Below are 55,501 nucleotides of genomic sequence, written 5' to 3'. Positions count from 1 at the left end.
TGGACATCTCGCCGGCGGGCCCCACCTTCCAATGGTCAGACGGAATGTACCGGCTGCACGGTTACCACCGCGGCGAAGTTGTCCCCACCATGGAACTTGTCTTCGCTCACAAACACCCCGATGACCGGGAGCGGTGCAGGGAAATCGTGGCGCAGGTATCCGCCACCGGCGGGTTCTTCTGCCTCTACCACCGGCTGGTGGACGCCCATGGCAGGACCCGGCGCGTGCTGACCTCGGGTGAGGCGATCCTCGGAGCGGACGGGGCGGTGACTGCGCTCGAAGGCGTGATGGTGGACCTCAGCCGGACACTGCAGCGCGAAACTGAAGAAAGCGCGCGGGAAGCGGTGGCCGGCGCCACGGCAACCCGGACGGTAATTGACCAGGCGCGGGGCATCCTCATGGGACAGCTGAAACTTGGTTCCGATGACGCGTTCCAGATGCTGGTGAGCACCAGCAGCCACCGGAACGTCAAACTCGTGGCGGTGGCGGCTGAGCTGGTGCAGCTTGCCAATTCCCCCGAAGCGCGAAACTACCTTGACCGCGCTGTGCGGGCCATCCAGGTGCACGGGCGGCCGAACCACGCCGGAGGCCGCCGCGCAGGCTAGTGGTGCTCCACCCAACACGCCAGGATGGTGGTGGACAACTGGTAGGCCAGTTCGTTGTGACTGATCGCATTGGGCCCCATGGTGGGCGGAAGCGCGGACGCGTCCACCTGCAGCACAAAGTTGTCTTTTTGGAAGACGGCTGACCCCGCGGTTTCGTAGGCGGGGAAACCCAGGTTGGCCAGACCCTCAATAGGGGTGGCATCGGTGGCGAGTGCCTGCATCGCATCAAAGTATGTCCGCGCCTTCGCCTGGTCAGGAGCTTCCTGCACTGAAATTGTCAGCGCGCCCTCAGCCAGGTGGTAGGTGCAGGTGAAGGTGCTGTTGGCCCAGTTGCTGACCGTATGCGGCTTCTGGCTCAGCGACAGGATGGTGGTCAGCCTGTCCATCGGCTGGTCTCCACACACCATCTTGGCGGCTTCGCTGGGACCTGCGGTGCTTGCTGGCGGGGAGGCAGTGGCGCTGCCGTGGTGGCTGGCATGTGCGCCCGCAGCCGGTCCCGTGGAGGCAGGAGGCCCAGCCGGAGCGGAGGGCCCCGTTGATCCCGCCGCTGCGGCACAACCGGAGAGGAGCAGGGACAGTGCCAGTGGCACCAGCAGGGGAATGCGGTTCTTCATGGCTTATCCATCCTTGCCGTCCTGGTGTGGCGGCCGGTTGTGAGTTGTCAGTTCAGGCTTTGAGCTTGGCGTAAATAACGTAGTTGTCATCGAAGAGGCCTGTGGCGGGGTCATAGCCATCGCAGGTGATGAGCCTCAGTTCAGGGCCTGCCGTATTTCCGTAGACCTCTACCGTGGGGAAACTGTCCTTGCTGTAGAGGGCGCCGCGTTCCACTGTGAAGGTTGCCGTGCTGCCGTCGGCCCGCGTGACACTGACGTCGGATCCCGGCGCGAGTTTGCGGAGGTCGGCGAAGACACCCTTGTGGCCGCCGAGGGCATTGACGTGACCCAGGATGACCGACGGGCCGGGCTGGCCCGGAGTCGGCGAGCCGTTGTACCAGCCGGCGGGGGCCCCACTGCCGGTGTCCTCCGGTACCTCCAGGGACCCGTTTGTGCGCAAGCCCAGGCTGAGTAAATCGGTGCGGAGCCCAATCGACGGAATGTCCAGGACCACCGGTTCGGACCGGGGCATGGAAGGTACGACGACGGCGGGAGCCGCGTCCGCCGACGGGCCGCCGGGTGCAGGTGACGGCGACGGAACGCCCGGCGTGGGTGCCGCCGCGACGCTCGATGGCGGGGTGGAAGCTGAAGGTGCAGGGCCGGCGTCGGACGTTCCGGAAGGGGTGCCGCAGCCTGCCAGGGTAAGCAGGAGGAAAAGCCCGGCGGCCGCGGGAGCCCGAAGGCTCCCGCGGCTGCCGGAATTCAGGAAGAACACAACCTGGTCCAGCCAGCCGGACTTAGGCGGCCGAGCCGGAACCGCGGCGGCGGACCACGTAGGCCCCACCGGCAGCTGCTGCCAGGACCAGGCCTCCGCCCAGGGCGAGGGCGCCGGCATCAACGCCGCCGGCCTGCTGGGCTACACCCGTGTCCGCGCCACCTGCCGGCATCTTCATCTGGCCGGCCGTCAAGGTGCCGCACAGGGCGGGGGAAGTGGCGGCGAGCGGGAGGCTCGGAACAAGGTCGGACTTGGCGGCCTGCCCGGCGGGGCTGAGGGTGGCGGGATCCAGCCCGTGGACAACCACCACGGCGGTGCCGGCTTCCAGCGCAGCCTTGGTCTCGGCGTTGAGGTCAAACGTGCGGTCGACTGTGTAGCTGGCTCCCTGGCCGGCGACCTTAAGGTCCAGGCCCGCAGCGGGGCTGGTGTCACCGCTGGTGGACAGGGTGGTCACGATCCCGCCGTAGCTTGGCGCGCCCTCGGTGGTGGAGACGACGCCGTCGCCGTCCTTGTCGGCCGACGGTGCGGGGCAGGCACCCTGGGCGCCACCGTGGATGTGCTGCACGTGCGGGTACGGGGCATTGTTGAAGGTCGGGGCCAAGCCGGAAACCTTCAGGACGGCGTGGGCCTGGTTGCCGGTGACGTCCACGGTGACGGTGCCCGAGGCCGAGCTGCCGTTGACCTGGGACAACGTGGACTGGTAGGTGTGGTCGGCAGCGGAGGCGGGGCCGCCGGAGAGGGCAAGGGCGCCCAAGGCCAGGGTGGGAACTGCGAGGAATCGAAGTGTCTTGTTCATCGGAAAGCATTCTCCTCATGCGTGTGACGGTTTGCCCCGGATGAGGGACATTAATGGTTCGGTGCCACGGGTGGCCGCGGATGGGTATTCCTGTGAACTGCCCCACAAAAACCTGATATTTCCCCTGGCCGCCGTTTAGCGGTCAGCTGCCACGCCCCGTAGAATGGACCAAAGGTGCGCCGGGAAGTCTGGTCGGCATGGTTTTGTCGAACCCGGATTTAAGGACGCCGAATGAACTCTTCGCCCACGCCCAGCCGGAACAGGTTTTTCGGTTCCACTGTCTTTTCGAGGGGCAGCTACGCGGAAGCGCTCCGCATTGGCGAGATTCTCCGCAAGGAAACGGTAGGCGGCGCCCTCCTGGTCGCAGCCGCAGTTATCGCACTCATCTGGGCCAACTCGCCGGCGTCGGACAGCTACTTCGCCCTCCGCGACTTCAAGGTCGGCTACGAACCCTGGCACCTGGAACTCAGCCTGGGCGCATGGGCGGCAGACGGGCTGCTGGCCATCTTCTTCTTCCTGGTGGGCCTGGAGCTCAAGCGTGAATTCGTGGCCGGCGACCTCCGCCAGATCAGCAAGTCGATCGTTCCGGTGGCCGCTGCCGTGGGCGGCGTGGCCGTTCCGGCGGTGATCTACGCCGTCGTCAACCTCTCCAGCCCCGAGACGCTGCGGGGCTGGGCCATTCCCACGGCAACGGACATTGCCTTCGCTGTCGCAGTCCTGGCCATCATCGGCTCGCACCTCCCCAGCGCCTTGCGCATCTTCCTGCTGACGCTTGCCGTGGTGGATGACCTGATCGCCATCACCATCATCGCGTTCTTCTACTCCAGCGACCTCCAGGTGACGCCGCTGCTCCTGGCCCTGATCCCGCTGGCCATCTACGCCTTCCTGGCACAGAAGTACCGCCGGTTCTTCGGCCGCCACGCAGCCGCCGCCTGGCTGATCCTGCTGCCCCTGGGGGCAGTGACCTGGGCCCTGGTGCATGCGTCGGGCATCCACGCCACCGTGGCCGGTGTGCTCCTGGGCTTCGCCGTTCCCGTGATCCGGTCGCAGGCCTCCGGCGGGCCCGAAGCCGGGCCGGGGCTCGCCGAAATCTTCGAGCACCGGTTCCGGCCCATTTCCGCCGGTGTGGCCGTCCCCATCTTCGCGTTCTTCTCCGCCGGTGTGGCCGTTGGCGGATGGGAGGGGCTGGGCTCAGCCCTGGCCGATCCGGTGGCCCTGGGCATCATCCTGGGCCTGGTACTGGGTAAGCCGATCGGCATCCTCACCACCACCTGGATCCTGACCAAAGCCACCAGGGCTACCCTGGACAGCTCCTTCAAGTGGATCGACGTGTTCGGTGTGGCGCTGCTGGCGGGAATCGGATTCACGGTGTCCCTGCTGGTCGCAGAGCTCAGCTTCGGCAACGGCAGCCTCCACGATGACCATGCCAAGGTGGGAATCCTTGCCGCATCACTGATTGCCGCCCTGCTGGCCACGGCCGTCTTGCGCACCCGCAACCGCCAGTACCGGATCGCCGAGGAACTGGAACAGGTGGACTCGGACCAGGACGGTGTTCCGGACGTGTACCAGCAGCGTTCCTGATACTCCCGTGCCGGGGCTCAGGCGCTGGCGAGGGGCTTGGCCCCGGCTTTCAGCGTGGCCACGGCCGGAGACCCTGCCGGCACGTCCACGGTGACCGGAACCGGGTCCACGTAGCGGATTTCCAGGGCTTCCGGGTCCAGCAGCTTGCGTGCGCCGGTCCGTGCGTCCAGGATCCAGAAAAGTTCCAGGGCCGGGACGACGTCGGTCACCCGGCCTTTGTGGAAGAGCCTGCCCCGGTGCCACGCTTCGATCTGGTCGCCGATGCGGAGCTGGGCGGTGCGTATGCCTTGTGCTTCCATGGTGGGCTGCCTCCTGCTGTTGGATCCCCGTACCCCCAGCATGCCGTTAGCAGGTTGCCGCAGTGTTTCCGCCCGGTGTTTTTCCTGTGACGCCTGTGGCCGGAGGGCTTCAGTCGTCCATGGGGAATGCGACGGCTTCGCCGACAACCCGCAGGCACAGCTCCATGCCGGGCCGGGCGATCGAGGCGTTCCAGTGGCGGATGGTGATCACTTCGCCGCCACCGGGGTAGCGGTGATCGGCATGTTCGGCCACTTCCTTGGGCACGTTCAGCTTCAGCCGGACAGTGGTTTCGGGGCCGAAGTAGTCGGTGTCCACCACCACGCCGCGGATGGGACCGTCCTCGGCGATGCGGATCTGTTCCGGCCGCAGCATCAGCTGCACGCGCCCCTGCGCCGGCGGCCTGCGCACGGGAATCGCGCCCAGCGAGCAGGTGGCCAACGTGCCTTCCAGCCAGGCGTCCAGGATGACGGCGTCGCCCAGGAACTCGGCGGTGGCCCGGTCCGCGGGGCGGGTGTAGACCACGAAGGGGTTCCCGATCTGGGCCAGCTTGCCGCCCCGCATCACCGCCACCTGGTCCGCGAAGGACAGTGCCTCGGCCTGGTCGTGGGTCACCAGGATGGTGGTCACGCCGGTTTCGGCGAGGACCTTGGCCACGGCGCGGCGGGTGGCCACGCGCAGGCCTGCATCCAGGGCGGAGAAGGGCTCGTCCAGGAGCATCAGCTCCGGTTCGCGGGCCAGTGCCCGAGCCAAGGCAACCCGCTGCTGTTGGCCGCCGGAGAGCTGGTGGGGACGGCGCTTGGCCATGGAGGCGTCCAGCGACACCATTTCCAGCAGCTCCGCCACGCGGGCGTTGACGGCTCGGCGGCCGCCCTCGAGCCTGGCCGCGTTCAGGCCGAAGGCGACGTTCTGGCCCACGGTAAGGTGCGGGAACAGGGCGCCGTCCTGGGCCACATAGCCGATCTGCCGCTTGTGCGCCGGGAGCCACGCGCCGTCACCGGCCACGGTGGTTCCGTTGAGCGAGATGGTCCCGGTGTCCGGGTGCTCGAATCCGGCGATCAGGCGCAGGAGCGTGGTCTTGCCGGAACCGGACGGGCCCACGATGGCGGTGGTTCCGCCCTTTGCCACGGACAGGTTGACGCCCCTCAGGACGGCCTGGGGCCCGAAGTTCTTGGTGACGTCAGTGATCTGCAGGTGGCTGTTGGTGGTTGCTGCTACGGAGGGCGCCACCCGTGGCTCGGGCAGCCTGCGGGTTGATGGTGCTGTCACTGTCCGGCTACTTTCTTGGACTGTTGGAAGAGGAGGTAGGTCATGGGGGCGGAGAGCAGGATCATCAGCAGGGCATAGGGCGCGGCGCCGGCGTAATCGATCTCACTGCTCTTGCTCCAGAATTCGGTGGCCAGGGTCCTGGTGCCGTTGGGGGACAGCAGCAACGTGGCGGTGAGCTCGTTGGCGATGGCCAGGAATACCAGCGCTGCCCCGCCGGCTGCGGCCGGGGCGGTGAGCCGCAGGGTGACGCGGATGAAAGCCAGCAGCGGCGGCTTGCCCAGCGCCTGGGCAGCCTCATCCAGTTCCTTGGGGGCCTGGGCCAGCCCGGCCCGCAGGTTCACCAGTGCACGGGGCAGGAACAGGAGCACGTAGGCCGCCACCAGCAGCCCGGCGGTCTGGTACATGCCGGGGACCATGCGGATGCTGACGGTCACGAACGCCAGCGCCACCACGATGCCGGGCATGGAGCTGGTGACGTAGTTGGACAGTTCCAGGGACTTGCTGAACCATCCCGGGTGCCGCACGGCCAGGTATGCCATGGGGAAGGCCACCACGGTGGTGGCTGCGGCGCCTGCCAGGCCATAGGTGAAGGTGGTGAGCAGCGCCGGCAGGAACTCGGACGCGGTCCAGATGTCAGCTCCGCCGGCGAGGATCCAGCGTATGACGTAGTACAGCGGCAGGCCGAACGCCAGCGCGGTCAGGGCCAGCAGGAACACCTGTGCCGGCAGCTGGTAGGCGTGCAGTGGCAGCCGGAGCGCCCTCGCCTGCACGCCGGAACCGATCCGGGCGTAGCGTGCCGTGCCCCGGCTGCGGACCTCGGCCACCAGCAGGAGCAGGCAGAAAAAGACCAGGACGCTGGCCAGCATGTTCCCGGCCGCACCGTTGAAGGTGGACTGGTACTGGGTCATGATCGCCGTGGTGAAGGTATCGAACCGGATCATGGCAAACGCCCCGTATTCGGCCAGCAGGTGCAGCCCCACCAGCAGCGCCCCGCCGGTCAGCGCAATCCGAAGCTGGGGGAGGACCACCCGGAAGAAGGTCCGCCACGCCCCGAGCCCCAGCGCGGCGGCGGACTGCTCGATGGCAGGGTCCAGCCGGCTCAGGGTGGCTGCCGCCGGGATGTATACCAGCGGGAAATAGGAGAGCGTGGAGATCAGGATTCCGGACCACAGACCACCCAGGGACGGGATGGCCGAGACCCAGGCGTAGCTGTTCACGAACGCCGGGACGGCCAGCGGGGCGGCCAGCAGCACGGCCCAGATCCGGTGGCCGCGCAGGCTGGTGCGTTCCACCAGCCAGGCTCCCGCCACGCCAAGCAGCAGGCACAGCGGGATGGTGGCGGCCATCAGGAGCAGGGTGTTCAGCAGCAGTTCGCCCACGCGGGGCCGCAGGATGAGGCCGACGGCGGTATCCCACCCGGTTGCCACCGTCATGTAGGCCACGTACCCCAGCGGGACGAGGGAAAAGAGGGCGATCAGCACCGCCAGGACGGACACCGCGGAAACGCCGAAAGGCGGGCGGGGGCTGGTGCCCCGGCCCGCCGTCGTCGTGCCCGCCCTTGGGGGAGCCGATAGATCGGAGGTCACCGAATTAGAGTAGTCCGGCCTGGGTCATCAGATCGGTGACCTTTTCGGAGTTGAGTTTGGCGGCGTCCACCTTGGGCGCCTGCAGGTCCTTGATGGGAACCAGCTTGTCATTGGCGGGGACGTCCGAGCCGATGGCGTATTCGAAGGACGTGCCGTTCTTCAGGACTTCCTGGCCCTTCTTGCCGGTGATGAACTTCAGGAACTCCTGCGCAGCGGCAGCGTTCTTGGAGGACTTGAGCACGCCGCCGCCGGAGACGGACAGGAACGCGCCCGGATCCTGGTTCTTGAAGTAGAACGGCGTGACGTTGTTGGAGTTCTCGCCGGTCTTGGCCTGGTCGCCGTAGTAGTAGTAGTGGTAGATCAGGGCGGCGTCCACTTCACCGGCGTTGACGGCCTTCATGGCCGTGCTGTTGCCCTTGTAGGCCTTGGAGTTCTCCTTCATGCCCTTCAGCCACTCTTCCGTGGCGGACTCGCCCTTCAGTTCCAGGAGGGCCGAGACGATGGCCTGGAAGTCGGCGCCGCTGGGGGAAGCGGCCCACCTGCCCTTCCATTCCGGCTTGGCCAGGTCAAGCATGGACTTGGGGAGCTGGTCCTCGGTGAGCTTGGTCTTGTTGTAGACCAGGACGGTGGAGCGGGCGGCGATGCCCGTCCACTTGCCGGTGGAGGGCGCGAATTCGGCCGGAACCTGGGCCAGGGTGTCCTTGTCGACGTCGGCGAAGAGGCCGGCGTTCTCCACCTGCGTCATGGCGGGGGAGTTTTCGGTGAGGAAGACGTCCGCGGGGGAGGCCTGGCCTTCCTGGATGATCTGGTTGGAGAGTTCGGTGTCCGAGCCCTGGCGCATGGTCACCTTGATGCCGGTTTCAGCCGTGAAGGCATCCACCCATTCCTTGGTGAGGCTTTCGTGCTGGGCGTTGTACACGGTGATCTCGCCGGAGGGGGCGCCGTCGGAGGCCGGCGAGGTGCCGCCGGCAGTGGTGCCGCCGGCAGTGGTGCCGCCGCCGCATGCGGTCAGGCCAAGAGCTGCGGTGGCGGCGAGAGCGATGCCGGCCAGCGCGCTGTTGCGGATCTTCATTGAGGCTGCTTTCGGTGGGGAAAAAAGTCTGCTTGAACCAGGTTCCTATTCGGCAACATAAATGTTGCCTATGTCAGGAAACTGTAGGGTAGGCATACCTAAGCTCCAAGCCGGAAAGCGCTTTAAGTGACGAGGTTCACATCAATTACGCAAACATGGCGTGACGTAATTACGAGCCCCGGTGTCCGCTGGTCAGCGGGTGGCACCCCACACGGACACTGCCCCGGAGTGACCGGTGGCGATGCTCTGGTACACCAGGAACAGTCCCGCAACCACGCCCAGCGCCGACGTGGCCGGCAGCAGCCAGCGGGAAGCCAGAAGCCCGCCCAGGCCGCGGAAGGCAGCAAACCGGGTCAGCACTGACGGGAAAGCGGCGGCGATCTGGGCTGCCACCGCGATCAGGAAGAACACCGTCACGAACCGCAGGAAGCTTCCCTGCTCAGCGTGCTCTTCAACCAGTCGGGACACTGGCCTGGCCTTCTCCAGTTGCTCCCCCGCCTCCGCCGTGAGGACGGACAGCGGGACCAGCAGCAGGGCCAGGACCCCCAGGGGCCAGGCCAGGTACCGGCGGCTGGGCCGGACCAGCGCGAAAACCACCGCCGCGGCCCCGGCCAGCGGGGCCAGGACCACCACGCCGTGAATCAAAAGGATGTGGGCGGGCAGGCCGGCGATTTCCAGCACGTAGAGGCTCCTGGGCGGTTGCGGATGGGCGGGTGAGGGGAGTGGCTAGGCGATGCCGGTGGTGCCCAGCAGGCTGCCTACCGCGAAGGTGAAGGCCATGGCCAGGGCGCCGCCCACCACCAGCCTGAGGGTTGCCTTGCGCTTGGAGCTTCCGCCGATTTTGGCGCTGATGGTGCCGGTCAGGGCCAGCGCCAGGATGACGGCGACGAACGTGACCGGAATGCGGGCTTGTTCCGGCGGGAAGATGATGGCCAGCATGGGCAGGATGGCGCCGACGGTGAAGGCGATGGCGGAGGCGAAAGCGGCGTGCCAGGGGCTGACTACTTCCTCTTCGTCGATGTTGAGTTCGGCGGACAGGTGTGCCTTCAGGGCGTCCTTCGCCGTCAACTCCTCGGCCACGGTCCTGGCGGTGGCTTCGCTGAGCCCCTTGGCCTGGTAGAGGCCGGCGAGCTCGTCCAGTTCGCCTTCGGGATCGTCCCTGAGTTCCTGGCGTTCCTTTTCGATCAGCGCGCGCTGGCTGTCACTCTGGCTGCTCACCGAAACGTACTCGCCCAGGGCCATGGACACGGCACCGCCCACCACGGCGGCCGTACCCGCCACCAGGATGGGGGAGAGATCGTTGGTCACGCCCGCGACGCCCACCACGGTTGCCGCCACGGAGACGATGCCATCATTCGCGCCCAGGACGCCGGCGCGGAGCCAGTTCAGGCGTGCCGCCACGCTGCTGTCGTGGGGCTCGTTGCGGTTGAGCTTGAGGGTTTCAGACATGCTGGCAGTAAAGCACTGCTGGACGCTTTGCGCCACGAAGGTTTGCATCCCCTAAGCGGGGTGGCCCGGACCAGGGGCGGCACGGCCCGGAGTGGGTTTTGCGCATCAGGCCACTGCCGGGTAGCTGCTGAGGATATAGTCGGCCGCGGCGGGGCCCGTCATCCTCACCCGGGCGTCGCGGACGTCCACGCCACAGCGCAGCATCCCGGCGCGGAATGCCTGGTCCGGCTTTGGCGTCAGCCCGTGCAGCACCGCCCAGCTGACGTAGAGGCCGTAGAGGCAGTCGGGTCCCAAGCGGGAATCACCGGAGGGGTCGGGCGTGGTTGCCTGGTCAAGAAACTGCTGGAAATGCGAGGCCGACATGCTTGGCTCTTTCGCTATTGCATAAGTGCTGCCGTTTGGCTACAGCAGCTGCTCCCGCGGTGGCCTTTGCAGTAGGGCCCGGGAGGACGGCTATGGCGCCCGTCACAGGTTCAAATTTACCCGCGGGTAGGGCTGAAAGTACAGCATGCCGCCGATCGGACCCGGGCAGGCCCGGGCAGGACATCCGGCGGGACGTCAGTAGGTGGTGGCGTTGGGCAGGATGAGCGGCGGCAGCGGTGCCTGGGTGAAGTCGAAGGACTGTGTTAGGTCACCGAGCTGGGGGTTGTCCTCGCGGACATCGGGGCGGGCGTCCGGCCTGCCGTCGGTGGCGGGGTCGATGCGTTCGCCGCCCAGGAAATCGTCCTCGATGAACTTGAAATAGGCGTCCTGGCTGAGGACCTGGTGGTCAATGAAACCCTTCTTCGCGTAGGGGCTGATCACCAGGCCCGGAACCCGGAGCCCGTAGCCGTTGTTGTCCACCACCGGCGGCGTTTCGTGGTCGTAGAAGCCGCCCCAGTCGTCCCAGTTGAGGAAGATGGCGGTGCTGTCCCAGTCCGGTCCGCTCATCACGGCGTTGATGAGGCCGGCCACATAGGCCTGCCCGGTGCTGATCTTTGCGGGGGCATGTTCGCTGACCTTGTCCGTGGGCGCCACCCAGGTGACCGCCGGCAGCGTGCCCTTCCTGGCGGCGTCGTAAAAACCGCCCAGCGGCTTGATGTTGCCCTGCTCGCCGTCCTCCTTGACAGTGTCGAAGTACAGCAGCGGATTCCACAGGCCCGGGGTCTTGGCGTCCTGCTTCACCGGATCGCACGTGGCGGCGTCATTGCGGCAGTCCGGCTCGGTTCCGTCGAACACGTAGTAGGCCCAGGGGACCTGGTGCTTGTGGAGCAGGAAGGTCAGGTCGGTCCAGGCGTAGTCCGGCAGCTCAAGTTTCCTGGCGGCCTCGGTGAGCTTCTTCTTCAGGCCGTCGGAGACCGGGGCTGCATCCACCGCCGCCTGGCAGATGGCGTACGAGTCGGTGGGCTTGCAGCTGGTGCCGATCAGCTGGTCGATCTGCGCGGCAAGGCCCGGATCGATGCCGGCGGCTTCCAGCGCTTCCCGGCAGGGGTCCAGGTCCATCCCGGCCTGGCACTTGCCGATCAGCGTGTCCTTGATGATTTCCGGCTCCGGTGCAGGGTCCGGGTCCTGCAGGGCGTTCACGCACGACGACGGGTCCCCCGCCTTGGTGCATTTCGCCGACCATTCCGAGACCAGGTACAGGTGCGCCGGCAGGCTCCAGGACGCAGCGGACGCGAAGAGGTGGTCCTGCAGGGCGAAGTTCTGCGCGTAGGCCCAGTAGTTGGGCAGGTCCCGACCGTCGTGGTAGCCCATCACGTCGGTGGGCATGGTGGTGCTGTACCGGCACTTGGTGCTGGTGGCGCCGCAGCCGGACAGGCCCTTCTCCGCCTGGGCCACGAACCCGTCCATGGCCCCGCCGTTGATGTCCGCCGTGGCGTCGGAATGGCTGTGCGGTCCGCCGGCGTTGCTGTCCGCCGAGTTGTAGAAGGGCCGCACGCAGCCGCCCTCGGCAGGGTCAGGGACACACACGGCGGGTTTGCCGTCCTTCATGGGGATCCCGTCGGCTCCGGGGTACGTTCCGAAGTAGCTGTCGAAGGACCGGTTCTCCTGGGTGATGATCACCACGTGCTTGATCTTGGAGATCCCTTCCGCGGCAGGCGCGGTGGCGGCCGCAGAAGGAGCGGCCGCGGACGGTGCGTTTGTGGCGGGCGGTCCGGCGCGCAACGCCCAGGGGAGGACGACGGCGAGGATCACCAAAGCCGCCGCCGCGGCACCTGCCAGCACGGCCCGGCGTCGTCCGCTCCCCAGGATCCCCACCTCAGGACTCGTTCCGGTAGACGTCGTCCCCGAACGTCCTGACGCCGGGGTCACCGGCCAGCCCCAGGCGTGGAAGATGGAAGAAGTCCTCGATGGTGGCCAGCAGGCTGTAGTGGTTGTAAGGCCGGTCTGAGGACGTGCCCGCTGCCGCGAACGGGGAAAGGACCAGGGCGCCCACCCTGCCGCCGGCCGTGCCACCGGCGGGGACGCCCGCGTCGCTCCCGGACGGGCCGGAGGCGTCACCCTCGGCCTCGTCGAAGGTGATCACCAGCATGCCGTCCTGCTTGAAAGCCGGTGCGGACAGGATGGCCGGGACCTGCTCCCTGAGCCAGCTGTCCGCAGTCCCCAGGCCGCCCTCAGAACCATCGGCGCAGGTGCCGTCATGCCCGTCGTGGCACAGGTTGGGCGTGATGTAGGCCAGGTTGGGGGTGGTGTCCACTGACTTCAGGTCGTCCTTGAGCGCGGACAAGTCCACCACGTTCCGGGCACAGTCCGGGGATGACGTGATGGACCGGAAGTAGACAAAGGGATTGTGGTGCGTGGAGTACTGCTCCTCCGGGGTGGCTTTGACGTGGTTGTCGGCCTCGCCCAGCACCGGATGCTCACAGGGCCGGGGCATGTCCTCCATGTAGCCCTTCCACGTCTTTCCCTGGGCTGCCAGCTGCCCGGCCACGGTCTGGGTGTCTTCCGGGTAGACGCAGCCGTCCCCCTGCAGGGTCCCGTCCGCGTCCGTGCCGGTGGCGTTGAACTCGGTGTAGGTGTGGCAGTCCAGCTCCGTGCTGTCGTTGGGCCGCTGGCCGGAGATCTGGGCAAGGTAGTTTGGCAGCGAATTGTGGGCGATGCCGTAGTAGTTCTTCAGCAGCACGCCTTTTTTCCGGAGCGTCCCGGACAGGTACGGCGCCGGGGAATTGTCGCCCCAGGTGTCGCCGTACCCCTTGTTCTCCAGGTTGATCACGAAGATGTGCCGGGGCGTACCGGCAGGCTTGGCGGCGTCGCCCTGCTGGGCTGCACCCTTCGTCTGGGCAGTGGAACCAGCCCCTGCCGTGGACGTTGCACTGGCGCTGGATGACGGGGTGGCACCGCCGGCCGGCGTGGCAGTCTGCGGTGCGGGCGGCGGCGTGGGCCCCTGGCAGGCCACCAGCGAGGCTACCAGCAGCGCCAACACGGCCGGCAGCCCGCGGGCCGGAAGCCGCAGGACACCAGCGGGACGGACTGATCGTCGGTTCATGCGCGGCCTCCGCGGTTGGTCCTTCACCTGCGCCCCAGCGCTGCCGCAACTCTTGCACACCATAGCCGCGATGTGCAGGGGCAATGGCTGTGAGTTGGCCGGGAATCCGGGGCCTCATGCGTCCGGCCCGCCCTAGGTCTTTCTGCCCTAGAAGGGGGTGACCGGCAGGCGTTGACTTAAATCGCGGGAAGCTGGGGACCGCGGGCTGGAAACGCACAACGCGTCCCGCCCACATCAGAAAGGAAAGTTCAGTGAAAAAGTGGTATCGGTGGCAGGACTATGTAGCGGTTGCCGCCGGACTCTTCACCGCGGTGGCGGTCCTGTTCACGCGGCAACTCAACATGTCCACCACCCTGATGCTCGTTTTCGGCGGGCTCCTGGTGGTCAGCGGCATTATCAACCTGGCCATGCCGGGAACTCCGGCCATGGAATACGTGCAGGCCATCCTCGCAGCAGGACTGGTCCTCTCGCCATGGCTCGGAACCTACACGGGCGCAACAGGCGCAGCCTGGACGTCGTGGATCGCGGGGGCGGTGGCGCTGGTGGTAACAGCGGTGGCCATTAAGCCCAGCACCGACCTCCGCCACACCTACCGCGTCTCGCATTAGCAGGAGGAATCCGCCATGACTGAGGTGCTGCGCTACGAAGTGGGGTCCGGAACCGTGCTCGTTGAGGCTGCGGACAACAGCTACGGCGTGGACCATCCCGCGCGCAACGAACAGGGGATCCTGGACACAGGCAGGCGCCTGGAAGATGCACTTGCCAGCGTCCGCCCCGCGGCCCGCGCAGCACTGGAGGCCATGGCGGAACTCACCCCCGAACAGATCCAGATCGAGTTCGGCGTAAAGCTTGCCGGGGACGCGGGAGCCGTGATTGCCAAAAGCAGTTCAGACGCCCACTTCGTGCTCCGGATGACCTGGAACCCCGCGGCGGAGCCGCTGCCCGGGGAAGAAATCACACACAACGGGTGACGGCGATGGCTTCGTTTCATGACAGGTCCGACGCCGGGCGGCGGCTGGGCAAACGGCTCGCCGGCCTGCGCGGCCGGGATGTTGTGGTGCTGGGCCTGCCCCGGGGCGGCGTCCCGGTGGCCTTCGAAGTAGCCAAGGCCCTGGAAGCGCCGCTGGATGTGATCGTGGTGCGGAAACTGGGGGTTCCGTTCCAGCCCGAGGTGGCCATGGGAGCCATCGGGGAGGGCAACGTCCGCGTCCTGGACCCCCGCACCATCTCCATGGCCCGGGTGTCCCAGGAAGACCTGCAACGGGTGGAGCGGCAGGAACGCGCCCTGCTGGAAAGCCGGGTGGCACGGTTCCGCCAGGGCCGCCGGCGGATCGACCTCACCGGCCGCACGGCGGTCATCGTTGACGACGGCATCGCCACCGGCTCCACGGCCCGGGTGGCGTGCCAGGTGGCCCGGCAGCTCGGGGCGGCGAGGGTCATCCTGGCCGTTCCCGTTGCGCCGGCCCGCGCCATTGTGGAGCTCAAGGAACCGGACGACATTGTCTGCCTGATGTCCCCCCAGGACTTCCAGGCCGTGGGCTACTACTACCATGACTTCTCGCCCACCGAAGATGGCGAGGTGGTGCAGCTGCTGGACGCCGCCGCCGGCCCGGCGGACCACCGCGACGGGCACGGGGGAGACGGCAGCCTGGAGGACGACGTCGAAATCCCCGACGGACAGGCGATCCTCCGCGGCAGCCTCTACCTGCCGGCCCGGTGCGACGGTACGGTGCTGTTCGCCCACGGCAGCGGCAGCAGCCGGCACAGCCCCCGCAACCGGTTCGTCGCCTCCGTGCTGCACGGCGCCGGCCTGGGCACCCTGCTCCTGGACCTGCTGACACCCGAAGAGGAGGTCAACCGGGCCAACGTGTTCGACATCGCGCTCCTGGCCCACCGGCTCTCTGCTGCCACCCATTGGCTCGAGGCGCGGCACGACGGCTCCGCCGGCCGGATCGGCTACTTAGGGGCCAGTACCGGCGCTGGCGCCGCCCTGTGGGCCGCGGCCGAACCCGGTGCCCAGGTGGCCGCCGTCGTCTCCCGTGGCGGCCGGCCGGACCTGGCAGGCCCCCGGCTCGCCGCCGTGAAAGCGCCCACTCTCCTGATTGTCGGCGGCGCGGACACCCAGGTGCTGGCGCTCAACCGCCAGGCCATGGCGCGCATGCAGGCGCCCACCCGGCTGGAGGTGGTCCCGGGGGCCACCCACCTTTTCGAGGAACCCGGCACCCTCGCCATGGCGGCCACCCTGGCCGCGGACTGGTTCCGGCACTACCTCCTGCCCTCACCGGTGGGACGGCACGCGCCGGGGGCCAGCGAATGAACACCCCCGCAGGCGGCACCGGCCGGTGGGAGGAGCGGGGGGCTGAGCGTGCGGCGGAAGCGGCGCAGATCCGGAGCCTGGCCCACCCTGTGGCCACGGCAGACGACCTCGAACCATTGGTCCGCGCCGCCGCCCCGGCCCGTTTCGTGTGCCTGGGCGAGGCCTCCCACGGCACCCGCGAGTACTACCACTGGCGGGCCCTGCTCAGCCGCCGGCTGATCGAGGAATACGGCTTCACCTGGATCGGCGTGGAGGGCGACTGGCCGGACTGCTGGCGCATCAACCGGTGGGTCCGGGGCGAGGCCGGGCAGGACCTGGATGCCCCCCGGCTGCTGGCGGGGTTTGAACGGTGGCCCACGTGGATGTGGGCCAACTACGAGGTGGCTGAATTCCTCACCTGGCTGCGCGAATGGAACCTGAACCTCCCGGAACACCAACGGACCGGCTTCTACGGCCTGGACGTCTACTCGCTGTGGGACTCGCTGCGGGAAATCTTCGCGTGGCTGGAAGCCAACGCCACAGAGGCCCTCCCGGCGGCACTGCATGCCTGGCACTGTTTCGTCCCGTTCCGCGAGGACCCGCAGCGGTATGCCATGAGCAACCGCCTGGTCCCGCAGTCCTGCGAAGAAGACGTGGTGGCCCTGCTCGCGGCCGTCCGGCGGCAGGCATTGGGCCGGATGCAGGACGACCCCGCAGCGTTTGATGCCATCCAGAACGCGATTGTGGCCACCAACGCCGAGCGGTACTACCGGACCATGGTCCGCGGCGACCAGCAGTCCTGGAACATCCGGGACCACCACATGAGCGACACGATTGACCGGATCTCCCGCCACCACGGGCCGGGATCCAAGGGGCTGGTGTGGGCGCACAACACGCACGTAGGGGATGCCCGGGCCACGGACATGGCCCACAACGGCATGGTCAACATCGGCCAGCTGGTCCGCCAGCGCCACCCCGGAGAAGCGGTGCTGGCCGGTTTCGCGTCCTTCGCCGGGTCCGTCACCGCCGCCGAATCATGGGGCTCCCCGGAATGGGTCATGGAGGTGCCGGCCGCCATGCACGGCAGCCACGAGGACCTCCTCAACGCGGCGCTGGGCGGCCCCTCGCTGCTGGTCTTCGGGCCGGACCGCACGGGCCCGTGGCTGGAATCCTGGCGCGGACACCGGGCCATCGGGGTGGTGTACAACCCCCACCGCGAGTGGGGCAACTACGTGCCCACCCGGATGGGGGACCGCTACGACGCGCTGTTCTGGCATCCGCGGACCGAGGCGCTGCGGCCGCTGCACCACGAATACCAGCCAGGCGAACCAGAGTTTGAAACCGAGCCCACGGGGTTCTAGCACCCAACCAAAGGAACATGATGGACCAGAGGAGCACCGTGACGGCGGCGGTTGGGGGTCCCACGCGCTGGCCTGCCATCACCAAGGACGTGGCCGCCCTTCCAGTCCGGCCCAATCTGCTGGATTACGACGCCGCCTGCCGCGGCTTCAGCTGGGACCAGGCCCGGCAGGCGCTGGCGGGCTTGCCCGGCGGCAGGGGCCTGAACATCGCGTATGAGGCCGTGGACCGGCACGTGGCGGAAGGGCGCGGCGGCAAGGAAGCCCTGCGTTTCGTGATGGCCGACGGCGGCACCCGGTCCCTGAGCTACGGGGACCTTGCGGACGGGTCCGCCAGGTTCGCCGCAGTCCTCAGGACGCTGGGGGTGGGGCGCGGCGACCGGGTCTTTTCGCTCCTGGGCCGCAGCCCCGAACTGTATGCCGCCGTGCTGGGCACCTTCAAGAACGGCAGCGTCTTCTGCCCGCTGTTCTCCGCCTTCGGCCCCGAACCGGTCCGGCAGCGGCTGCACCTCGGGTCCGGCCGGGTGCTGGTGACCACCAGCGCGCTGTACCGCAGGAAAGTGGCCCCGCTCCGGGATTCCCTGCCTGAGCTCCGCCACGTCCTGCTGGTGGATGCGGACGGCAGTCCCGAACCGGGCACCCTGGACCTTGCCGCCCTCCTGGCCCAGGCTGACCCGGTCGGGGAGGTCGCGGACACCCAGCCCGGGGACATGGCCCTGCTGCATTTCACCAGCGGCACCACCGGAACGCCCAAGGGCGCCGTCCACGTCCACGGCGCCGTCACGGCCCACTACGCCACCGGCCGCTTCGCCCTGGACCTGCACCCGGATGACATCTACTGGTGCACCGCCGATCCGGGCTGGGTGACCGGCATGTCCTACGGCATCATCGCGCCGCTGGTGCACGGGGTCACCGCGGTGGTGGACCAGGAGGAACTGGACGCCGACCGCTGGTACCGGATCCTGGCGGAACAGCGCGTCACGGTCTGGTACACCGCGCCCACGGCGCTGCGGATGCTCATGAAGGCCGGGGCTGACCGCGCCGCCGGCCATGACCTGTCCGCGCTGCGCTTCATTGCCAGCGTGGGGGAGCCGCTGAACCCGGAGGCGGTGGTGTGGGGCCAGGAGGTGCTGGGGCTGCCCGTGCACGACAACTGGTGGCAGACCGAGACCGGCGGGATCATGATCGCCAATTACCCCGCCATGGACATCCGCCCCGGCTCCATGGGCCGTCCGCTGCCCGGCATTGAGGCGGCCCTGGTGGCCCGCGACGCCGATGGCAAACCCATCCTCCACGACGGCCAGCCGGTGCTGGTCACCGAGCCGGACACCATGGGGGAACTGGCCCTGCGGCCGGGCTGGCCGTCCATGTTCCGCGGCTACCTCAACGAGGACGAACGCTACCGCCGCTGCTTCGCCGGCGGCTGGTACCTCACGGGTGACCTGGCAAAACGCGACGGCGACGGCTACTTCTGGTTCGTGGGCCGCGGCGACGACGTGATCAAGTCCTCCGGCCACCTGATCGGCCCCTTCGAAGTGGAAAGCTGCCTCATGGAACACCCGGCCGTGGCCGAGGCCGGCGTGATCGGGGTGCCGGACCCGGTAGCCGGCGAGGTGGTCAAGGCCTTCGTTGAGCTCAGGCCCGGGTACCAGCCCACGGAGGAGCTCCAGCTGGAGATCATCGGGTTCGCGCGGAAACGGCTGGGCGCCGCCGTGGCGCCCAGGCTGCTGGACTTCACGGCCACCCTGCCCAAGACCCGCAGCGGCAAGATCCTCCGCCGCCTCCTGAAATCCCGTGAACTCGGCCTGCCGGAAGGCGATACCTCAACGCTGGAGTCCCCGGCGGGGCCCACTGTTGCGCTGAAGGACACCCCATGACCACGCACACGACCCAAGGGATCCCGGACGCGGACCACGCACTGCACCTCCTGCGGCAGATGCTGCGGGTGCGCCGGCTCGAGGAAAAATGCATCGAGCTCTACAGTGCCGCCAAAATCCGCGGCTTCCTGCACGTCTACATCGGCGAGGAAGCAGTGGCGGCCGGGGTGATGGAAGCCCTGGAACGGGAGGACGCCGTGGTGGCCACCTACCGCGAACACGGGCATGCCCTGCTGCGCGGTGTTTCCGCAGGAGCCATCCTCGCCGAAATGTACGGCCACGCCGAGGGCTGCTGCCGGGGACGGGGCGGTTCCATGCACCTCTTCGACGCCGCAACCCGCTTCTACGGCGGAAACGCGATCGTGGCCGGCGGGCTGCCCCTCGCCGTCGGCCTGGCGCTCGCGGACCGGATGGCCGGGCGGCAACGGGTGACCGTGTGCTTCTTCGGCGAAGGCGCCGTGGCCGAAGGCGAGTTCCACGAAAGCATGAACCTGGCCGCGCTGTGGCAGCTGCCCGTGCTGTTCTGCTGCGAAAACAACCTGTACGCCATGGGCACTGCGCTGGGCCGTTCCGAATCCCAGACCGACATCGCGCTCAAGGCTGCCGGCTACGAAATGCCCGCGTGGGCCGTGGACGGCATGGACGTGCTCGCCGCGGAGGAAGCCGCCCGGCGCGCCGTGGACGCGGTGCGGTCCGGCGGCGGCCCGCACTTCCTGGAGCTGCGCACCTACAGGTTCCGGGCCCACTCCATGTTCGATCCCGAGCTGTACCGGGAGAAAGCCGAGGTGGCGCAGTGGATGGAACGTGACCCCATCAGCCTGCTCCGGGGCACCATGCAGGCGGCAGGCCAGCTGGCGGAGAAGGACTGGGCCGCCCTGCAGGAAGACGTGGACGCCGAGATCAGCACCGCCGTCGGATTCGCCGAAAACGGAACACCGGAACCGGTGTCCGAGCTCAGCCGGTTCGTCTACAGCGACCGGCCGGACGACGGCAGCCCCGGCGGCCAGTGGGAGCGGGACAGGAAAGGCGGGGCTGCAGGATGAAAACCACGTACCGGGAAGCCATGCGCGCGGCCCTCCGCGACGCCATGACGCGCGACGAGCGGGTGTTCCTCATGGGCGAGGACGTGGGCCGCTACGGCGGCAGCTTCGCCGTGAGCCTGGGCCTGCTGGAGGAGTTCGGGCCGGACCGGATCCGGGATACGCCGCTCTCCGAGTCCGGGTTCGTGGGCGCAGGGATCGGTGCCGCGCTGGGCGGGATGCGGCCCGTCGTCGAAATCATGACCGTCAACTTCAGCCTGCTGGCGCTGGACCAGATCATCAACAACGCCGCCACCCTGCTGCACATGTCCGGGGGCCAGTTCAACGTGCCCATCGTCATCCGGATGACCACCGGCGCCGGCCGCCAGCTCGGCGCCCAGCACTCGCACAGCCTGGAGGGCTGGTACGCGCACATCCCCGGCCTGCGGATCCTCGCCCCCGCCACCCTGGCGGACGCCCGCGGCATGCTGTGGACCGCGCTGCAGGACCCGGACCCGGTACTGATCTTCGAGCACGGCTCGCTGTACAACGTGGCGGGCGAGCTCGACGACGATGCCGGCGCTGTGGACATCGACAGGGCAACCCTCCTGCGCCACGGGGACGCCATCACGCTCATCACCTACGGCGGCACCCTGCCGCTGGTGCTGGAAGCCGCCGAGCAGCTGGACGGGGAAGGCATCGACGCCGACGTCATCGACCTGCGCACCCTGCGCCCGCTGGATGCCCACACCGTCCTGGACAGCGTGGCCAGGACGCACCGGGCCGTGGTGGTGGACGAAGGCTGGCGCAGCGGCAGCATCTCCGCCGAGATCGCGGCCAGGATCTGCGAACAGGCCTTCTTCGACCTGGACGCACCCGTGGAGCGGGTGTGCAGCCTGGAGGTCCCCGTCCCCTACGCCAAGCACCTGGAGCAGGCGGCGCTGCCGTCGGTGGAGCGGGTCATGGCCGCCGCACGAAGGGCCGTGGGCGCCGGTGGATGAGTTCCGGATGCCGTCCCTGGGCGCGGACATGGAGCACGGCAAGGTGGTGGAGTGGCTGGTCAAACCCGGGGACTACGTCCACAAGGGCGACCTCGTGGCGGCCGTGGACACGGACAAGACCGTCATGGACATCGAGTCGTTCCAGGAAGGCGTGGTGGCCGAGTTCCTGGTGGACATCGGCGACACCGTGGAGGTGGGCACCCCCATCGCCAGGATCACCGCAACCCCGGCAGAGGTCCCGCAACCCCCGCTCACTTCCGGCACTCTTTCCCCCGACGCCCGCTCACCTTTGGCAGCCCAGGAGCCAACGCCCGCTCACCCCGGTGCCGGGGCCGGGCACCCGGAGCTGGGGGCCAAAGCCTCCCCTCCGGTCCGGCACCTGGCGCACACGCTGGGGGTCGACGTCGGACGCATCAGCGGGAGCGGCCCCGGCGGCGGGGTGACCCGGGCCGACGTCGAACACGCCGCGGCCGCCCCCACCGCCCCTGCCGGACGGGCGGGGAGGGACGTGCCGGTGGATCACGCGGCCCACCGGGTGCGGTCATCGCCGCTGGCCCGGCGGCTGGCCGTGGAACTGGGCGTGGACCTGCAGGCCATCGCGGGAACGGGCCCCGGGGGTGCCGTGACGGAGGAGGACGTGCTCGCCGCCGTGCCGCCGCGGGAACGGGCGCCCCGGGACTTACCAGCGGAAATAGCGGCGCAAGCACCGCCGCCGGAAGCTCCGGCAGCGGCACCGCCGCAGGAGGAACCCGTGGAGGCGCCCCTGGAGGCCCCGGGGGAGGCGCCGCAGCGGAAACCCGCGACGGCGGCAGGCGGCAGGGCGGAAAGCCTGCGGCAGGCGGTGGGCGCGCTGATGTCCCGGTCCAAGAAGGAGATCCCGCACTACTACCTCTCCACCACCCTGGACCTGGCCGCGGCGATGGCGTGGATGCTGGCGGCAAACCAGCAGCGGCCGGTCTCGTCCCGGCTGGTCCCGTCCGCCCTGCTGCTGAAGGCCACCGCGCTCGCAGCCAAAGAAGTGCCGGACATGAACGGGTTCTTCACTAGGGGTGCGTTCCAGCCAAGCAGCAGCGTGCACCTGGGCGTGGCGGTGGCGCTGCGGCACGGCGGACTGGTGGCCCCTGCCCTGCACGACGCCGACACCCTGACGCTCGACGAACTCATGGACCAGCTGCGCGACCTGGTGGGCCGGGCCAGGGCCGGCCGGTTGCAGCGCGCGGAGATGGCGGACCCTACCCTCACCGTGACCAACCTGGGTGACCTCGGCGTCGAAAGCGTGTACGGGGTGATCTACCCGCCGCAGGTGGCAATGGTGGGCTTCGGCAAGGTGTTGGAGCAGCCCTGGGCGCACAACGGAATGCTGGGCATCCGGCACGCGGCCATCGCCACGCTGTCCGCGGACCACAGGGTAAGCGACGGGATGCGCGGCGGCCGGTTCCTGGCCCGCATCGACGAACTGCTGCAGAAGCCCGGCGACCTGTGACTGTTGGACCCGTACTCAAGGAGGAGCCGTGAACGAACAGGACGCGCACCAGGCAGTGGCGGCAGCGCTCGGAAAAGTAGCGCCCGACGTCGAGCCTGGCGACCTGGACGGCGGCGCCCGCCTGCGCCAGGACCTGGAGCTCGACTCACTGGATTTCCTCCGCCTGGTGGAGGTCATCGCGGAATCCACGGGGGTGGACATCCCTGAGGCGGACTACCCGGCCGTGGCCACCGTGGACGGACTGATCACCTACGTCGCCGGGCACGGATGACACCGCGGCGGAACCGGCGCTGGCTCCGCCGGCTGGGGATCGCAACGCTGGTTGTCTTGGGGCTGGTCCTGGCCTCGGCGGTGGCCAACGCGGCCCTGGAGGCGCAGGAGAAGGCCACCACCCCCGTCTACGGGGAGCGGATCCCGGTGGCCGGGGGCGTGCTGAACGTGGTCCGCAACGGAAACGCGCAGCAGGGTCCGCCGATCATCCTGCTCAGCGGACTGGGAACCGCCGCACCCGGCCTTGACTTCGCCCCGCTGATCCGCGAACTCAGCGGCTTCGACGTGATGGTGGTGGAAGGGTTCGGCTATGGCTACAGCGACATGGAAGCCAGCACCCGCACCAACGAGCACATCAGCAACGAGCTCCACCAGGTCCTGTCAAAGCTCCAGGTCCGGCAGCCCTACATCCTGGCCGGCCACTCCATCGCCGGGTTCTACCTGCTGGACTACGCCAACCGGTACCTCCCGGAAGTTTCAGCGGTGGTGGGCATCGACGCCACCATTCCCAAGCCGGGCGACCACCCAATGGAGGAGGCGCAGCCCGGCATCAACTGGGTTAAGGTGGTGGCTTCCACCGGGCTGATCCGCGACGTAGCCGCGGTGGCACCGGGTCTGTTCGATCCGGACGGCAACGCCTATTCGGAGGAAGAGCTGAAGCGGATGCGCACCATGATGCTGTGGAACGTGGGCAATGCCGCGGTGGCCGACGAAACAGCCCGCATCGGCAACAACGCGGCAGCCCTCCGAGGAGTCACCTATCCCGCCGACCTGCCCGTCCTGGCGTTCATCGCAGACGAAAAGGACGGCCGGGCAGCCACGAAGGCCGCCGCCGCGGAGGACCTCCTCAAGAACGTCACCCGGCACCGGGTCGTGCCCCTTGAAGGTGGCCACTATCTGCACTGGACGCAGTCCACCCGGATGGCGGCGGAAATCCGGCAGTTCATTGCCCCGGCCGGCTGACGTGCGTTATCCCGCCGTGTGGTCGTTGCCGCGCATCCGGAGGGCCACCACGGCGCCGGAAGCCGCGGTGAGGACCGCGACGGCGGCAATGGCGGCGGGGATGCCGTACAGGTCGGCCAGCACTCCGGAGAGGAGGGCACCCACGGCGAATCCGGCGTCGCGCCATAACCGGTACACGCCCACGGAGCGGGCCCGCCAGGCCGGGTGCGCGACGTCGCCGATGGCCGCCAGCAGGGTGGGGTAGACCAGGGCGGTGCCGATGCCCAGGACGACGGCGGCGGCGAGCCAGGGCCCGAAGCTGTGGGCCGTCGCGGTGATGCCCAGCGCCACGGCCTGGACCAGCATGCCGGCCGTGATCAACCATTTGCGGCCCCACCGGTCGGAGGCCGCGCCGGTCACCAGTTGGGCGGCACCCCAGGCAGCGGGGTAGGCGGCGGCCAGGATGCCGATCTGGCCCAGGCCCAGCCCGGCTCCGGCGAACAGGACGGGAAAGAGGCCCCAGGCAAGGCCGTCGTTGAGGTTGTTGACCAGGCCCGCCTGGCTTGCTGCCGAGAGGGAGCGGTCCTTGAAGCTGGTGAGGGTGAACACCTGGCCGGTGTTAAGGCCGGCGTGGGCGCTGACGGAGGTGCCGGCATGCTGTGTGGCCTCGGCTTTGGCATGGTGGCGGGTTTCCCGGACAGCCAGGACGGTCAGGCCCAGGCCCAGCGCGATGTAGGCGGCGCCAAGCAGGAACGGGGCCGGGCGGAGGCCATAGGCGGTGGCCAGGTGGCCGGTGGCCAGCGCGGTGACCGCCACCCCCAGGTAGCCTGCGGCCTCGTTGAGGCCCATGGCCAGGCCACGCTGCCGGGGACCGGCCAGGTCCATTTTCATGATGACGGCGGTGGACCAGGTCAGTCCTTGGTTGATGCCCAGCAACACATTGGCCGCCACGATCCATGCCCAGGACGGCCCGAAGATGAGCATGAGCGGGACAGGAACCGCGGCCAGCCAGCCGGCGATGAGGACAGGTTTGCGGCCGTACCTGTCCGAAAGCGTGCCGGCGAAGTAGTTCATGGCGGCCTTGGACAGTCCGAACGCCAGGATGTAGGTCAACGCCCCCGTGTACAGGTCCAGGTGGAATTCGCGGGCGGCCAGCAGGGGCAGGACGGTTCGTTCCTGGCCAAGGGTTCCCCCCACCAGGGCGTTGACGGCAACCAGCAGCATGAACTGTGCCAGGTTCTGGCGCAGGCCCAGCGCAGGGCCGGCTGTACCGGTGGCGTGGGGAAGTGTTCCGGCCGGCATTGGCTGCTCCGTTCCTGTCCGGGACGTCGGTGGGGACATTGGTGTGGGCATAAGGGAGGCCCGGGCGTGTGGGGGCACGCCCGGGCCTGGGGCCCGGGCAGGAGGGGGGTCCTGCCCGGGCGGTCTGGGGGAATTGCCTGCTCAGGCTGCGGGGACGCTGTTCCGCCAGGCGTTCCAGGCGGCGTAGCTGCCGTCGAGTTCGACGACGTCGTACCCGGCACGGCGCAGGGCGCTGGCGGCCACGGAGTTGCGCACGCCGGACTGGCAGTAGGACACGATGGTGCCGCCGCCGGGCAGCTCATCCAGGTGCCACATCACGCGGCCGCCGAAGAGCTGGTGGGAGCCGGGGATGTGTCCTGCCTTGTGCTCGGTCTTGTTGCGGACGTCCAGGACCATGGCCGCTTCGAAACCCTCGAGTTCCTCAGGCTGGATCAGGCTCGGCGTGAAGGTGGGCAACCCCTTGATGCCGGTGAGGTAGCCGGCCACGTTGTCGATGCCCACGCGGACCAGATGGTCCCACAGGTCCTGGGCCTGTTCCTGGTCTTTGGCCAGGAGCACCAGCGGGTTCGTGTCCGTTTCCGGGTTGACCACCCAGGCGCCGTAGCTGGCTACGGACTTGCCGGCCGGGACGTTCAGGGAACGGACCACGGTGCCCTGGTGGACCTCGCCGTTGGAGCGGGTGTCGATGAACGTCAGGGTGTCCTCCGCCAGGCCCGCGGCGACGGTTCCGGTGGCGAGCTCGGGCAGGGGAGCGCGCTCACCCATAACGGCCGGGCCTTCACGGTTTTCGCGCTTCATCCGTGCGAAGTAGGCGTGGGCGTCCGGCTGGCCGTCCAGGAGTTCGTTGATGAAACCCTGCTCGTCGTTGGTGGCCAGGTAGGGGCCCCACCAGGCGTAGAGGCGTTCGTAACCCACCGTGGAGGAGGGGATGGCGCCCAGGGCCTTGCCGCAGGCGCTGCCGGCGCCGTGCGCGGGGTGGACCTGGACGTAGTCCGGCAGGGTGAGGAACTTGTCGCGCAGGCTGGCGAAGAGCTGCTTGGCGCCCTCGAAGCGGGTGTCGATGCCGCCGGCGGCTTCGTCCAGCAGGTCCGGGCGGCCCAGATCGCCGGAGAAGACGAAGTCCCCGGAGAGCAGGTAGCCGGGCTTGTCGCTGAACGCGCCGTCGGTCACCAGGAAGGACAGGTGCTCGGGGGTGTGGCCCGGGGTGTGGACTGCCTTGATGCTGATGTTGCCCAGGGTGATGGTGTCGCCGTCGTACAGCCGCTCGCCCTCGAATTCGTACTGCCAGTCCGGTCCGCCTTCGCCGGAGACGTAGATCTTGGCGCCGGTGGCGGCGGCCAGTTCGCGGGTACCGGAGAGGTAGTCGGCGTGGATGTGGGTCTCGGTGACGGCCACGATCTCCATGCCGTTCTTTGCGGCGAGCTCCTGGTACACGGCGATGTCGCGGCGGCCGTCCACCACGATGGCTTCACCCTTGGCCTGGCAGCCGATCAAGTAGCTGGCCTGGGCGAGGTCTTCGTCGTAAATGCGCTCGATAAGCATCTGGTGCTCTCCTTCATTTGAAAGGGGATTGGGAGATTGTTCTGAGATCAGTATAGATACCCCGGGGGGTATCCCGCAAGTGCACTGCGGCCTAGTCGTTTGCCCTGCGGGCAGGCCTTGGCAGCAAGCGCAGGAGGCCTGGTGCGGTGGGGTTTTTGGCTGGTGCGGTATCAGGCGTGCTGGTGGCCGGCCTCGGCACGGAGCTTGTCCATGTCCAGGTTCTTCACGGCCTGGATGACTTCCTCGAGGCCGGTGGCGTTGAGGGCGCCGGGCTGGGAGAAGACCAGGGTCTTGTCCTTGAAGGCCATCAGCGTGGGGATGGAGGTGATGTTCGCGGCGGCCGCGAGGGCCTGTTCGGCCTCGGTGTCCACCTTGGCGAAGGTAATGTCCGGGTGGCGGTCCGCGGCGGCGCCGTAAGTGGGGGCGAACATCCGGCAGGGGCCGCACCAGGCTGCCCAGAAGTCAACGAAGACGATGTCGTTCTCCTCCAGGGTCTGGGCGAAGGATTGCTGGGTGATGTCGATGGTTGCCATGGTCTGTCGTTGTCCTTTCGGGCGGTTGGGGTGGGTGCCCTGCGTTGACGGGGCGGGTGGTGCTAGGTGGTGGGGAGTCCGGCGCGGGTCCAGGCGGTCATGCCGCCGGCCATGGTGTCCGCCTTGTAGCCAACGCCGTTGAGGGCATCGGCCACGGCGGCGCTGCGGTTGCCGCTGCGGCAAACGGCAATCACGGGCACGGCGGGGTCGAGCTCGCCCAGGCGTGCCTGGAGCTGGCCCATGGGAATGTGCAGGGCGCCGGGGATCATGCCTTCGGCGACTTCGAAGTCCTCGCGGACGTCGAGGATGCGGGCGGTGGAGCGGCGCTGTTCGGTTTCGTTGATGGTGATTTCAGCCATGGTGGTTCTCCTTTGAAATGGTGGGTGGCTAAAGCTGGTGTTGCTAGCGGACGGGTTCGCCGGCATGGCGCCAGGCGGCCATGCCGCCGCGCACGGAGTAGGCGTCGTACCCTTTTTCGGCGAGGAGCCGGGCTGCGGAGCCGGAGCGCACGCCGGAGGCGCAGACGGCGATCACCGGCCGGGTCTTCTGGATCCCGGCAGTGCTGGTCTGCAGGCGGTCCAGGGGGACGTGCTTGGCCTGCGGCGCCCGGCCGGTCCGCCATTCCTGGGCGGACCTGACGTCGATGAGCGTGGCCCCGGAACCCAGGAGCTCCTTGGCCTCGGCCACGGAAATGGTTTTATAGGGCTTGCTGAAGGCCTTCTTGAGGAATCGAAAAGTCCCATGGTGTTCTCCTCTGGGGGGTCAGGCGGTGACCGTACCGGCGGTGACCCACGCCGCGACGGCGAAGATGAGTACCGCGAACGAGATGCGGATGTGCTTGTCGTGCAGGTGGCGGGCAAACCGGGCGGCAACGATGGATCCCACGATTGCCGGGACGGCGAACGCCAGGGTGGTGGCCCAGTCGATGGTGAAACCGGCTGCGTGGGCGCTGAACCCGGCCGCCGAGTTGACCACGATGATGGCCAAGGATGTTCCCACTGCCTGCTTCATCCGCAGGCCCAGGAAGATGGTCAGCGCGGGGGTGATGAGGAATCCGCCGCCCACGCCCAGCAGTCCGGTCAGGAACCCGACCAGCAGGCCCACGCCCACGGCCTTCGGGGCGCAGGACCGGAACGCCCGGTGCGGGCCGGTGCTGCAGGATCCTTCGGTTTCGCGGGGCTTGCTGAGCATCCGGATGCCCGCAACCACCATGATCACGGCAAAAGCCAGCATCAGGACGGTGGGGTCCAGCAGCTTGCCCACGGCCGCGCCGGCCCAGGCCGCCGGGATGCCCGCAGCGCCCACCAGGGCGATCACGGGCCAGTTCAGGCCCTCACGGATCCTGGGGAGCAGGGCTGCCAGCGAGGAGATTCCCACCACCAGCAGGGAGGTGGGGATGGCCTGGGCGGGGCTCATGCCCACGCCGTACACCAGGGCCGGAACGGCAATGATGGACCCGCCGCCGCCTACTACGCCCAGTACGACGCCGACGACGAGCCCCAAACCCAGGGCCGGGATCATGCCGCCGCGCCCGCTTCGGCCGTCTGCACGGGAAGCTGCAGGATGGCGCTTTCGCGGGTGGGCTCCTTGGCTGCCTTGTTCCACGGCATCGCGGACAGGGCCTTGCCCATGGCGCAGGTGTTGGTTGCGGCCGAGAACGTCAGCCCGGTGCCGATGGCGCCGGCCAGCATGCGGACCTTGGGCGAGACGAACTTTCCGCCGGCCAGGCCGAGCATTACAAGGGAGCCGGCGGCCAGGCGGACCTGGCGTTCGAGATCCCAGCGGTCCTTGCCCTTGACCACGTCGCCGCCGGCGGAGGCGAAGCCGGGGACGCCGCCGGTCAGGACGTACGCGGTGTCCAGGCCAACCGTGGCCATGCGCTGGCGGGCCTGCTCGGCGCGGACGCCGGACTGGCAGACCAGGACCACCCGCGAACCCAGCCGGGCGGCGAGTTCGTCGGTGTGCTCGGAGAGCAGCGGCAGCGGCACGTTGTAGGAGCCGCGGATGTGCATGGACTCGAACTCAGCGGCAGAGCGGACGTCGATCACTACCAGGTCCTGGTGCTCTTTGATCCAGGACTGCAGGGTCTCGGGAGCGAGTGCGGTAACGGCGGTTGCCTTTGAAGGGGAAGTCATAAGTGGCCTCTCGGAAGGGGTCGGGTGGATACCCCACCGAGTATTGCAGATACCCCCGGGGGTAGTCAAAACACCCATGGGGGTATATAGTTGGGGGCGAGACCCCCACCATTGGAGACCCGTTATGGAACTGAACCCCACCGAACTCACGCCCGTGATCAACCGCCTCAAGCGCGCCCAGGGCCAGCTCGCCGCTGTCACCCGGATGCTTGAAGAGGGGCGCGACTGCAAGGACGTCGTCACCCAGCTTGCCGCCGTGTCCAAGGCCCTTGACCGTGCCGGCTTCGCCATCATCGCCACCGGCCTGGAGCAGTGCATCGTCCAGAAGGACGAGACCATGGACCGGAAGGACCTGGAGAAGCTCTTCCTCTCCCTGGCTTAATTCAACGCCCGCCGGCCCCACCGCAGCGGGGTGGGCGGCAACTTCGAAGGAGCACCATGACGTACACACTGGCCACCACTGTTCCCCTTCCCTGGTCCGAGGCGCTGGAGCGCACCCGCGAAGCCCTTGCCGCGCAGGGGTTCGGGATCCTGACCGAAATCAACATCCGGTCCACCTTCGAAGCCAAGCTCGGCACGGAGGCTGCGGACGCCGTCGGCGATTACGTCATCCTGGGTGCCTGCAACCCGTCCCTCGCCAGCCGCGCCCTGGCGGCCGAGCCGGAGATGGGTGCCCTGCTGCCCTGCAACGTGGTGGTGCGCCGGAACAGCTCAGCGGACTCCACCACGGTCGAAGCGATCGATCCGCAGACCATGGTGCAGCTCAGCAGCGCGCCTTCAGTCAAGGAAGTGGCGGACGACGCCGGCACGCGCCTTCGGAAGGCCCTCGCCAGCCTGGGCGGGGAGAACAGCTAGCGGCATTGGGCGGCGGATGCCGCCACCCGGGGACCGTTCAAATGGACCGTGGGGTGGGTGGCCTGTTCCGGCCCGCCACCCCAACGCTTAGATGCCGAGCAGCAAGTTCTCGGCCGGCGACGCTTCTCCAGCTGCCTGCGCAAACAGCGCGAATCCCAAAGCGATCTTTTCCTGGTCACCGGGGCTGACGCGGCCCAGAATGGCTGCTATTTCCTGCCGCCTTGCCTCCGTGACCTCGTCGACGATCCGAAGGCCTTTCTCTGTTGGCGTGACCAGTACTTCGCGCCTGCTCTCCGGGCTTTGACCGCGAACAATCAAGCCTGCAGCCTCCATGCGGTCAGCGGTCCGGCTGAAGCTTGATTGATGGACGCCCAACAGGTGGGCCAGGTCTCCCATGCGGACCGGCCCCCGGGCGGACAGGATCACCAGCGCCCGGAATTGCGGCAGGGACACAGAATCCAGCGTCCCGGCAAGCGAGCGGGCAACGACGCCCAGCAAGGCACGTGACGCCGTGAGCGTAGGCTCCAGGGCCCGGCCGTCGCCTGGCGTACTTTGCTCGTTCATGGTTCACTCCGGGCTTCAGGTGTCCTAAGGGCCGCCGGGAACACCGTCAACCGCGATTCGTGGCTGTGGTGACGGCATGTTCCCGATTTGTCGGTAACTCAGCCTACCTTCTGTTTCTTCGTTGCCCCGGTGGTCTTTGGCGCATGTGTTGACTGCGGCTTCGGGATTTGCTTCGGTGACGGTTTTGCCGGCGTCCGGAGCATGGCCGGGGGAGGGGCTGGGAAGTCCTTCGCGCTGTACTGCGGGGCTGCCTGGTTCATGAAACGGGCCCATTGGTTGCCGGCCAGGTCCGCTCCGTTGACGACGGGATAATAGCGGCCGTTGATGGTGATGTCCTGGTTTATCCACTCGGGTCCGGTGCCTTTGTAGCTGCCGAACCAGGACGCGGTAGCGACCCCGGAGGTAGCGCCCACGGTCCAGGTATTGATGTTCCCGTCCGTGGTGCCGGTCTTGGCGAAGATGTCGTAGCCGGATTTGTTGACGGGGAGCTTGTAGCCGGACCCCCTGGTCAGGACGTTCTTGAGTGCGTACGTTACGCCTGCTGCCACAGTGGATTTGATGGTTTGGTGGCAGTCCGCCGAAGGGACGGGGAGTTGGTCGCCGCGGTTGTCCGTGATGCCGGTGAGTGCCGTTGGGCTGCAGTAGGTGCCGCCGCTGGCGAAGGTGGCATAGGCGTTGGCCATGGTCAATGGTGCGACGTCAACGGAGCCGATGAGGTTCGAGATCCTGGAGAAATCGTAGGGTTCGTTGGTGTGTCCGTCCTTGATGCCGGCTGCTGTCGTCATTTTCTGGACGTTGCAGAGATCGAGCTGGCTGGCGGACTGGAACGTGATGGTGTTGATGGACTGGTACAGGCCCTGCAGCACGCTCATCTTGTAGTAGTGGTTGGGGTCGTCGTTGGGGAGCAGGTGGGTGCCGGCTGCGGGGTCGTATGCTCCCGACGTCGTGCCGCAGCTGTTCTTCCAGGGGAATGTGGCGGGGTATTTCCGCGCCGCGCCGTTGAGGATGGTGTTCATGGACTTTCCGGCATTGAGCCACTGGGCAAAGATGAAGGGCTTGATGGTGGATCCCACCTGGAAGCCTCCTGCCCCGTCCAGGGGCCTGCCGTTGCTGTCGTTTGCCGGGAGGGCGAAGTTGCCCATGTAATTGCCCGGGGCAGGGGCAGGATCGTAGCGGGTGTTTTGGGCCATGGCCAGGATCTTTCCCGTGCCGGGCTGGACGCTGACCAGTGCAGTGCCCCGCTGCAGGGGATCGTCGCTGGACATCGTGGCCGTGACCAGGTCCTGTGCCTTTTGCTGCAGCGGCAGATCAAGGGTTGTCCGGATGGTGAGTCCGCCGCTGTAAAGGAGGGCGCGGCGGGCCTCCTCATCTGCTCCATACGCAGGGTTGTTGAGGATGAGGCGCTGGACGTAGTCGCAGAAGTAGGGTGCCGTGCGGGCTGCCACGCATCCTTGTCCGGTGGGGTGGAGGTCAAGGCTGACGGGGCTGCCGGCGGCTTTGTCGTGGGCCGCGGCGGTGATTCGTCCCTGCTCGAGCATCTTGTCCAGAACCAGGTTGCGCCGGGAGAGTGCGTGATCGGGCTGGGTGACGGGGTCATAAAACGACGGATTGTTGATGACACCGGCCAGCGTGGCGGCCTGGTCAAGGTTGAGGCTCATGGCGGGAACCCCGAAGTAGTACTGCGAGGCCGCCTCGATCCCGTAAACGTTGTTGCCGAAGTAGATGATGTTCAGGTACCCCTGCAGGATCTGGTCTTTCGTGTGGGTCTTCTCCAGCGAGACGGCCAGCTTCATCTCCCTGAGTTTGTCCCGCAGGGTCTTGTCCTGTCCCAGCTTCACGTCCTCGGGGTGCCCAGCGGCAAGGTGCGACTGGATGGTGACGTTGTTGACGTACTGCTGGGTGATGGTGGAAGCCCCCTGGCGGGTTCCGCCGGCGTTGGCTGCAAGAGCCCGGAGAATTCCCACCGGATCTGTTCCGCCGTGCTCGTAAAAACGGGCATCTTCAATCGCGATGATCGCGTCCTTGATGGACGGTGCCATCTGATCGAGGGGGACGGAATCGCGGTTCTGGCTGAAAAACGTGGCTATCAGGGAGCCGTCGTTGGCCAGGACGGTACTGGCCTGGGCCTGCCTGCTGACCTCGAGTTCGTCCGGGAAGCTCGCCAGCAGCTTGTTGGAGAATCCCGCCGCAGAAGCGCCAACGGCAGCGAACGGCAGTGCCAGTCCTGTCACGAGAAGCCCGGTCAGTGCACTGACCGTGACGAAGAGGAGCAACTTTCCCATGAAGGCCGTGGGCTTCAGCAACAGGGACTACCTTCCTTTCGGTCTGCGCAGACAAGAGGCATGCATGAGGAAATACATAATATGTATTAGTGCATATTTAGACGCTAACAGTGTGTTGCTCCCACGCGGCACCCGATCCAGCCCTCGCCTGGGATTGTTCCTTTACCGTTACTCCGGGACGGCCAGGCGCCGCCGGACCATGAGCCATTGGGCGCCGGTAATCGCTGCCGCAACAATCACAGTGATGAGCACGGTGAGGAGGTCTGTCTGGACCTTGGCCACGATGAATGCCAGCAGGACGGCCAGGTCGAGGATGATCGCCATCCAGGGAATCCAGGTAATGGCCCGGATATCGGACGCCAGGCGGAAAATGACGCCGGCGTGGACGGCGATGTCCATCGCCAGGTAAAGGATTGCCCCGAGTGAGGCGATCCGGGACAAATCAAAGGAACTGGCCAGGACCATGGCCAGGCCGGCCGTGATGTAAAGGGACTGGTGTTTTTGATGTCCCGGAAGGCCCGGCGCCTGGCCCATGTCCCGGAGCATGTCATAGAGCTTCGAGACGGAGAACAGGCTGGCAATCAGGCCCGAAAGCGTGGCCACCACGGCGATCACGACAGTCAGGGTGACGCCCCAGGAACCGAACGCAGGATCGGCGGCCTCTGCCAGCGCGTAGTCCCGCGCCTGCATGATCTTGGGCACCGACAGGCTGCCGGTGACTGCAACGGTGATCAGCAGGTAGAGCACGGTGCACAAGCCGATGGCCAGCATGATGGACCGGCCGATATTTCGTTCCGGGTTCCGCAGGTCTGACCCCTGGTTGGTGATGGTGGTGAAGCCTTTGTACGCCAGGATGCACAAGGTAACTCCTGCCAGGAACCCCACCCACCCCTGCTCGGGAGGGTTCCGTCCCTCCGTCGTAAACAGCCGCCCCAGCGACGGGAGGCCGGCGGCCACGATGCCTGCGACGGCCAGCAGCGCGATGCCTGCGATCTTTATGGCGGCGGTTATTGTCGCGGAGCCTTCAACCCAGCGGTTGCCCACCAGGTTGACCAGTGCCGCGGCTGCAACGGCCGCCACGGCTAGGACCGGGACCCAGAAGGGGGATCCCTGCATCCCGAAAGGGCGCAGCAGGTATGTCGCGAAGGTCCTGCCGAGAAGGGACTCCGCCAGGATCATCGAAACGTACATGAACAGTGAGAAGGAACCTGCCGCGACCCCAGGCCCGTAGGCGGCCTTCAGCAGCATGGCAACCCCGCCGGAAGAAGGGTTTACGGCGGAGTATCGGATGTATGAGTAGGAGCTGAAGGCCACTACGACGGCACCGGCAAAAAAGGCCCAGGGAACCCAGCCGCCCGCCAGTTGCGCCACCTGCCCCACCAGGGCAAAAATGCCCGCCCCGATCATCACGCCCGTTCCCAAGGCAACAGAACCGGTCAGTGACAGTGACTTCTTCGTTGGTTCAGTGGCGGCCATGTCGTGTTGTCCCTCCTCCTGGCTTCATCATCGGTTCGAAAATCACAAAACGCGAATGTTTTCCGCCACGGGTCCGCCGGGGCCGATCGTGACGCTGAACTCAACTTTCAAGTCCTTGACGAGCGCCGGCTGTCCCGTGGCAAGAACGGCCGTGAAATGGGCGAAGACATCCTCTGAACCGTTATCGGGAATGATGAAACCGACGCCCTTTTCCGGACTGAACCACCTGACTATGCCTGTTTCCATGCACCTTCATCCTTGTTTGTCCGTCCCCGTCGGCAGGGGGAGCGGCGAATCGCCGCGGCTGGCGGGCCAGTACCGGTCCTGCCGTCCCGGCGGGCCGAAAGTCGGACGGGACTGTAGTAATAACCGGCGGCATAATATGCCGGATGACATATATGCACGCTAGCAGTGCATCGCGATTGGCCTAAGGGAAAAGCCGCCCAGAGCCCGTTTCGTGCCTCGAACGTTATCGGCCCGCCGGCGACTGCACCCCGGTTTACGGCCCCGCGGCAGTACGGTTACTGTCGAGGGACTGCCAAATCCGGCAGGTGCATGGACGGCGTGCAACAGCGCCCTCTGCGCCTGAAACACCGCTGCAGCAAAGGGGAGAATCCATGGCTGACGTATTCCCGGGGTGGGCGGACCATTGCTGAACGGACGTGTTGCTCTTTGGCTGGATGCGCTGCGGACGCAGCTGTGGCCGCTGCCGGTACTGGCAATTGCAGCTGCCGTGGCACTTGGAGTGGGATTGCCGGCGCTGGATTCCAGTGTGGAGGGACAGCTGCCGGGCAGCGTCAGCGTGTTTTTGTTCAGCGGCGGCCCGGAAGCGGCGAGGGCGGTCCTGCAAGCCATCGCAGGATCCCTTATCACGGTAACCTCCCTGACCTTTTCCCTGACGGTAGTCACCCTGCAGTTGGCCAGCGGCCAGTTTTCGCCCCGGCTCCTGCGGACGTTTACTGCCGACCGCTTTGTCCACGGCACTCTGGCGCTGTTCCTGGCGGCGTTTGCGTTCGCCTTGACAGTGCTCCGCAGCGTCCGCGACCAGACCAGCAGCAACACGGCATTTGTCCCTGAAATATCGGTGACTGTCGCGTTCGTGCTGGCTATTGCCAGTGTGGTGTGCCTGGTGTTGTTCCTCGCGCACCTTGCACGGGAGATCCGGGTGGAAACCATGCTGCGCCGGGTGGGCGGCGAAACGCGGGCCACTATTGACCGGGTGTTTCCCGGTGACCGGCCCACGAACGGCGCCCCGGCCTCCCAACAGCCGGGTGGTTTCCCCATCACGGCAGGGTCCTCGGGGTTCCTCACCTCGCTGGACAAAGATGCCCTTCTGGCGGCGGCGGTCAGCTTCGATGCCGTGGTCAGGATAGACAGGGAGCCGGGCAGCTCCCTGGTAGAAGGGGTTCCGTTTGCCACCGCCTGGCCGCTTGAAGCGGGAGCCCGTCCGGGACCAGAGGCCAGGGAAGATCTGCAGCGGGTGATTAACAGGGCGGTGGGCTCCGGATTTGAACGCACCAGCGTCCAGGACGTTGCGTTCGGGTTCCGGCAGTTGGTGGACGTGGCGGCGAGGGCTTTGTCCCCGGGCATCAATGATCCAACCACGGCAGTGCATGTCCTCGGCCACCTCTCGGCCCTGCTGTGCCGCCTGGTCGACAGGAACCCGGGTCCGGAGCAGATTGTTGACGACGAGGGACGGGTGCGGGTTGTCATGTCGCTTCCGGGGTTGCCCGCGCTGCTGGACCTGTCCGTCGGGCAGATAAGGAACTACGGCGCCGGCGACCCTGACGTGGCCCGGCGTCTGGTGGACCTCCTGTACGAGGTCGGCTGGTGCGACCGGAGGGGCCTGTACCGGGATGCTGTTCTGGACCATCTGGACCGCTTGCGCAGTGCAATAGCCGCCGCTGGGTACGCAGCGGCGGATCGGCGGAGCCTGCTCGACCATGCCGGGTCCTGTGCCGCGCAGGTGCAGGCCGGGCCAGCGGACGTATCGCTGCCGAAATAGGTGCATCCGGCCCTTGACCAGCCCCGTCGCCGGAAACATGCTGACACTGAGCTGAGTGCAGGCAGCAAGCCGGAACGTGCGGATGGAGCCAAGGACGCCGACCTGCTGGGTGTTGGGTCCCGCGGCCACGGGGGCTTTTAGGGGTTTCGGCGGTGCGGGTGACCATCAGGTTAGGGGTTCTGCGGAGCCCCTAATAATTGCGTACGGGGATAGTCTTGCCGCTGGCTGAAGCCCCCTCCTATGGTTGCGCGTAAGGGTGATGGGGCCCGCTGATTCTGGGACTACGGGCCACCGCACCCTCCATTGCCGTCTGGTCCCAGGAGCGTGCCATGAAAGTCCGTCTGCAAAACGTCCGCATCATCCAGGCCGTGGTTTTGTTCCTGGTCCTGGCCGCTGTCAGCCTGGTGGCACCCGGGAAGGCAAATGCAGACCCGGTCTACGGCACGCAGAGCATTTCGTACTCCGGGGTGTCGAATCCACCCACCGCGGACAAGCCGCAGAGCAAGCTGTGGTTCAACGACGGATCCTGGTGGGCGGACATGTGGACCACCGGAGCGGGCTGGAGTATTTACCGGCTGGACCGCCCGTCCAAGACGTGGGTCAACACGGGGATCGTGAACGATACCCGGGCAAGTACGCTCGCGGACGTGCTGTGGGACGGCAGCAAGCTCTACATTGCCTCCCATGTGGTGACGGTGACAGGGGATGGAACCCCGAAGCCCTCGTTGTCCGGTCAGCCCGCGAAGCTGTACCGCTACAGCTACTCGGGCGGCAAGTATGTCCTGGATGCTGGCTTTCCCACCGTCATTTCCAACAACTCCAGCGAGTCCATGACTTTGGACAAGGATTCGCTGGGCGGCGTCTGGGTCACCTGGACGCAGGTGGCCGGCAACTCAACATCCGGGTACACCAATTCGGTCTACGTGAACTATTCCGCCAACGGAGGCGCCAGCTGGCGGTCGCCGTTCGTACTCCCGGTAGCCAGCCCCCACCCAGCGCCGGACGACATTTCTGCGGTGGTGGCGTTTGGCAACAACCAGATCGGCGTGATGTGGAGCGACCACCTTGCCAACACCGTATGGTGGGCCACCCACGCGGACGGGAAAGCTCCGGATTCGAACTGGAAGCTGCAGCCCGCCTTGCGGGGCAAAGGGCAGTCCGATGACCACCTGAACCTGAAGACCCTCCAGACGGACACCTCCGGGCGTGTTTTCGCGGCAGTCAAGACCAGCCTGAACGACTACTCCTCGGACAAGACGCTGCCGCAGCTGGTGCTTCTGGTGTTCAAGCCGGGAACCGGCGCCTTTACCCAGTCCACCATCTCGGTGGCCGGCGACTGCGTCTCCCGTCCACAGATCCTTTTGGACACCCAAAACAACCTGGTCCACGCATTCCAGACCGCGCCGCCAACCTCGGTCAGCGGCTGCCAGTGGTCCGGCATACCGGGCGCCATCTACGAGAAGACGGCGTCCATGGACAACCCGGTCTTCGGCTCTGGCCGGGGAACGCCGGTGATTCAGAGCGCCTCGGCTTCCAAGATGAACGATGTCACCACCACCAAGCAGAGCGTCAACAGCTCCACGGGCATCGTCATCCTGGCCACTGACAATTCGGCCAAGCGTTACTGGTACTCGGACCGGCCCCTGGGATCGGGAACTCCGGCCCCCGCAGCACCCAAGGCATCGTTCACGGCAAACCCCACGTCGGGAACCGCGCCACTGAACGTGGCGTTCACTGACACCTCCACCGGGGCGCCAACGTCCTGGGCCTGGGACTTCGGCGACGGCGGGACGTCCACCGCCCAGAACCCCACCCACAGCTACGCTGCGGCCGGCACCTACACCGCCAAGCTGACCGCCACGAACAGCGGCGGGTCATCCTCCGCCAGCACCGCCATAACGGTTACGAGCGGCACGACCCCACCGCCCGCCGGCGCCGGAATCACCGTAGTGGGTTCCAGCACCACGTACTCGGGCACGGCCGTTGGAAAGGCCGTGCTGACAGTTCCGGCGGGTACGGCGGCCGGGGATGTCCTGGTCGCATCAATTGCCGGTGACCTGAACTCCACGGTGACGCCGCCGGCCGGATGGACACCCATCGTGTCGGGCCTCTCTGTCGGATCCGGGTCACGGCTCTTCAGCTACTACCGGGTGGCAGCGGCAGGAGACCCGGCGAGCCCCTCGTGGACGCTCAATACGGCCGTGAAATGGGGCGGGGGAATGACGGCCTACCGGGGTGTGGACAACGCCAAGCCTCTGGACAGCAGCGTGGTCACGGCGGTGGACACCAGCTGGACCAAGAGCAGCCTCACGGTGGGAAGCGTTACCACCGCCACCAACGGAGCCATGCTGATCGGGGCGATCGCCTGCGACTGTGCCTCGCCCGTCTTCACTGCTCCTGCCGCCTGGACGGAACGCTGGGAAGCGGCCGGCGGGCAGACGGCCGAGCACGCTGACGCGGTGCAGGCGGCGGCGGGGGCGAGCGGGACGGCTACCTGGACCTTCAGCGCCGTCCGCGCCGCTGCCGCCTGGCGTGCCGCGTTGAAGCCGGCCGACTGACGGCGCGCCACCGTCGGCTTCGGCAGCGGTGGCGCACGCCGCAGGAAAAGTTGTAGTCTCTCTTCACGGTGATGGATCCCGCCGGAAGCCCGCGCAGGTGCGCGGTCTTCGAACCGCCGAATGGCTGATGGTTCCTGTCTTTGCTGATACGAAGGCAGGTGAACCGTGCCCGCACCCGGCCCAGTTTTCCTGCCCCACCCCGACAGGAGAGCCTGTGACTGAGCCTGAGAAACCCACCCCCTCCACCGGCCATGCCCCATACATCCCGCAGAAAATCAGCGGCCCGGTGCTCATGGGCGTGGTGCCGGGCCAGCCGCTGGCGGTGGCGCACCGCGCCGCGGACCTGGCCCGCAGCCTGGGCGTGAAGCTGGTCTGCGCCTACGTGGACGTGACCACCTACCTGGTTGAAGAGCCTGGCGGCAGGATGGAAGCCAGCCCCATCGACCCCGACGGGGTTGATGACGACATCGAAGGGATCAGCGCTTCCCTGGCCGGGCACCTCCGCGACGCCCTGGGCGCGGTCGGCGTCGACTGGTCCTTTGTCACCCTCGCCGGCGATCCGGCCCGGGCGCTGGGTCGGTTGGCGGAATCCACCGGCGCGTCCGTCATCGTGGTGGGCACCCGCGAGCGCGGGCTCGGGGCGCGGTTCGAAGAACTCCTGGTGGGATCCGTTGCTGTCCACCTCACCCACCGCCAGCACCGGCCCATCCTGGTTGTCCCGCTGGCCCCGCAGCCCAGGCAGCAACCCAAGGCAGGCCACTGATGGAGCAGCCCGCCCCCCAAACCGAAACAGCCGGCACCACGGACCGGGGGACCCTGGGGGAGGCGCGCGTCCACCGGCCGGTCCACCTGCACCCCGGGTTCGTCCTGGTGGTCATCGCCGGCGGCACCTTCGGCGCCCTGGCCCGCTACGGCCTGGCCGGCGTCCTGCCCGCACCGGGCGGCTGGCCGCTGCCCACGCTCATCATCAACGTGGCTGGGGCGTTCCTCCTTGGTGCCCTGCTCGAAGCACTGGTCCGCCGCGGTCCGGACGCAGGACGGCGGCGGCTGCTCCGGCTGCTGGCCGGCACCGGGTTCCTGGGCGCCTTCACCACCTACAGCACCCTGGCAGTTGAAGCCACCGCCTTGTTCAATGCCGGCCGCAGCGCAGACGCCGTCATGTATGTGGGAGCCTCCGTGCTGGTGGGAGCCGCGGCAACCGTGGCAGGCATCCGGCTGGCAGCTGCCCACCACGCCCGGGCCAGCACCCGGCACGGGGAAACCCCTGGCGCTGCGAAGGAGGAAGACCGGTGAGCGCCCTGGCCATCATCCTGCTGGGGCTCGCCGGCGGCCTCGGCGCTGCTGCCCGGTTCGTCGTCGACGGCCTGGTGCGTGCCAAAATCCGGACCGCCCTTCCGGTGGGCACCATCGCCATCAACGTGACGGGATCGTTCCTGCTGGGCCTGCTGGCCGGTGCCGTGGTCATGCACGCGGCACCACCCGAGCTGCAGGCCATTGCCGGCACCGGGTTCCTGGGCGGCTTCACCACCTTCAGCACCGCGAGCTTCGAAACCGTCCGCCTGGTCCAGTCCCGCCGCACGGGCATGGCACTCCTCAACGCCCTGGGCACCGCGGCCGCCGCGGTGGGTGCCGCCGCCGGCGGCTTCGCCCTCGCCGGGCTGCTGTAGGCCCCCGCCGGCCGGGGCACCAGCCCTACGGCGCCGGCGCGCCCACGTCCCGGAGCCCGGCGCGGTGCAGGCGCTCCAGCTGGAGGACGTCGCGGGCAAAGGACCAGGTCAGCAATGCCAGCGCCAGCTCGGCAACCGATGCAGCGGCCACCGCCGGGACGCCGGGGAGGAGGGCAGCCAGCAGCGCGAACGGCTGGAACGCCCCGATGGCTTTGCGGGAGGCCCTGGGCGGCAGCGCCCTGCGGAGGTGCGGCCGGATCCGGCCCGCGGCCACGAAAGCGTAGTACATGGCGCCGATGCCCAAGGTCCACGGACCGGCCACCGGGACGGCCGCGACGCTGAGCACCAGGACCAGCGCGGCGTCGGTGGCGGCATCGAACCGGGCCCCGGCCGCCGACGAGGTTCCTGTCCGCCTGGCCACCGCGCCGTCCACCCCGTCCAGGAGGAACGCGGCAGCGCCCAGGACCGGGAGGAGGAGGCCGGTGCGTCCGCCCGTGACCAGCTGCGGAACCGCCAGCACCGCGCAGAGCGACACCAGGACAGCGCGCAGCAGGGTGACGCGGTCCGCCGGCGTCGAGAAGCGCGGGATCCGCCGCAGGACGGAGCCGACGGCGGCCACGGTCACCAGTGCTCCTGCCGCCAGTCCCGCCAGTTGGAGGACCGTCCCGGCGGGGGACAGGGATGTCAGCACCAGGGCCGACACCAGGTAGGTGGAGACGGCACCGAACGCGTCCGGCACCGCCCGTTCAGCCCCGCCCATCTGACACCTCTCCCCGCATGCCGGCAACGGCTCCGGTGCTGGTCATCGGCGGCGGCGCCGGGCACCACGCCCGGCCCCGGCGTCGTGCGTCCTCCTGCCGGCACGCACCACCCCGGCGAGCGCCAGCAGCGCCCCTGCTCCCTCGGCCACGGCGCTGAGAATTTTGGAGAAGAACCAGACGGGATCGTACATGGCGGGGATGGGCCCGATGGCGGGGATGTCCACGTACGCGTAAAGCACGACGGCGGCGAACGCGCTGAGGGCAACCACCAGGGCCACGGCATAGGCAGTCCTGCTGCCGCGGACCAGGACGTAGGCGCCGGCCACCAGCGCCACGGTGGCCTCCAGGAGGAAGAGCGTGCCCTGGCTGACGGTGCCGGGCTGCGCATTCTGGTACCCCGGGGCCAGGGAGAGGTGCACGCCGGCATCGATGAACAGCGCCAGGGCGGTCAATAGTCGTAGGGCCACGCTTATGTATACGCCGGAAGTTCCTTTCCGGTTCATTCCGCCCTGTTCTTCCTGTGGCTTCCAGAGGGAATATAGAGGGGTATCCGCAGTCCTGCCCCTGGTGCAGGCGGCTGTGCCTGCGGCCCTACGAGTAAGGAGAATGACCATGACCCTTCCCACGCAACTGACGCCGGGAACATGGACCCTGGACATGTCCCACAGCGAGATCGGCTTCAGTGTCCGCCATGCCGGGATCAGCAAGGTCCGGGGCCGTTTCACCGATGCCCAGGCCGAGGCACGGGTGGGCCAGTCCCTGGCGGACTCCTCGGTGCATGCCACGGTTTCCACCGCCAGCTTCGACTCCGGCGACGCGAACCGTGACGCCCACGTCCGCGGCGAAGACTTCTTCGACGTCGAAAAGTTCCCGCAGATGACCTTCCGCGGCACCGCCATTGAGGGGGACGGCGAGGAATACACCCTGACCGGGGACCTCACCATCAAGGACGTCACCCGCCCCGTAGAGCTGGAAGTCGAGTTCACGGGCGTCGCGGTGGACCCGTTCGGCGCCACCCGGGCCGGGTTCTCCGCAGAGGCCGAGATCAGCCGGAAGGAATTCGGGCTCACCTGGAACGCAGCGCTGGAAGCCGGCGGCCTGCTGGTCAGCGACAAGGTGAAGATCAACCTGGAAGCGGCACTGGTCAAGCAGGGCTGAGCCTGCCGATGACCACGTGGGCGCTTTTGGCCGCACCCGTGGCGCTGCCGCCGTTACTTCGCGATGGTGCGAAGGATTTGCCGCGCTACAAGCCGGTCGATACCGGGCAGCCGGGTGCCGCGGATGATCCACCGGCGCAGCAGCCGCTGCGCCCTGTTCCTGGGAAGGAACGATGCAGCCGCCCGCCGCCCGGATGCCTGCGCCACCTCGACCACGGGCCGCCACTCCTTGTCGAAGCGGGCCAGGGCGCTGTTGATCTGGTCGGAGGCGTTCACTGGCCCCAGGATGTCTCCAAGCAGGGCGGCGCCGGCAATGGCGAGTGAGCCGCCCTGGCCGGCGAGCAGCGAGACGGCGCCCGCGGCATCCCCGACGAGAACCGCACGTTGCTTCTGCCAGCATGGCAGCACCACCTGCGCTACAACGTCGTCGTAGGGATGCTCGGGGCAAAGCTCAAGGAGTCGGTCGACCGCTTCGGTGGCACCGGCGAACTCCGCACGTAAGCGCTCACGCACAGCCTGGAGCTCGGGAACGGACCCGTCCCTGGGCGCCCGGTAGACGAGGAACGCGGCCACCTCGTCATTGCGGAGACTGTAGAGCCCGGCCATCCGGTCGATGGTATCGGTGAGGATGAACCGGTTCCTGAAACGCGCGTTCAATGCGGGATCGGTGACGATGAACGCCGCGGCGCGCATCCCCAGGAGCCTGAGGCAGTCCGTGTCAGGACCGAAGAGGGCGGCCCGCACCACAGAGTGGATGCCATCGGCCCCCACCAGCACATCCGCGGTGAGCACGTCCTCTGGGGCGCCGTCGACGGCGACATGTGCACCGCCGTCGTCCGTCCAGGCGCGCAGGACCCGGGTCCAGTAGCTGAGCCTGACCCGTCCCTCCGGCACGTCGCCAAGTGCGGACAAGGCGGCCCGTTCAATGTCTGGCCGCAGGAGACTCAAAACCTTTCCGCCTGCCAACCGGGAAAACTGGCCGTAGTCGATGCTGCAGGTGCGGCGGCCCGCAGCGTCGACGTAATCAGCAGACTCGATCTGATACGCCGACGCCGCGAGGCGGGGATAGAGGCCGATGCGTTCGGAGGCCTCCACTCCCGGACCGAAGAAGTCCATCATGTAGCCGTCAGACCGGGGGGCCCGGGACTTCTCCAGCAGCTCGACATCCCAGCCGGCCAGGCCGAGCTGACGTGCCGTGACGAGGCCTGCGATTCCTGCACCGGCAACGATGGCTTTCATGCTGCATCCCTACGGCGGCCGCCGCCTGCGGGCGGCACAGGTGCGCGTCGATGGAGCCTGTCAGCCATGACTGGTCTTTTCTTCCGTGCCTGCAGGCTGTCTCCGGGCGAACTGCCGGGCGATGACCACATCCGTGGAGGAATGGGACAGGATGGAGAGCACGATCACCAAGCCCACCAGGTGGTAGACCTCGTCGGCGCGCGCGATGTCCGATTCCAGGATGATCAGGCCGTACACCACCGAGGCGAAGCCTTTCGGCCCGAACCACATGGCTGCCGCCTGTTCGCCCACGGGCAGCCGAGCCCCCAGGAAGGACACCAGGAGGGCCAGCGGCCGTGCCACCACCAGGGCCAGTACGGCGAAGATCCACCCGGCGAGGGGAATCTCCGTGAAAAGGAAGGCCGGCGTAATCAAGGCACCGAAGACCATGATCGCTGCAAGTTTGAGGAGCTCGGTGACCAGCTCTCCGAACTGTTCGAATTCGTGCCGCAGTCCAGGGCTCGTGGTGGCCACCGTGATGCCGGCTGCGAAGGCGCCCAGGAACAGATTGGCGTGGGTCGCCTGGCAGATGGCGAGCACCAGGAGCCCGATGGAAACCGCCAGCAACGGCTGGAGAGACCTGATGGCCTGCAGGAACGGAAGCTTTTCGAGAGAGAGTACGACGACGGGCACCGCCACCCCGACCACGATGCCCAGGATAATTTCGAACAGCAGCTCCTCCCCGCTGGTACTGCTGCCTCCTGCTGCGGCCAGCAGGATCAGCACGATGGGCAGTGCCAGGCCGTCGTTGACTCCGGATTCGACGTTCAGCAGGTGCCGTAGCCGGCCCGGTACCTCTTCCCTGCCCACGATCGCGGCGGCAAACACCGGGTCTGTGGGGGCAAGGATGGCACCGAGGAGGAAGGATTCGAGCCAGGGCAGTCCCGCGATGTAGTGGGCGAACAGCGCCGTGAGAACGAGGGTCAATGGCAGGCCCAGCAGGAGGGCGCGTCCGGGCAGCCGCCATGCGGTGCGCAGGTCCCGGTAGCCGACGTGCATCCCGTCGGTAAAGAGGACCGAGAACAGGGCCAGCTCCGCCAGCCCGCTGACGATTGGATCTCCGGTGGACACGGTGATCAGGCCCATAGCGCCCGGTCCCAGCAGGAATCCGCCCACCAGGAAGAGGACGGCGGTGGACAGCACTGTGCGGTGGGCGCGCTCGGAGATCAGCACCCCGATCAACAGCAGGACGGCGAAGGACAGCAGCAAGGCAGTTTGCATGGCTTCGCTATCGTGGCAAGAGACGGGCTGCAATGCCGGCGCGCGGGATTTCGACGTCGCCGCCGCGCGGACGTCCCAGGCGCGATGGCCCGATCCTGCGGCCGAACGGGATCAGGCCGGACTGCCAGAGGGCGGGCGTTGGTCCGGCGATACCCGCCCCGCAAATAAGCACCTTTGGCTGTCCCACAGGGTCCAGCGTAGTACCAACCAGGTCAAGAAGGACCCACCGCGCCTAGCCGATAACCGGCCGCTCCTCCGGGAGCTGGAAAAGGCGGGGCCGGGAGGAGAGCGCCAAGGCCGAGGCCACAGTGATGGTGCCAATGCGCCCGGTGAACATGAGGATCATCAGCACCCATTGCGCGTCCGGCGGGAGGTGTGGGGTGATGCCTGTGCTGAGGCCGACGGTGGCGAAAGCGGAAACGCATTCGAAGAGCACCCTGTCGAGGGGCTTGTCGGTGAACATGAGCAGGAGCAAGGTGCCGGCCATGACTGCCGCCACCCCCAGCAGCGCCACGGAGAGGGCCTGCCGCTGCGACGATGAACTGATGGAGCGGTGGGCGACAGTCACGTGGTCGCGGCCGCGTATTTCGTTCCAGATGGCGAAGAACAGCACCAGGAAGGTGGTGATCTTGATGCCGCCGGCGGTTCCGGCGCTGCCGCCGCCGATGAACATCAGGATGTTGGTGACCATCAGGGTTTCAGGAGATGCCGCCCCGTAGTCAATGCTGTTGAAACCTGCCGTGCGGGGGAATACGGTGCCCGCCAGGGTGGCGAGGATCTTCCCGCCCACCGGCATGGGGCCCAGGGTCTGCTCCCGGTTCCACTCAAAGGCGGCGAAGAGCGCTGCGCCCGCTGCGAGGAGAATCAGGCTGCCGTAGATGGTCAGGCGCATGTGGACGGTCCAGTCCTTAACCCTGACTCCACCCCGAAGCAGAAAGATGAGCACGGGAAACCCGAGGCCGCCGGCCAGGATGGCAGCGCAAATGGGGACGATGATCCAGGGGTCGCCGGCCACACTGATCAGGCTGTCGCTGTACAGGGCGAAACCAGCGTTGTTGAAAGCGGAGACCGCGTGGAAAACACCGTGCCACAGCGCGGTCAACGGGTTGTGGTCGTAACTGATCCAGAAGCGGACGGTGAGGACCGCGGCGGTGGTGGCCTCGAACAGGACCATGATCCGGGCCACCCCGAAGATCACGGAGCGGACGTCCCCGAAATTCAGGGTGTGGGTCTCGGACTGGGCGATGAGCTGGCCCCGGAGGCCAATGGTCTTGCGGACCAAAAGCGCCAGCAGGGTTGCCAGGGTCATGATGCCGAAGCCGCCCACCTGTATGAGCCCCAGGATCACGCCCTGGCCAAACGGTGTCCAGAAGGTTGCGGTGTCCACGGTGGCCAGGCCGGTGACGCAGACCGCTGAAACCGAGGTGAAGATGGCTGCCAGGAAGGGCTCCGGCTGCAAGGTTCTATGAGCGGCCGGAAGCATCAGCAGCCCGGCGCCCACAGCGATCACCGCCAGGAAGGCCAACGGCACCAGCCGGACGGGATGCAGCAGCACGCGGCCCAGGTTCGTGCCGCCGCCGGGTCTCCCTGGAAGATCGGGGAGTTTGCTGGCACGCGTCGCTCGTCGGGCCATATGCGTCGGGTGCTCCACAGGCCTCAGCGTAGTGCAGCGGCAGGCCGGCTTACAGCAGTTCCAGCGGCCCCCACGCTGCTGCCCGGCGCCGTAAACCACCCACCGCACATCAGGCGTCAAGGAAACATTAAGAAATCCGCTTTTCGCGCTCCCGCCGTTTTGGCCGGTGCTAGCTTCGCAAGGGTCGCGATGCAAAGGGCAGCGCGGAAAGGCAGACATGACCACGTTGAGCAGGCCCCCGGCGGACCCGTCCGCGCCCCACGCCCATGGCAGGAAGGCGCTCCAGGACTGGCTGCTGTTCGGGCTGCAGGACAGCAAGGGAGCCCACCCCGGCCCCGGCGGCGTCCCCACACAGCACGAGAAGAAGCATTCCTGGTGGCAGGTCATGTGCCTGACGGGCGTGGACTACTTCTCCACCCTGGGTTACCAGCCGGCCATCGCCGCGCTCGCCGCAGGGGTCATCTCCCCGCTGGCCACCCTGGTACTGGTGGCCGTGACCCTGCTGGGCGCCCTGCCTGTGTACCGGAGGGTGGCCGGTGAAAGCCCCCGCGGCGAAGGTTCCATTGCCATGCTGGAGCGGCTGCTGCCCCGGTGGGGCGGCAAGCTCTTGGTGCTGGTCCTCCTGGGATTCGCCGCCACTGACTTCATGATCACCATGACCCTCTCGGCAGCGGATGCCTCCGCCCACCTGCTGGGCAACCCCGTCGCCCCGGGCTGGCTGCAGAACCAGAACGTACCCGTCACGCTGTTCCTGCTCGCCCTCCTGGCGGCCGTGTTCCTGCGCGGATTCCGGGAAGCCATTGGCGTCGCCGTCGTCCTGGTGGTCCTCTACCTGGGCCTGAACTCCGTGGTGGTGGTTGCCACCCTGGCGCAGGTGCTCACGCACCCCGCGGCCATGGGGGACTGGTGGACCAACCTGTGGGTGTCGCACGGAAACCCGGTCATGGCCGTGGCCATCGCGCTGCTGGTGTTCCCCAAGCTGGCCCTGGGCTTGTCCGGCTTCGAAACCGGCGTGGCCGTGATGCCGCAGGTCCGCGGCGCCGCGGACGACACCGAGGAGAACCCCGCAGGACGCATCCGCGGTACCCGGCGCATGCTGACCACCGCCGCCGTGATCATGAGCGTGTTCCTGCTGACCACCAGCTTCATCACCGTGGTCCTGATCCCGGAACAGGAGTTCCAGCCCGGCGGGCAGGCCAACGGACGTGCCCTGGCCTTCCTGGCCCACGAGTACCTGGGCGTGGGGTTCGGCAGCGTCTATGACATCAGCACCATCGGCATCCTCTGGTTCGCCGGCGCGTCGGCCATGGCAGGCCTGCTGAACCTGGTGCCGCGCTACCTGCCCCGCTATGGCATGGCGCCGGCGTGGGCCAAGGCAGTGCGTCCGCTGGTACTGGTCTTCACCCTGATCGGCTTCCTGATCACCTTCATCTTCAAGGCCGACGTCGATGCCCAGGGCGGTGCGTACGCCACCGGCGTCCTGGTGCTGATGACCTCCGCCGCCGTGGCGGTCACGTTGTCGGCGCGGCGCCGCAGGCAGCGGAACCTGACCGTGGGCTTCGGCGCCATTGCCGTGGTGTTCGCCTACACCACGGTGGCCAACATCTTTGAGCGGCCCGAGGGCATCCGGATCGCCGCCATCTTCATCCTGGGCATCATCGTCATCTCGCTGCTGTCCCGGGTGCGCCGCTCCTTCGAGCTGCATGCAATCCGGGTGCATCTGGACCAGCAGGCACTGGAGTTTATGTCCAGCGCCCTGGACGGGCCTATCACCATCGTCGCCCACGAGCCGCTGCGGATGACGCCGCAGGCCTACCGGGACAAACTCGAGTCCGCCATCGAGGTCAGCCACCTCCCGCTGGCAGGGGAGGCCCTGTTCCTGGAGGTGGTGGTGGACGATTCCTCGGACTTTGAGACCGAACTGTACGTCCGGGGCATCAACCGCCACGGGTTCCACATCCTGGAAGTCCACGGCCCGGTGGTGCCCAACACCATTGCCTCCGTGCTGCTGCACATCAGGGACGTCACCGGGCTCATGCCGCACATCTATTTCCGCTGGACGGAGGGCAACCCCATCACCAACCTGGTGCGGTTCCTGTTCCTGGGCGAGGGCGAGATCGCGCCGGTGACCCGTGAAGTGCTCCGCGAAGCTGTCCCGGATGTCACCCAGCGGCCGTGGGTCCACGTCGGCTGATGTGCGCCACCGCGGCGGCAACCCGGGCGGCGTCCGCCAGGCTGGAAGGGGCGTTGGCGCTGAAGGCCTCCTCGGCGTCGTCCTCCCAGATGCCCGCGGCGAGCACCACGACGTGGACCATGTCGCCGTAGGAGTCGTTGCAGGCCAGGATGTCGCCGGGAATCCGGTGCGGGTGCGTGCCGGGGGACGGCCAGGGCTGGAAGATCACCCACCACGGGTCGCCGTCCCGGTCCGGGAAGGTGTAGCCCGCCACCGGATGAAGGGCGCGGCCGTTCAGCCCGCGTCCGCCGTAGCCCTCCACGGCGTCGGCGGACGCGGCAAACTTGACCCTGCCGCGGTCCTCCGGCTCCTCATCCCAGCGCATCCGCCCTCCCTGCCATCGCGCCTGCCTATGCCTCCATCAAAGGACCGGAGGGGCGGGATCGGGGCCGGCGGGGTGTTTTATTGACGAATTTTTTACGCCGCCGCCTGCCGCGCTGGCTGATGCCCGACGGCGGTCAGTTCCCGCCGGAGCGGCCGTGCGCCAGGCCGGTGGGGAATCCGACGAGGACGGGTTCGGGCGTGCTGCAGCAGCCGCCGGAGGTTTCGGCCACGAATCCCGCGGTGGCCGGGGCCGGGACGTCGCAGCTGGTGCCGATATCGGAGGAGCAGACGCCGGTTTCGGGGAGGTCGAGCTGGACGGTGTCGGCGGCTTCGCGGTCTCCGGCGAGGGCCGCGGCGACGGAGCGGACCTGCTCGTAGCCGGTGGCCAGCAGGAAGGTGGGAGCCCGGCCGTAGGACTTCATCCCCACGATGTAGAAGTCCTGCTCCGGGTGGGCCAGCATCTTCGCACCGTGCGGTTCGACGGTGCCGCAGGAGTGGAACTCGGGGTCGATCAGCGGGCCGAGCCCGCGGGGTGCTTCCACGCCGGGGTCCAGTTCCAGCCGGAGTTCCCGGAGCATGTCCAGGTTCGGCCGGAACCCGGTTGCCGGGACTACGACGTCGGCACCCAGGGTGCGGCCGTCAGTGGAGGTCAGGGTGACGGCGCCGCCGGCGGTAGCGAGGGCCGCGATCCCGAAGCCCGTGTGCAGTTCCACCGTGCCATCCTCCACGAGGGTGCGGAGCCTGCTGCCGAGCCGGCCGCGGGCGGCGAGACCGTCGGCGTCGCCACCGCCATAGACCTTGGCCGCCGAAGCTCCGCGGATCGCCCAGACGATCTTTGTTCCGGGGGCCTGGGCTGCCAGTTCGGAGAGGTTGATCAGCGTGTTGGCTGCGGAATGGCCCGCGCCGATGACGACGGCGGTGCGGCCGGCGAAGGCTGCCCGGTCCCGTCCCAGGACGTCCGGGAGGGGCGAGGAGATGTGGGCCGCGGCGGCTGCTTCGCCAACGGCGGGCAGGCCGGAGGTACCGAGCGGGTTCCGGGTGGACCAGGTTCCGGAGGCGTCGATGACGGCGGCGGCCTGGTAGTCGCGGACTTCGCCGCCGGCGTGCTCGACCCGGACCACGAACGGGGTGGTGTCGCGGTTCCGGCTGTGGGTCTTGTCCATCCCGAGGCGGGTTACGGCGATGACGCGGGCCCCGGTGTGCAGGCGGGACGCGATCCCGGGCAGCGATGCGAGCGGGGTGAGGTACTGGTCGATCAGTTCGCCCCCGGTGGGCAGCGCGGACGGCTCGGGCGATTCCCAGCCGGCTGCGGCGAGCAGGCGTGCGGCGGCGGCGTCGGTGTTGTACTGCCAGGGGGAAAACAACCGGATGTGGCGCCACTGTTCGATCGCGGCAGCCGCGGCCGGGCCGGCCTCGAGGATCAGCGGCTCCAGGCCGCGTTCCAGCAGGTGTGCCGCCGCGGCGAGGCCGATGGGCCCGGCTCCGATGACAGCTACGCGAAGGGTATGGGGTGCGGCCATGGTGTCCTCTGTTTCATCCGGTGGGGTTGGTTACTTGTTCGCGGGGGCGAGGGAGGCGATGAGGTCCTCGATGCGGGTCTTGATCTCGTCCCGGATCGGGCGGACGGCCTCGACGCCCTGGCCGGCCGGGTCTTCGAGTTCCCAGTCCTCGTAGCGCTTGCCCGGGAAGATGGGGCAGGTATCGCCGCAGCCCATGGTGATGACGACGTCGGATTCCTTGACGGCTTCGGTGGTGAGGACCTTGGGGATCTCGGCGGACATGTCGATGCCGAGTTCGGCCATGGCTTCGACGGCGGCCGGGTTGACCTTGTCGGCGGGGGCGGATCCGGCGGAGCGGACCTCGATGGCGCCGTTGGAGAGGGTGGTGAGGAAGGCGGCGGCCATCTGGGAGCGGCCGGCGTTGTGGACGCAGACGAACAGGACGGAGGGCTTCTTGCCGGTTTCGGTGCTCATGGGTTTCTCCTGAAGGTTTTGGGGTTCAGACGGAAAGCGGGCTCGGGGTGAAGTAGCGCTTGCGGGCCCAGAGGGCGGCGTAAACCAGCGCGACCAGGACGGGAACTTCGATCAGGGGCCCGACGACGCCGGCCAGCGCCTGGCCTGAGGTGACACCGAAGGTGCCGATCGCGACGGCGATGGCGAGTTCGAAGTTGTTGCCTGCCGCGGTGAACGCCAGGGTGGTGGTTTTGGCGTAGCCCAGGCCCAGCCCTTTACCGATGGCCATGCCGGCGCCGAAGACCACCAGGAAGTAGGCCAGCAGCGGCAGGGCGATCCGGACGACGTCGAGCGGGCGGGAGGTGATGGTGCTGCCCTGCAGGGCGAACAGCAGGGTGATGGTGAACAGCAGGCCGTACAGCGCCCACGGGCCCAGTCTGGGCAGGAACGTGCCTTCGTACCAGTCGCGGCCTTTGGCCTTTTCGCCGAGGGTGCGGGTGAGGAAGCCGGCCAGCAGCGGGATCCCGAGGAACACCAGCACGGAGCCGGTGATGGCCCAGAAGGAGAAGTCGGCGCTGGTGGTGGGCAGGCCCAGCCAGGACGGCAGGAGCTGGAGGTAGAACCAGCCCAGGGCGCCGAACGCGATGACCTGGAAGACGGAGTTGATGGCCACCAGCACGGCCGCGGCTTCGCGGTCGCCGCACGCAAGATCGTTCCAGATCATCACCATGGCGATGCAGCGGGCCAGGCCCACAATGATCAGGCCGGTGCGGTATTCGGGCAGGTCCGGGATGAAGATCCACGCCAGGGCGAACATGAATGCCGGCGCCAGTACCCAGTTGAGCACCAGGGAGGTGATCATCAGTTTGCGGTCGCCGATCACGCGGTGCGCCTGGTCGTAGCGGACTTTTGCGAGGACCGGATACATCATCACGAGGAGGCCGACGGCGATCGGCAGGGACACTTCACCGATCTTCACTGCCTCGAGCGCGGTGTTCAGGCCCGGAATGACGCTTCCCAGCAGCAGGCCCAGGGCCATGGCGGCGATGATCCAGACCGGCAGGAAGCGGTCCAGGGTGGAAAGCTTACCGACGACGGCGGCCTCCCCATCACGGGTGGGCGGCGGGTCAGTCTGGGTGCTCACGGAACTCCTGTGCGGCTCTTCGATAAATTGATGGATGTCGATATGAAGTATCCTCAACCATATCGATGAATGTCAATCTATGTGCATAATGGACAGATGAACTCTCTGCAAACCATTGAGCCGGGCCTCGACGAGGCCTGCTGTGCGCCGTCGGACCTGCCTGCTCTGGGTGCAGAGGAGGCCCAGCAGAAGGCTTTGGTCTTCAAAGCCCTGTCAGATCCCAACAGGTTGCGGCTGCTCTCGATCGTCAAGGGTGCCGGCGGCGGTGAAGCCTGTGTTTGCGACCTGACCGAGCCTTTGGACCTGGGCCAGCCCACCGTGTCCCACCACCTGAAGATCCTGGTCGACGCCGGCCTGCTGCACCGCGAAAAGCGCGGCACGTGGGCCTACTACTCCCTGGTCCCCGGCGCGCTGGAGAAGACGGCAGGGATCCTGGCCGCCCTGTAAAGCCGGGTGCACCCGCCGGGCCGCGGCCGCCGTCGGACCTGTTTCACGCTGGTTGGGAGCTGAGCTCGGTCAGTGCGGACAGCTTCGCCTCGCCGACGGGTTCCTCGGCGAGCAGGGGAATCAGGGCCACCCGGTTCGTCAGCGTATGCACCTTCCTGATCTGCCCAATTTCGCCGGCGGCGCGGGCCTGCAGGAACGGCGTCCGCGGGTGGGCGGCGGCGATCGAGTTGTTGACCACCCAGGCCCACGGATGAATGCCGGCCCGTTCCAGGTCGGTCTTCAGCTCTTCGGCTTCCAATACCGGCGTCGTCTCGGCCAGCGTGACCAGCACAACCTTGGTCAATGACGGGTCCTGGAGCCGCATCAGGGGAGTCACGAATCCCATGGTTGCACCCACTTGGCGGACCATTTCGCGGTGGTAGGACCCCGTGGCGTCCAGCAGCAGCAGCGTGTGGCCGGTGGGGGCGGTGTCGATCACCACGAAGTGCCGGCGGGACTCCTGGACTGCCTTGGAGAACTGCCGGAACACCGCCACTTCGTCATTGCACGGGGACATCAGGTCCTCTGCCAGGGCGGCGCGGCCGTCGTCGTCCAGGCTTTTGCCCTTGGTTTGCATCACATGGCTTCGGTACTCCTGGATGGCCGCGTCGGGGTCGATGCGTGACACGGTCAAGCCCGGGATGGAGCCATGAAGGGTTTCCGTGAGATGGGCTGCCGGGTCGGTAGTGGTCAGGTGGACCTCGTGGCCCCGCTTTGCCAGGGCAACTGCGATGGCGGCCGCAACGGTGGTCTTCCCTACACCGCCCTTGCCCATGCACAGGATCAGGCCGTGGTTCTGGAGTGCCAGTTCGTCCACCAGCGCACCCAGCGGGGCGTCCTCAAGCCCGGGCAGCGGCGCTGCGTTTCCGGTGTCGCCGGCGCCGGCGGAGGGGGCGAGCAACGACTCCAGCGCGGGAATGCCCACCATGTTGCCCGGTTTCAGGTCCAGGACATCGCGGGGAAGGCCGGCTATCGCGGCGGGAATGCCGGCTATTGCCGCCGCTTCACGGGCCCGGAGCGCCCGGGCCAGGTCCTCCGTGCCTGCGGCTTCCGGCAGGACGCCGTTTATGATCACGTAGCCGCCGGTGATCCCGATCTGGCTGAGCTCCAGGTAGGTCCGTTCGATCTCCGTCAATGAGGAGGCCTGCGCCCGGCTCACCAGCACCAGCCGGGTGCGGGACGGGTCCGTGAGGACCTGGACTGCCTTGGCGTAGACCTGCTTCTGCTTCTCCAGCCCCGAGAGCGGCCCCAGGCAGGACGGGTCGCCTTTGCCCGCCGCCAGGAAAGCGGTCCAGGATCCGGGGAGTTGCAGCAGCCGGATGGTGTGGCCTGTTGGGGCGGTGTCGAAGATGACGTGCCCGTAGCTGCCGTAGGCCGTTTCGTCGGCCAGCAGGTTGGTGAACTCATCGAAGGACGCGATCTCCGTGGTGCAGGAACCGGCCAGGCCCTCGGCGATGCCGGCCAGTTCTGCCGGGGGAAGCTGTCCACGGACGGGTGCCAGGATTCTCTCGCGGTAGGCCTCGACGGCCTGCTCGGGGTCGATCTCCAGGGCGGAAAGCCCTGGCACCTCCGGGATGGGGGTCACGGTGTTGCCGATGGCCAGGCCAAAGACCTGCCCCACATTTGAGGCAGGATCGGTACTGACCAACAGCACCTTTCTGCCTGCCCTGGCCAGTGCAAGTGCCGTTGCGCAGGCTACCGAGGTTTTGCCCACCCCACCCTTGCCGGTGAAAAACAGGAACCGGGGCGGATCGTCGAGGAACTTCATGGCAACAGCCTGCGGCAGTCCGTTGGGCCGCCGCAGGCAGCACGTTGGCGCGTTCCGATGGCAGGCATACGGTCCTCCGTCGTGGTTCTTCCAGGCCTCGACCAGTCCGGTGTGAGCCGCTCCCAGCGTATCGACCTTCGTCGATGGACAGAAGACCCATAATGGGAACCATGGACCGCCCCGTAACCATCCGCCCCATGTGCCCCACCGACTGGGCCGCCGTCCACACCATTTACGCCGCGGGCATCGCCACGGGGGAGGCAACCTTCGAGAGTGAGCCGCCCACGTGGGAAGCGTTCGACGCCGTGCGGTTGCCCGAGCATCGCATCGTCGCCGAGGATGCGGGGCGGGTCCTGGGCTGGGCTGCCGTGTCCCGGGTTTCCTCGCGTGAGGTGTACCGGGGGTTGGTGGAGCATTCCATCTATGTTGACCCGGCGGCGCAGGGCCGTGGCGTGGGCCGGCTTCTCCTGGCCGCCCTGATCGGATCCACGGAAGCTGCGGGCATCTGGACCATCCAGTCCAGCATCTTCCCGGGGAACACCCCCAGCCTGGTGCTGCACCGGAAGCTGGGTTTCCGGGTGGTGGGCACCCGGGAGCGGATCGCCCGGATCAGCAACGGACCCAAGGCCGGGCACTGGCAGGACACGCTGCTGCTGGAACGCCGCAGCACCGTGGTGGGGACGGAGTAGCGCCTGCCGGGATGGGAGTATGCCGGCCCCGCGGGTATGACGGACCAGACAAAGACGTTGCCACATCGCGCATCTGCCATTTTCCGAACGCGTCTGCACGAAATCCCTTGATATTCCGGGAGATGTGCAGTCGAGTTTGGACGTCTGGTTTCCAAATTCCTCTGCACAAGGCTTCGCTCTGATCGGGAATCGCCTGAACAG

Annotated in this window: 56 protein-coding genes and 1 riboswitch (1 of these 57 cut by a window edge); of the genes, 23 read left to right on the top strand and 33 right to left on the bottom strand. The window is 67.6% G+C overall.

Going from position 1 to position 55,501, the window contains the following annotated elements:
* Positions 1-605: the 3' portion of a PAS and ANTAR domain-containing protein gene (locus HNO81_RS09110; protein WP_371818205.1), read on the top strand. It extends 76 nt beyond the left edge of the window; 605 of the gene's 681 nt are visible here — the last part of the coding sequence; the start codon falls outside the window, past its left edge; the stop codon is at positions 603-605.
* Here the strand turns inward: HNO81_RS09110 and HNO81_RS09105 are convergent.
* The 3 genes from HNO81_RS09105 to HNO81_RS09095 are packed head-to-tail and all read right to left on the bottom strand — an operon-like array spanning position 602 to position 2,769.
* Positions 602-1,219 (bottom strand): hypothetical protein, encoded by a 618-nt coding sequence (locus tag HNO81_RS09105; RefSeq protein ID WP_175317797.1) that lies wholly within the window; start codon positions 1,217-1,219, stop codon positions 602-604. The genes HNO81_RS09110 and HNO81_RS09105 overlap by 4 nt on opposite strands.
* Positions 1,220-1,271: 52 nt before the next feature.
* A complete protein-coding gene (locus tag HNO81_RS09100; protein ID WP_371818204.1) occupies positions 1,272-1,973 on the bottom strand; it encodes a class F sortase in 702 nt (233 codons plus the stop codon).
* Between the two features lie 22 nt (positions 1,974-1,995).
* Positions 1,996-2,769 (bottom strand): CHRD domain-containing protein, encoded by a 774-nt coding sequence (locus HNO81_RS09095; RefSeq protein ID WP_175317795.1) that lies wholly within the window; start codon positions 2,767-2,769, stop codon positions 1,996-1,998.
* A gap of 231 nt (positions 2,770-3,000) precedes the next feature.
* Here HNO81_RS09095 and nhaA point away from each other — a divergent pair, with 231 nt between their 5' ends.
* Positions 3,001-4,350 (top strand): Na+/H+ antiporter NhaA, encoded by a 1,350-nt coding sequence (nhaA, locus tag HNO81_RS09090; RefSeq protein ID WP_175317794.1) that lies wholly within the window; start codon positions 3,001-3,003, stop codon positions 4,348-4,350.
* Positions 4,351-4,367: 17 nt separating this feature from the next.
* On the opposite strand, the gene HNO81_RS09085 is transcribed toward nhaA, so the two are convergent.
* From HNO81_RS09085 to HNO81_RS09045, 9 genes are all read right to left on the bottom strand, one after another.
* Positions 4,368-4,649, bottom strand: a complete 282-nt coding sequence (locus tag HNO81_RS09085; RefSeq protein WP_254703384.1) for a hypothetical protein — start codon at positions 4,647-4,649, stop codon at positions 4,368-4,370.
* A gap of 109 nt (positions 4,650-4,758) precedes the next feature.
* On the bottom strand, positions 4,759-5,916 hold the full coding sequence (locus tag HNO81_RS09080; RefSeq protein WP_175317793.1) for an ABC transporter ATP-binding protein: 1,158 nt from the start codon (positions 5,914-5,916) through the stop codon (positions 4,759-4,761).
* A complete protein-coding gene (locus HNO81_RS09075) occupies positions 5,913-7,502 on the bottom strand; it encodes an iron ABC transporter permease (protein WP_175317792.1) in 1,590 nt (529 codons plus the stop codon). Before HNO81_RS09075 ends, HNO81_RS09080 begins: the two co-directional genes overlap by 4 nt.
* 4 nt (positions 7,503-7,506) lie before the next feature.
* Complete coding sequence (locus tag HNO81_RS09070) at positions 7,507-8,574, bottom strand: iron ABC transporter substrate-binding protein (protein WP_175317791.1); 1,068 nt, start codon at positions 8,572-8,574, stop codon at positions 7,507-7,509.
* Positions 8,575-8,766: 192 nt separating this feature from the next.
* A complete protein-coding gene (locus HNO81_RS09065) occupies positions 8,767-9,255 on the bottom strand; it encodes a hypothetical protein (protein ID WP_175317790.1) in 489 nt (162 codons plus the stop codon).
* A 45-nt stretch (positions 9,256-9,300) separates the two neighbouring features.
* Positions 9,301-10,023, bottom strand: coding sequence for a VIT family protein (locus HNO81_RS09060; protein WP_175317789.1), 723 nt, complete (start codon positions 10,021-10,023; stop codon positions 9,301-9,303).
* 105 nt (positions 10,024-10,128) lie between these two features.
* Positions 10,129-10,386, bottom strand: coding sequence for a hypothetical protein (locus HNO81_RS09055; RefSeq protein ID WP_175317788.1), 258 nt, complete (start codon positions 10,384-10,386; stop codon positions 10,129-10,131).
* Between the two features lie 195 nt (positions 10,387-10,581).
* Complete coding sequence (locus HNO81_RS09050) at positions 10,582-12,261, bottom strand: alkaline phosphatase family protein (RefSeq protein ID WP_175317787.1); 1,680 nt, start codon at positions 12,259-12,261, stop codon at positions 10,582-10,584.
* Between the two features lies 1 nt (position 12,262).
* Positions 12,263-13,489: an alkaline phosphatase family protein gene (locus tag HNO81_RS09045; protein WP_175317786.1), complete on the bottom strand. Its 1,227-nt coding sequence runs from the start codon at positions 13,487-13,489 to the stop codon at positions 12,263-12,265.
* A gap of 251 nt (positions 13,490-13,740) precedes the next feature.
* On the opposite strand from HNO81_RS09045, the gene HNO81_RS09040 reads away from it, so the two are divergent.
* From HNO81_RS09040 to HNO81_RS08995, 10 genes are read left to right on the top strand one after another with little or no spacing between them, the layout of a single operon-like run.
* A complete protein-coding gene (locus HNO81_RS09040; protein WP_175317785.1) occupies positions 13,741-14,097 on the top strand; it encodes an SPW repeat protein in 357 nt (118 codons plus the stop codon).
* A 15-nt stretch (positions 14,098-14,112) separates the two neighbouring features.
* Complete coding sequence (locus HNO81_RS09035) at positions 14,113-14,460, top strand: CU044_2847 family protein (protein WP_175317784.1); 348 nt, start codon at positions 14,113-14,115, stop codon at positions 14,458-14,460.
* Positions 14,461-14,465: 5 nt separating this feature from the next.
* Positions 14,466-15,806 (top strand): phosphoribosyltransferase family protein, encoded by a 1,341-nt coding sequence (locus tag HNO81_RS09030; protein ID WP_175317783.1) that lies wholly within the window; start codon positions 14,466-14,468, stop codon positions 15,804-15,806.
* On the top strand, positions 15,803-17,146 hold the full coding sequence (locus tag HNO81_RS09025) for an erythromycin esterase family protein (RefSeq protein WP_175317782.1): 1,344 nt from the start codon (positions 15,803-15,805) through the stop codon (positions 17,144-17,146). Before HNO81_RS09030 ends, HNO81_RS09025 begins: the two co-directional genes overlap by 4 nt.
* A gap of 20 nt (positions 17,147-17,166) precedes the next feature.
* Entirely contained in the window at positions 17,167-19,020 is a 1,854-nt protein-coding gene (gene acsA, locus HNO81_RS09020; RefSeq protein ID WP_175317781.1) for an acetate--CoA ligase, read from the top strand.
* Positions 19,017-20,063, top strand: a complete 1,047-nt coding sequence (gene pdhA, locus HNO81_RS09015; protein WP_175317780.1) for a pyruvate dehydrogenase (acetyl-transferring) E1 component subunit alpha — start codon at positions 19,017-19,019, stop codon at positions 20,061-20,063. Before acsA ends, pdhA begins: the two co-directional genes overlap by 4 nt.
* Positions 20,060-21,040, top strand: coding sequence for an alpha-ketoacid dehydrogenase subunit beta (locus tag HNO81_RS09010; RefSeq protein ID WP_175317779.1), 981 nt, complete (start codon positions 20,060-20,062; stop codon positions 21,038-21,040). Before pdhA ends, HNO81_RS09010 begins: the two co-directional genes overlap by 4 nt.
* Before the next feature lie 7 nt (positions 21,041-21,047).
* Positions 21,048-22,523, top strand: a complete 1,476-nt coding sequence (locus HNO81_RS09005) for a 2-oxo acid dehydrogenase subunit E2 (protein ID WP_217509256.1) — start codon at positions 21,048-21,050, stop codon at positions 22,521-22,523.
* 28 nt (positions 22,524-22,551) lie between these two features.
* A complete protein-coding gene (locus HNO81_RS09000; protein WP_175317777.1) occupies positions 22,552-22,794 on the top strand; it encodes a phosphopantetheine-binding protein in 243 nt (80 codons plus the stop codon).
* The gene (locus tag HNO81_RS08995) at positions 22,791-23,756 is read left to right on the top strand and encodes an alpha/beta fold hydrolase (protein WP_175317776.1); all 966 of its coding nucleotides are present in this window, start codon (positions 22,791-22,793) and stop codon (positions 23,754-23,756) included. The genes HNO81_RS09000 and HNO81_RS08995 overlap by 4 nt, the downstream gene beginning before the upstream one ends.
* Before the next feature lie 6 nt (positions 23,757-23,762).
* Here HNO81_RS08995 and HNO81_RS08990 read toward each other — a convergent pair whose 3' ends face one another.
* The 7 genes from HNO81_RS08990 to HNO81_RS08960 form a co-directional block, all read right to left on the bottom strand.
* On the bottom strand, positions 23,763-25,037 hold the full coding sequence (locus tag HNO81_RS08990) for an MFS transporter (protein ID WP_175317775.1): 1,275 nt from the start codon (positions 25,035-25,037) through the stop codon (positions 23,763-23,765).
* A 141-nt stretch (positions 25,038-25,178) separates the two neighbouring features.
* The gene (locus HNO81_RS08985; protein ID WP_175317774.1) at positions 25,179-26,579 is read right to left on the bottom strand and encodes a rhodanese-like domain-containing protein; all 1,401 of its coding nucleotides are present in this window, start codon (positions 26,577-26,579) and stop codon (positions 25,179-25,181) included.
* A 170-nt stretch (positions 26,580-26,749) separates the two neighbouring features.
* On the bottom strand, positions 26,750-27,112 hold the full coding sequence (gene trxA, locus HNO81_RS08980) for a thioredoxin (RefSeq protein ID WP_175317773.1): 363 nt from the start codon (positions 27,110-27,112) through the stop codon (positions 26,750-26,752).
* 62 nt (positions 27,113-27,174) lie between these two features.
* Complete coding sequence (locus HNO81_RS08975) at positions 27,175-27,471, bottom strand: rhodanese-like domain-containing protein (protein WP_175317772.1); 297 nt, start codon at positions 27,469-27,471, stop codon at positions 27,175-27,177.
* A gap of 43 nt (positions 27,472-27,514) precedes the next feature.
* A complete protein-coding gene (locus HNO81_RS08970) occupies positions 27,515-27,799 on the bottom strand; it encodes a rhodanese-like domain-containing protein (RefSeq protein WP_371818203.1) in 285 nt (94 codons plus the stop codon).
* Positions 27,800-27,874: 75 nt separating this feature from the next.
* Positions 27,875-28,633: a sulfite exporter TauE/SafE family protein gene (locus HNO81_RS08965; RefSeq protein WP_175317771.1), complete on the bottom strand. Its 759-nt coding sequence runs from the start codon at positions 28,631-28,633 to the stop codon at positions 27,875-27,877.
* Positions 28,630-29,247, bottom strand: coding sequence for a rhodanese-like domain-containing protein (locus tag HNO81_RS08960; RefSeq protein WP_175317770.1), 618 nt, complete (start codon positions 29,245-29,247; stop codon positions 28,630-28,632). The genes HNO81_RS08965 and HNO81_RS08960 overlap by 4 nt, the downstream gene beginning before the upstream one ends.
* A gap of 124 nt (positions 29,248-29,371) precedes the next feature.
* Between HNO81_RS08960 and HNO81_RS08955 the strand changes: the two genes are divergently transcribed.
* Together HNO81_RS08955 and HNO81_RS08950 are read left to right on the top strand one after the other, a co-directional pair.
* Positions 29,372-29,629, top strand: coding sequence for a metal-sensitive transcriptional regulator (locus tag HNO81_RS08955; protein WP_043452296.1), 258 nt, complete (start codon positions 29,372-29,374; stop codon positions 29,627-29,629).
* Positions 29,630-29,685: 56 nt separating this feature from the next.
* Positions 29,686-30,102: a DUF302 domain-containing protein gene (locus HNO81_RS08950; protein WP_175317769.1), complete on the top strand. Its 417-nt coding sequence runs from the start codon at positions 29,686-29,688 to the stop codon at positions 30,100-30,102.
* Positions 30,103-30,189: 87 nt separating this feature from the next.
* Here HNO81_RS08950 and HNO81_RS08945 read toward each other — a convergent pair whose 3' ends face one another.
* The 4 genes from HNO81_RS08945 to HNO81_RS08930 all read right to left on the bottom strand — a co-directional run bounded on the left by HNO81_RS08945 (position 30,190) and on the right by HNO81_RS08930 (position 34,670).
* A complete protein-coding gene (locus HNO81_RS08945; protein ID WP_175317768.1) occupies positions 30,190-30,666 on the bottom strand; it encodes a MarR family winged helix-turn-helix transcriptional regulator in 477 nt (158 codons plus the stop codon).
* 98 nt (positions 30,667-30,764) lie between these two features.
* Positions 30,765-32,969 carry a transglycosylase domain-containing protein gene (locus HNO81_RS08940; RefSeq protein ID WP_254703383.1) on the bottom strand — a complete coding sequence of 735 codons (2,205 nt, stop codon included), beginning with the start codon at positions 32,967-32,969 and terminating at the stop codon, positions 30,765-30,767.
* Between the two features lie 147 nt (positions 32,970-33,116).
* Entirely contained in the window at positions 33,117-34,424 is a 1,308-nt protein-coding gene (locus HNO81_RS08935) for an APC family permease (protein WP_175317767.1), read from the bottom strand.
* Positions 34,425-34,466: 42 nt separating this feature from the next.
* Positions 34,467-34,670, bottom strand: a complete 204-nt coding sequence (locus tag HNO81_RS08930; protein ID WP_175317766.1) for a cold-shock protein — start codon at positions 34,668-34,670, stop codon at positions 34,467-34,469.
* Between the two features lie 403 nt (positions 34,671-35,073).
* Here HNO81_RS08930 and HNO81_RS08925 point away from each other — a divergent pair, with 403 nt between their 5' ends.
* The 5 genes from HNO81_RS08925 to crcB all read left to right on the top strand — a co-directional run bounded on the left by HNO81_RS08925 (position 35,074) and on the right by crcB (position 40,654).
* A complete protein-coding gene (locus HNO81_RS08925; protein WP_254703382.1) occupies positions 35,074-36,429 on the top strand; it encodes a DUF2254 domain-containing protein in 1,356 nt (451 codons plus the stop codon).
* A gap of 329 nt (positions 36,430-36,758) precedes the next feature.
* Positions 36,759-38,987, top strand: coding sequence for a PKD domain-containing protein (locus HNO81_RS08920; RefSeq protein WP_217509255.1), 2,229 nt, complete (start codon positions 36,759-36,761; stop codon positions 38,985-38,987).
* 58 nt (positions 38,988-39,045) lie between these two features.
* Positions 39,046-39,131, top strand: a riboswitch (Fluoride riboswitch).
* Positions 39,132-39,201: 70 nt separating this feature from the next.
* Positions 39,202-39,750 (top strand): universal stress protein, encoded by a 549-nt coding sequence (locus tag HNO81_RS08915; protein WP_371818202.1) that lies wholly within the window; start codon positions 39,202-39,204, stop codon positions 39,748-39,750.
* A complete protein-coding gene (locus HNO81_RS08910) occupies positions 39,750-40,280 on the top strand; it encodes a CrcB family protein (RefSeq protein ID WP_175317765.1) in 531 nt (176 codons plus the stop codon). Before HNO81_RS08915 ends, HNO81_RS08910 begins: the two co-directional genes overlap by 1 nt.
* Positions 40,277-40,654, top strand: a complete 378-nt coding sequence (crcB, locus tag HNO81_RS08905) for a fluoride efflux transporter CrcB (RefSeq protein WP_371818201.1) — start codon at positions 40,277-40,279, stop codon at positions 40,652-40,654. Before HNO81_RS08910 ends, crcB begins: the two co-directional genes overlap by 4 nt.
* 25 nt (positions 40,655-40,679) lie before the next feature.
* On the opposite strand, the gene HNO81_RS08900 is transcribed toward crcB, so the two are convergent.
* Together HNO81_RS08900 and HNO81_RS08895 are read right to left on the bottom strand one after the other, a co-directional pair.
* Positions 40,680-41,414, bottom strand: a complete 735-nt coding sequence (locus tag HNO81_RS08900; protein ID WP_175317764.1) for a CDP-alcohol phosphatidyltransferase family protein — start codon at positions 41,412-41,414, stop codon at positions 40,680-40,682.
* A gap of 42 nt (positions 41,415-41,456) precedes the next feature.
* Positions 41,457-41,882, bottom strand: coding sequence for a hypothetical protein (locus tag HNO81_RS08895; protein ID WP_371818200.1), 426 nt, complete (start codon positions 41,880-41,882; stop codon positions 41,457-41,459).
* Between the two features lie 145 nt (positions 41,883-42,027).
* On the opposite strand from HNO81_RS08895, the gene HNO81_RS08890 reads away from it, so the two are divergent.
* Positions 42,028-42,573: a YceI family protein gene (locus tag HNO81_RS08890; protein WP_175317763.1), complete on the top strand. Its 546-nt coding sequence runs from the start codon at positions 42,028-42,030 to the stop codon at positions 42,571-42,573.
* Between the two features lie 53 nt (positions 42,574-42,626).
* On the opposite strand, the gene HNO81_RS08885 is transcribed toward HNO81_RS08890, so the two are convergent.
* The 3 genes from HNO81_RS08885 to HNO81_RS08875 all read right to left on the bottom strand — a co-directional run bounded on the left by HNO81_RS08885 (position 42,627) and on the right by HNO81_RS08875 (position 46,626).
* On the bottom strand, positions 42,627-43,811 hold the full coding sequence (locus HNO81_RS08885) for an FAD-dependent monooxygenase (RefSeq protein ID WP_175317762.1): 1,185 nt from the start codon (positions 43,809-43,811) through the stop codon (positions 42,627-42,629).
* Positions 43,812-43,871: 60 nt separating this feature from the next.
* Positions 43,872-45,071, bottom strand: coding sequence for a cation:proton antiporter (locus HNO81_RS08880; protein WP_175317761.1), 1,200 nt, complete (start codon positions 45,069-45,071; stop codon positions 43,872-43,874).
* 232 nt (positions 45,072-45,303) lie between these two features.
* Positions 45,304-46,626, bottom strand: coding sequence for a TrkH family potassium uptake protein (locus HNO81_RS08875; RefSeq protein WP_371818199.1), 1,323 nt, complete (start codon positions 46,624-46,626; stop codon positions 45,304-45,306).
* 295 nt (positions 46,627-46,921) lie between these two features.
* On the opposite strand from HNO81_RS08875, the gene HNO81_RS08870 reads away from it, so the two are divergent.
* The gene (locus HNO81_RS08870; RefSeq protein ID WP_175317759.1) at positions 46,922-48,898 is read left to right on the top strand and encodes an amino acid transporter; all 1,977 of its coding nucleotides are present in this window, start codon (positions 46,922-46,924) and stop codon (positions 48,896-48,898) included.
* On the opposite strand, the gene HNO81_RS08865 is transcribed toward HNO81_RS08870, so the two are convergent.
* The 4 genes from HNO81_RS08865 to arsB all read right to left on the bottom strand — a co-directional run bounded on the left by HNO81_RS08865 (position 48,867) and on the right by arsB (position 52,357).
* A complete protein-coding gene (locus HNO81_RS08865; protein WP_175317758.1) occupies positions 48,867-49,262 on the bottom strand; it encodes a hypothetical protein in 396 nt (131 codons plus the stop codon). The two genes, HNO81_RS08870 and HNO81_RS08865, sit on opposite strands and share 32 nt — an antisense overlap.
* A 133-nt stretch (positions 49,263-49,395) precedes the next feature.
* Complete coding sequence (locus HNO81_RS08860; protein WP_175317757.1) at positions 49,396-50,781, bottom strand: FAD-dependent oxidoreductase; 1,386 nt, start codon at positions 50,779-50,781, stop codon at positions 49,396-49,398.
* A gap of 30 nt (positions 50,782-50,811) precedes the next feature.
* Positions 50,812-51,234, bottom strand: a complete 423-nt coding sequence (locus HNO81_RS08855) for an arsenate reductase ArsC (RefSeq protein ID WP_175317756.1) — start codon at positions 51,232-51,234, stop codon at positions 50,812-50,814.
* A 25-nt stretch (positions 51,235-51,259) separates the two neighbouring features.
* Positions 51,260-52,357 carry an ACR3 family arsenite efflux transporter gene (gene arsB / locus HNO81_RS08850; protein WP_175317755.1) on the bottom strand — a complete coding sequence of 366 codons (1,098 nt, stop codon included), beginning with the start codon at positions 52,355-52,357 and terminating at the stop codon, positions 51,260-51,262.
* A gap of 96 nt (positions 52,358-52,453) precedes the next feature.
* Here arsB and HNO81_RS08845 point away from each other — a divergent pair, with 96 nt between their 5' ends.
* On the top strand, positions 52,454-52,804 hold the full coding sequence (locus HNO81_RS08845; RefSeq protein ID WP_175317754.1) for a metalloregulator ArsR/SmtB family transcription factor: 351 nt from the start codon (positions 52,454-52,456) through the stop codon (positions 52,802-52,804).
* Positions 52,805-52,847: 43 nt separating this feature from the next.
* Here the strand turns inward: HNO81_RS08845 and arsA are convergent, their stop codons facing one another.
* Positions 52,848-54,611 (bottom strand): arsenical pump-driving ATPase, encoded by a 1,764-nt coding sequence (gene arsA, locus HNO81_RS08840; protein WP_175317753.1) that lies wholly within the window; start codon positions 54,609-54,611, stop codon positions 52,848-52,850.
* A gap of 170 nt (positions 54,612-54,781) precedes the next feature.
* Between arsA and HNO81_RS08835 the strand changes: the two genes are divergently transcribed.
* Positions 54,782-55,300, top strand: coding sequence for a GNAT family N-acetyltransferase (locus tag HNO81_RS08835; RefSeq protein ID WP_175317752.1), 519 nt, complete (start codon positions 54,782-54,784; stop codon positions 55,298-55,300).
* Positions 55,301-55,501: the final 201 nt, after the last annotated feature.

The sequence above is a fragment of the Pseudarthrobacter sp. C4D7 genome, from assembly GCF_013359725.1.
Lineage (GTDB): Bacteria > Actinomycetota > Actinomycetes > Actinomycetales > Micrococcaceae > Arthrobacter.
This window is presented reverse-complemented; position numbering and strand designations above follow the sequence as displayed.

Coding starts and splice junctions, on each gene's coding strand:
- HNO81_RS09105 (WP_175317797.1), bottom strand. CDS start 1,219: ATGAAGAACCGCATTCCCCTGCTGGTGCCACTGGCACTGTCCCTGCTC.
- HNO81_RS09095 (WP_175317795.1), bottom strand. CDS start 2,769: ATGAACAAGACACTTCGATTCCTCGCAGTTCCCACCCTGGCCTTGGGC.
- nhaA (WP_175317794.1), top strand. CDS start 3,001: ATGAACTCTTCGCCCACGCCCAGCCGGAACAGGTTTTTCGGTTCCACT.
- HNO81_RS09085 (WP_254703384.1), bottom strand. CDS start 4,649: ATGGAAGCACAAGGCATACGCACCGCCCAGCTCCGCATCGGCGACCAG.
- HNO81_RS09070 (WP_175317791.1), bottom strand. CDS start 8,574: ATGAAGATCCGCAACAGCGCGCTGGCCGGCATCGCTCTCGCCGCCACC.
- HNO81_RS09060 (WP_175317789.1), bottom strand. CDS start 10,023: ATGTCTGAAACCCTCAAGCTCAACCGCAACGAGCCCCACGACAGCAGC.
- HNO81_RS09055 (WP_175317788.1), bottom strand. CDS start 10,386: ATGTCGGCCTCGCATTTCCAGCAGTTTCTTGACCAGGCAACCACGCCC.
- HNO81_RS09045 (WP_175317786.1), bottom strand. CDS start 13,489: ATGAACCGACGATCAGTCCGTCCCGCTGGTGTCCTGCGGCTTCCGGCC.
- HNO81_RS09035 (WP_175317784.1), top strand. CDS start 14,113: ATGACTGAGGTGCTGCGCTACGAAGTGGGGTCCGGAACCGTGCTCGTT.
- HNO81_RS09030 (WP_175317783.1), top strand. CDS start 14,466: ATGGCTTCGTTTCATGACAGGTCCGACGCCGGGCGGCGGCTGGGCAAA.
- HNO81_RS09025 (WP_175317782.1), top strand. CDS start 15,803: ATGAACACCCCCGCAGGCGGCACCGGCCGGTGGGAGGAGCGGGGGGCT.
- acsA (WP_175317781.1), top strand. CDS start 17,167: ATGGACCAGAGGAGCACCGTGACGGCGGCGGTTGGGGGTCCCACGCGC.
- pdhA (WP_175317780.1), top strand. CDS start 19,017: ATGACCACGCACACGACCCAAGGGATCCCGGACGCGGACCACGCACTG.
- HNO81_RS09010 (WP_175317779.1), top strand. CDS start 20,060: ATGAAAACCACGTACCGGGAAGCCATGCGCGCGGCCCTCCGCGACGCC.
- HNO81_RS09005 (WP_217509256.1), top strand. CDS start 21,048: ATGCCGTCCCTGGGCGCGGACATGGAGCACGGCAAGGTGGTGGAGTGG.
- HNO81_RS08995 (WP_175317776.1), top strand. CDS start 22,791: ATGACACCGCGGCGGAACCGGCGCTGGCTCCGCCGGCTGGGGATCGCA.
- HNO81_RS08990 (WP_175317775.1), bottom strand. CDS start 25,037: ATGCCGGCCGGAACACTTCCCCACGCCACCGGTACAGCCGGCCCTGCG.
- HNO81_RS08985 (WP_175317774.1), bottom strand. CDS start 26,579: ATGCTTATCGAGCGCATTTACGACGAAGACCTCGCCCAGGCCAGCTAC.
- trxA (WP_175317773.1), bottom strand. CDS start 27,112: ATGGCAACCATCGACATCACCCAGCAATCCTTCGCCCAGACCCTGGAG.
- HNO81_RS08975 (WP_175317772.1), bottom strand. CDS start 27,471: ATGGCTGAAATCACCATCAACGAAACCGAACAGCGCCGCTCCACCGCC.
- HNO81_RS08965 (WP_175317771.1), bottom strand. CDS start 28,633: ATGATCCCGGCCCTGGGTTTGGGGCTCGTCGTCGGCGTCGTACTGGGC.
- HNO81_RS08960 (WP_175317770.1), bottom strand. CDS start 29,247: ATGACTTCCCCTTCAAAGGCAACCGCCGTTACCGCACTCGCTCCCGAG.
- HNO81_RS08955 (WP_043452296.1), top strand. CDS start 29,372: ATGGAACTGAACCCCACCGAACTCACGCCCGTGATCAACCGCCTCAAG.
- HNO81_RS08950 (WP_175317769.1), top strand. CDS start 29,686: ATGACGTACACACTGGCCACCACTGTTCCCCTTCCCTGGTCCGAGGCG.
- HNO81_RS08945 (WP_175317768.1), bottom strand. CDS start 30,666: ATGAACGAGCAAAGTACGCCAGGCGACGGCCGGGCCCTGGAGCCTACG.
- HNO81_RS08935 (WP_175317767.1), bottom strand. CDS start 34,424: ATGGCCGCCACTGAACCAACGAAGAAGTCACTGTCACTGACCGGTTCT.
- HNO81_RS08930 (WP_175317766.1), bottom strand. CDS start 34,670: ATGGAAACAGGCATAGTCAGGTGGTTCAGTCCGGAAAAGGGCGTCGGT.
- HNO81_RS08920 (WP_217509255.1), top strand. CDS start 36,759: ATGAAAGTCCGTCTGCAAAACGTCCGCATCATCCAGGCCGTGGTTTTG.
- HNO81_RS08910 (WP_175317765.1), top strand. CDS start 39,750: ATGGAGCAGCCCGCCCCCCAAACCGAAACAGCCGGCACCACGGACCGG.
- HNO81_RS08900 (WP_175317764.1), bottom strand. CDS start 41,414: ATGGGCGGGGCTGAACGGGCGGTGCCGGACGCGTTCGGTGCCGTCTCC.
- HNO81_RS08890 (WP_175317763.1), top strand. CDS start 42,028: ATGACCCTTCCCACGCAACTGACGCCGGGAACATGGACCCTGGACATG.
- HNO81_RS08885 (WP_175317762.1), bottom strand. CDS start 43,811: ATGAAAGCCATCGTTGCCGGTGCAGGAATCGCAGGCCTCGTCACGGCA.
- HNO81_RS08880 (WP_175317761.1), bottom strand. CDS start 45,071: ATGCAAACTGCCTTGCTGCTGTCCTTCGCCGTCCTGCTGTTGATCGGG.
- HNO81_RS08870 (WP_175317759.1), top strand. CDS start 46,922: ATGACCACGTTGAGCAGGCCCCCGGCGGACCCGTCCGCGCCCCACGCC.
- HNO81_RS08865 (WP_175317758.1), bottom strand. CDS start 49,262: ATGCGCTGGGATGAGGAGCCGGAGGACCGCGGCAGGGTCAAGTTTGCC.
- HNO81_RS08860 (WP_175317757.1), bottom strand. CDS start 50,781: ATGGCCGCACCCCATACCCTTCGCGTAGCTGTCATCGGAGCCGGGCCC.
- HNO81_RS08855 (WP_175317756.1), bottom strand. CDS start 51,234: ATGAGCACCGAAACCGGCAAGAAGCCCTCCGTCCTGTTCGTCTGCGTC.
- HNO81_RS08845 (WP_175317754.1), top strand. CDS start 52,454: ATGAACTCTCTGCAAACCATTGAGCCGGGCCTCGACGAGGCCTGCTGT.
- arsA (WP_175317753.1), bottom strand. CDS start 54,611: ATGAAGTTCCTCGACGATCCGCCCCGGTTCCTGTTTTTCACCGGCAAG.
- HNO81_RS08835 (WP_175317752.1), top strand. CDS start 54,782: ATGGACCGCCCCGTAACCATCCGCCCCATGTGCCCCACCGACTGGGCC.